This window comes from Comamonas sp. MYb21 (genome assembly GCF_037479395.1).
Taxonomy (GTDB): Bacteria; Pseudomonadota; Gammaproteobacteria; order Burkholderiales; family Burkholderiaceae_C; genus Comamonas.
On sequence record NZ_JBBGZC010000009.1, the window covers coordinates 57,672 to 114,491 of the forward strand.

At 66.0% G+C, this 56,820-nt stretch carries 47 protein-coding genes and 1 riboswitch (2 of these 48 running past the window's edge); of the genes, 17 read left to right on the forward strand and 30 right to left on the reverse strand.

Translation table 11 applies throughout. From position 1 onward, the window contains the following. From WH367_RS14400 to WH367_RS14410, 3 genes are all read right to left on the reverse strand, one after another. Positions 1-1,343, reverse strand: partial view of a phosphoenolpyruvate carboxykinase (GTP) gene (locus WH367_RS14400; protein WP_021029028.1) — the 5' portion only. It extends 526 nt beyond the left edge of the window; the window shows 1,343 of its 1,869 coding nt (coding positions 1-1,343); the start codon lies at positions 1,341-1,343; its stop codon lies off the left edge, out of view. 436 nt (positions 1,344-1,779) lie between these two features. Next, on the reverse strand, positions 1,780-1,926 hold the full coding sequence (locus WH367_RS14405; protein ID WP_021029027.1) for a hypothetical protein: 147 nt from the start codon (positions 1,924-1,926) through the stop codon (positions 1,780-1,782). A gap of 115 nt (positions 1,927-2,041) precedes the next feature. Then, positions 2,042-2,653 (reverse strand): LysE family translocator, encoded by a 612-nt coding sequence (locus WH367_RS14410; RefSeq protein ID WP_339516743.1) that lies wholly within the window; start codon positions 2,651-2,653, stop codon positions 2,042-2,044. A gap of 111 nt (positions 2,654-2,764) precedes the next feature. Between WH367_RS14410 and WH367_RS14415 the strand changes: the two genes are divergently transcribed. Continuing rightward, on the forward strand, positions 2,765-4,285 hold the full coding sequence (locus WH367_RS14415; RefSeq protein WP_339536630.1) for an aminotransferase-like domain-containing protein: 1,521 nt from the start codon (positions 2,765-2,767) through the stop codon (positions 4,283-4,285). A 39-nt stretch (positions 4,286-4,324) separates the two neighbouring features. Here WH367_RS14415 and WH367_RS14420 read toward each other — a convergent pair whose 3' ends face one another. From WH367_RS14420 to WH367_RS14430, 3 genes are read right to left on the reverse strand one after another with little or no spacing between them, the layout of a single operon-like run. Continuing rightward, entirely contained in the window at positions 4,325-5,026 is a 702-nt protein-coding gene (locus WH367_RS14420; protein WP_339536631.1) for a response regulator, read from the reverse strand. Further along, positions 5,023-7,014: a type IV pili methyl-accepting chemotaxis transducer N-terminal domain-containing protein gene (locus tag WH367_RS14425; protein ID WP_339536632.1), complete on the reverse strand. Its 1,992-nt coding sequence runs from the start codon at positions 7,012-7,014 to the stop codon at positions 5,023-5,025. Before WH367_RS14425 ends, WH367_RS14420 begins: the two co-directional genes overlap by 4 nt. Beyond that, complete coding sequence (locus tag WH367_RS14430) at positions 7,011-7,568, reverse strand: hemerythrin domain-containing protein (RefSeq protein ID WP_339536633.1); 558 nt, start codon at positions 7,566-7,568, stop codon at positions 7,011-7,013. The genes WH367_RS14425 and WH367_RS14430 overlap by 4 nt, the downstream gene beginning before the upstream one ends. A 133-nt stretch (positions 7,569-7,701) precedes the next feature. Here WH367_RS14430 and WH367_RS14435 point away from each other — a divergent pair, with 133 nt between their 5' ends. Further along, positions 7,702-7,908 carry a DUF3079 domain-containing protein gene (locus tag WH367_RS14435; RefSeq protein ID WP_230773705.1) on the forward strand — a complete coding sequence of 69 codons (207 nt, stop codon included), beginning with the start codon at positions 7,702-7,704 and terminating at the stop codon, positions 7,906-7,908. Between the two features lie 819 nt (positions 7,909-8,727). Here WH367_RS14435 and WH367_RS14440 read toward each other — a convergent pair. The 10 genes from WH367_RS14440 to WH367_RS14485 form a co-directional block, all read right to left on the reverse strand. After that, positions 8,728-9,624 carry a peptidylprolyl isomerase gene (locus WH367_RS14440; protein ID WP_339536634.1) on the reverse strand — a complete coding sequence of 299 codons (897 nt, stop codon included), beginning with the start codon at positions 9,622-9,624 and terminating at the stop codon, positions 8,728-8,730. Then, the gene (gene narI, locus WH367_RS14445) at positions 9,621-10,343 is read right to left on the reverse strand and encodes a respiratory nitrate reductase subunit gamma (protein ID WP_339536635.1); all 723 of its coding nucleotides are present in this window, start codon (positions 10,341-10,343) and stop codon (positions 9,621-9,623) included. Before narI ends, WH367_RS14440 begins: the two co-directional genes overlap by 4 nt. Positions 10,344-10,360: 17 nt before the next feature. After that, positions 10,361-11,047, reverse strand: a complete 687-nt coding sequence (gene narJ, locus WH367_RS14450; RefSeq protein WP_312988914.1) for a nitrate reductase molybdenum cofactor assembly chaperone — start codon at positions 11,045-11,047, stop codon at positions 10,361-10,363. Positions 11,048-11,058: 11 nt separating this feature from the next. Further along, positions 11,059-12,582 carry a nitrate reductase subunit beta gene (gene narH, locus WH367_RS14455; protein WP_339536636.1) on the reverse strand — a complete coding sequence of 508 codons (1,524 nt, stop codon included), beginning with the start codon at positions 12,580-12,582 and terminating at the stop codon, positions 11,059-11,061. Next, positions 12,579-12,938, reverse strand: a complete 360-nt coding sequence (locus tag WH367_RS14460; protein ID WP_339536637.1) for a cupin domain-containing protein — start codon at positions 12,936-12,938, stop codon at positions 12,579-12,581. Before WH367_RS14460 ends, narH begins: the two co-directional genes overlap by 4 nt. 25 nt (positions 12,939-12,963) lie before the next feature. Then, positions 12,964-16,770 carry a nitrate reductase subunit alpha gene (locus WH367_RS14465; protein ID WP_339536638.1) on the reverse strand — a complete coding sequence of 1,269 codons (3,807 nt, stop codon included), beginning with the start codon at positions 16,768-16,770 and terminating at the stop codon, positions 12,964-12,966. Between the two features lie 39 nt (positions 16,771-16,809). Further along, complete coding sequence (locus tag WH367_RS14470; protein ID WP_339536639.1) at positions 16,810-18,246, reverse strand: MFS transporter; 1,437 nt, start codon at positions 18,244-18,246, stop codon at positions 16,810-16,812. Positions 18,247-18,280: 34 nt separating this feature from the next. Continuing rightward, the gene (locus WH367_RS14475) at positions 18,281-19,549 is read right to left on the reverse strand and encodes an MFS transporter (protein WP_339536640.1); all 1,269 of its coding nucleotides are present in this window, start codon (positions 19,547-19,549) and stop codon (positions 18,281-18,283) included. 205 nt (positions 19,550-19,754) lie between these two features. Then, positions 19,755-20,954 (reverse strand): threonine ammonia-lyase, encoded by a 1,200-nt coding sequence (locus WH367_RS14480; protein WP_021025310.1) that lies wholly within the window; start codon positions 20,952-20,954, stop codon positions 19,755-19,757. A gap of 78 nt (positions 20,955-21,032) precedes the next feature. Continuing rightward, positions 21,033-21,698 (reverse strand): TenA family protein, encoded by a 666-nt coding sequence (locus tag WH367_RS14485; RefSeq protein ID WP_339536641.1) that lies wholly within the window; start codon positions 21,696-21,698, stop codon positions 21,033-21,035. Between the two features lie 132 nt (positions 21,699-21,830). Here WH367_RS14485 and WH367_RS14490 point away from each other — a divergent pair, with 132 nt between their 5' ends. The 4 genes from WH367_RS14490 (at position 21,831) to WH367_RS14505 (ending at position 25,055) form a co-directional block, all read left to right on the forward strand. Then, positions 21,831-22,196: a RidA family protein gene (locus tag WH367_RS14490; RefSeq protein WP_021025308.1), complete on the forward strand. Its 366-nt coding sequence runs from the start codon at positions 21,831-21,833 to the stop codon at positions 22,194-22,196. Positions 22,197-22,430: 234 nt separating this feature from the next. Further along, positions 22,431-23,738, forward strand: a complete 1,308-nt coding sequence (locus WH367_RS14495; RefSeq protein WP_116927481.1) for a C4-dicarboxylate transporter DctA — start codon at positions 22,431-22,433, stop codon at positions 23,736-23,738. 4 nt (positions 23,739-23,742) lie between these two features. Continuing rightward, entirely contained in the window at positions 23,743-24,429 is a 687-nt protein-coding gene (locus WH367_RS14500) for a GntR family transcriptional regulator (protein ID WP_021025306.1), read from the forward strand. Continuing rightward, on the forward strand, positions 24,429-25,055 hold the full coding sequence (locus tag WH367_RS14505) for a pseudouridine synthase (RefSeq protein ID WP_339536642.1): 627 nt from the start codon (positions 24,429-24,431) through the stop codon (positions 25,053-25,055). Before WH367_RS14500 ends, WH367_RS14505 begins: the two co-directional genes overlap by 1 nt. A gap of 19 nt (positions 25,056-25,074) precedes the next feature. Here WH367_RS14505 and WH367_RS14510 read toward each other — a convergent pair whose 3' ends face one another. Continuing rightward, a complete protein-coding gene (locus tag WH367_RS14510; protein WP_339536643.1) occupies positions 25,075-26,241 on the reverse strand; it encodes a hypothetical protein in 1,167 nt (388 codons plus the stop codon). Between the two features lie 177 nt (positions 26,242-26,418). On the opposite strand from WH367_RS14510, the gene WH367_RS14515 reads away from it, so the two are divergent. From WH367_RS14515 to WH367_RS14525, 3 genes are all read left to right on the forward strand, one after another. Further along, a complete protein-coding gene (locus WH367_RS14515) occupies positions 26,419-27,090 on the forward strand; it encodes an ankyrin repeat domain-containing protein (protein WP_021025323.1) in 672 nt (223 codons plus the stop codon). Between the two features lie 263 nt (positions 27,091-27,353). Further along, positions 27,354-27,563: a hypothetical protein gene (locus tag WH367_RS14520; protein ID WP_084635674.1), complete on the forward strand. Its 210-nt coding sequence runs from the start codon at positions 27,354-27,356 to the stop codon at positions 27,561-27,563. A gap of 108 nt (positions 27,564-27,671) precedes the next feature. Next, positions 27,672-28,022, forward strand: a complete 351-nt coding sequence (locus tag WH367_RS14525) for an RNA recognition motif domain-containing protein (RefSeq protein ID WP_021025325.1) — start codon at positions 27,672-27,674, stop codon at positions 28,020-28,022. A gap of 103 nt (positions 28,023-28,125) precedes the next feature. Here WH367_RS14525 and WH367_RS14530 read toward each other — a convergent pair whose 3' ends face one another. Then, positions 28,126-29,061, reverse strand: a complete 936-nt coding sequence (locus WH367_RS14530; protein WP_339536644.1) for a LysR family transcriptional regulator — start codon at positions 29,059-29,061, stop codon at positions 28,126-28,128. Between the two features lie 122 nt (positions 29,062-29,183). On the opposite strand from WH367_RS14530, the gene WH367_RS14535 reads away from it, so the two are divergent. The 3 genes from WH367_RS14535 to WH367_RS14545 all read left to right on the forward strand — a co-directional run bounded on the left by WH367_RS14535 (position 29,184) and on the right by WH367_RS14545 (position 31,910). Then, the gene (locus WH367_RS14535) at positions 29,184-29,963 is read left to right on the forward strand and encodes an SDR family oxidoreductase (RefSeq protein ID WP_339536645.1); all 780 of its coding nucleotides are present in this window, start codon (positions 29,184-29,186) and stop codon (positions 29,961-29,963) included. Positions 29,964-30,006: 43 nt separating this feature from the next. Next, positions 30,007-30,276 (forward strand): hypothetical protein, encoded by a 270-nt coding sequence (locus tag WH367_RS14540; RefSeq protein ID WP_339536646.1) that lies wholly within the window; start codon positions 30,007-30,009, stop codon positions 30,274-30,276. 272 nt (positions 30,277-30,548) lie between these two features. Then, positions 30,549-31,910: a glycerophosphodiester phosphodiesterase family protein gene (locus tag WH367_RS14545; RefSeq protein ID WP_339536647.1), complete on the forward strand. Its 1,362-nt coding sequence runs from the start codon at positions 30,549-30,551 to the stop codon at positions 31,908-31,910. Between the two features lie 73 nt (positions 31,911-31,983). Here WH367_RS14545 and WH367_RS14550 read toward each other — a convergent pair whose 3' ends face one another. The 3 genes from WH367_RS14550 to WH367_RS14560 all read right to left on the reverse strand — a co-directional run bounded on the left by WH367_RS14550 (position 31,984) and on the right by WH367_RS14560 (position 34,329). Then, entirely contained in the window at positions 31,984-32,673 is a 690-nt protein-coding gene (locus WH367_RS14550) for an amino acid ABC transporter permease (RefSeq protein ID WP_339516792.1), read from the reverse strand. Next, the gene (locus tag WH367_RS14555; RefSeq protein ID WP_339536648.1) at positions 32,670-33,437 is read right to left on the reverse strand and encodes an amino acid ABC transporter permease; all 768 of its coding nucleotides are present in this window, start codon (positions 33,435-33,437) and stop codon (positions 32,670-32,672) included. The genes WH367_RS14550 and WH367_RS14555 overlap by 4 nt, the downstream gene beginning before the upstream one ends. A gap of 67 nt (positions 33,438-33,504) precedes the next feature. Then, a complete protein-coding gene (locus WH367_RS14560; RefSeq protein WP_021025332.1) occupies positions 33,505-34,329 on the reverse strand; it encodes an ABC transporter substrate-binding protein in 825 nt (274 codons plus the stop codon). Positions 34,330-34,578: 249 nt separating this feature from the next. Here WH367_RS14560 and WH367_RS14565 point away from each other — a divergent pair, with 249 nt between their 5' ends. Beyond that, on the forward strand, positions 34,579-35,184 hold the full coding sequence (locus WH367_RS14565) for a DUF4304 domain-containing protein (protein ID WP_339536649.1): 606 nt from the start codon (positions 34,579-34,581) through the stop codon (positions 35,182-35,184). A gap of 38 nt (positions 35,185-35,222) precedes the next feature. Here WH367_RS14565 and WH367_RS14570 read toward each other — a convergent pair whose 3' ends face one another. After that, the gene (locus WH367_RS14570; RefSeq protein WP_312988892.1) at positions 35,223-35,492 is read right to left on the reverse strand and encodes a helix-turn-helix domain-containing protein; all 270 of its coding nucleotides are present in this window, start codon (positions 35,490-35,492) and stop codon (positions 35,223-35,225) included. Between the two features lie 117 nt (positions 35,493-35,609). Continuing rightward, on the reverse strand, positions 35,610-38,363 hold the full coding sequence (metH, locus tag WH367_RS14575; RefSeq protein WP_339536650.1) for a methionine synthase: 2,754 nt from the start codon (positions 38,361-38,363) through the stop codon (positions 35,610-35,612). 35 nt (positions 38,364-38,398) lie between these two features. After that, positions 38,399-38,510, reverse strand: a riboswitch (S-adenosyl-L-homocysteine riboswitch). Between the two features lie 225 nt (positions 38,511-38,735). Here metH and gltS point away from each other — a divergent pair. Beyond that, positions 38,736-39,974, forward strand: a complete 1,239-nt coding sequence (gene gltS, locus WH367_RS14580; protein ID WP_339536651.1) for a sodium/glutamate symporter — start codon at positions 38,736-38,738, stop codon at positions 39,972-39,974. 64 nt (positions 39,975-40,038) lie between these two features. Here the strand turns inward: gltS and WH367_RS14585 are convergent, their stop codons facing one another. Beyond that, positions 40,039-40,494 carry a PACE efflux transporter gene (locus WH367_RS14585; protein WP_021025337.1) on the reverse strand — a complete coding sequence of 152 codons (456 nt, stop codon included), beginning with the start codon at positions 40,492-40,494 and terminating at the stop codon, positions 40,039-40,041. 68 nt (positions 40,495-40,562) lie between these two features. Between WH367_RS14585 and WH367_RS14590 the strand changes: the two genes are divergently transcribed. Further along, the gene (locus WH367_RS14590; RefSeq protein WP_312988888.1) at positions 40,563-41,501 is read left to right on the forward strand and encodes a LysR family transcriptional regulator; all 939 of its coding nucleotides are present in this window, start codon (positions 40,563-40,565) and stop codon (positions 41,499-41,501) included. Here the strand turns inward: WH367_RS14590 and WH367_RS14595 are convergent. The 6 genes from WH367_RS14595 to WH367_RS14620 all read right to left on the reverse strand — a co-directional run bounded on the left by WH367_RS14595 (position 41,498) and on the right by WH367_RS14620 (position 54,767). Next, positions 41,498-44,875, reverse strand: coding sequence for a mechanosensitive ion channel domain-containing protein (locus tag WH367_RS14595; protein ID WP_339536652.1), 3,378 nt, complete (start codon positions 44,873-44,875; stop codon positions 41,498-41,500). The two genes, WH367_RS14590 and WH367_RS14595, sit on opposite strands and share 4 nt — an antisense overlap. A gap of 117 nt (positions 44,876-44,992) precedes the next feature. Further along, positions 44,993-50,494, reverse strand: a complete 5,502-nt coding sequence (locus WH367_RS14600) for a DNA repair ATPase (RefSeq protein WP_339536653.1) — start codon at positions 50,492-50,494, stop codon at positions 44,993-44,995. Between the two features lie 129 nt (positions 50,495-50,623). Then, the gene (locus WH367_RS14605; protein ID WP_312988083.1) at positions 50,624-52,714 is read right to left on the reverse strand and encodes a flotillin family protein; all 2,091 of its coding nucleotides are present in this window, start codon (positions 52,712-52,714) and stop codon (positions 50,624-50,626) included. Between the two features lie 78 nt (positions 52,715-52,792). Continuing rightward, positions 52,793-53,476 carry a ubiquinone biosynthesis protein UbiH gene (locus WH367_RS14610; RefSeq protein WP_339536654.1) on the reverse strand — a complete coding sequence of 228 codons (684 nt, stop codon included), beginning with the start codon at positions 53,474-53,476 and terminating at the stop codon, positions 52,793-52,795. A 93-nt stretch (positions 53,477-53,569) separates the two neighbouring features. Continuing rightward, positions 53,570-54,274, reverse strand: a complete 705-nt coding sequence (locus WH367_RS14615; protein ID WP_312988081.1) for a PspA/IM30 family protein — start codon at positions 54,272-54,274, stop codon at positions 53,570-53,572. Between the two features lie 40 nt (positions 54,275-54,314). Next, the gene (locus WH367_RS14620; protein ID WP_239644952.1) at positions 54,315-54,767 is read right to left on the reverse strand and encodes a YjfI family protein; all 453 of its coding nucleotides are present in this window, start codon (positions 54,765-54,767) and stop codon (positions 54,315-54,317) included. A gap of 349 nt (positions 54,768-55,116) precedes the next feature. Between WH367_RS14620 and WH367_RS14625 the strand changes: the two genes are divergently transcribed. After that, complete coding sequence (locus WH367_RS14625; RefSeq protein WP_339536655.1) at positions 55,117-55,884, forward strand: enoyl-CoA hydratase; 768 nt, start codon at positions 55,117-55,119, stop codon at positions 55,882-55,884. 522 nt (positions 55,885-56,406) lie between these two features. After that, a protein-coding gene (locus tag WH367_RS14630) for a glycosyltransferase family 2 protein (protein WP_339536656.1) crosses the window boundary here: on the forward strand, positions 56,407-56,820 show its beginning. The gene runs 1,041 nt beyond the window's last position; only the first 414 of its 1,455 coding nucleotides appear in the window; it begins with the start codon at positions 56,407-56,409; its stop codon lies beyond the right edge, outside the window.

Genomic DNA, 56,820 nt, shown 5'->3' on the forward strand with positions numbered 1-56,820 from the left:
TCCTTCCAGTTGCGCGCCTCGGTCACCAGCGGCACCGTCGTCGAGCGGCGGCCACCAAAGATGAAGGCATCGATCTTCACGCCCTTGGGGTCGTCCCAGGCTTCGTCGAGCGCCGGGTTGTTCGTGGCAGCGACGGTGAAGCGGGCATTGGGGTGGGCGGCCTTGGCGCCGGTTTCCTTGGCGATCTGGGGCGTCCAGTCCTTGCCTTGCCAGTCGATCAGGTGCTCGGGCAGCTGGCCGCTGTCCTTTTCCATGCCTTCCCACCACACATCGCCGTCGTCGGTCAGCGCAACGTTGGTGAAGATCACGTTCTTGTCCAGGCTGGCCATGCAGTTGGGGTTGGTGTGGTAGTTGGTGCCAGGGGCCACGCCAAAGTAGCCGGCTTCGGGGTTGATCGCGCGCAGCGAGCCGTCGGCCTGGGGCTTGATCCAGGCGATGTCGTCGCCAATGGTGGTGACTTTCCAGCCTTCAAAGCCGGTGGGTGGCACCAGCATCGAGAAATTGGTCTTGCCGCAGGCGCTGGGGAAAGCGGCGGCCACATGGTACTTCTTGCCCTGGGGGTTTTGCACACCCAGAATCAGCATGTGCTCGGCCAGCCAGCCCTGGTCGCGGCCCATGGTCGAGGCGATGCGCAGCGCAAAGCACTTCTTGCCCAGCAGCGCATTGCCGCCGTAGCCCGAACCGTAGGACCAGATTTCGCGCGTCTCGGGGTAGTGCACGATGTACTTGGTCTTGTTGCAAGGCCAGCTGGTGGTGTCCTTTTCGCCGGCCTGCAGCGGCGCGCCGATGGTGTGCACGCAGGGCACAAAGGCACCATCGCTGCCGATCACGTCGTACACGGCACGGCCCATGCGGGTCATGATCTTCATGTTGACCGCCACATAGGCGCTGTCGGACAGCTCAATGCCCACGTGGGCAATCGGCGAGCCCAGCGGGCCCATCGAGAACGGCACCACATACATCGTGCGGCCCTTCATACAACCGTCAAACAGCGGCTGTAGAGTCGAGCGCATCTCGGCAGGTTCCATCCAGTTGTTGGTCGGGCCGGCGTCTTCCTTCTTGGCCGAGCAGATGTAGGTGCGGTCTTCCACGCGGGCCACGTCCGACGGATCGGACCAGGCCAGAAAGCTGCCGGGGCGCTTGGCGGGGTTGAGCTTCTTGAAGGTGCCGGCATCGACCAGTTGCTGGCAGAGGCGGTCGTATTCTTCCTGGCTGCCATCGCACCAGTAAACGGCGTCAGGCTTGCACAGTGCGGCCATATCGGCCACCCAGGCGATGAGCTTGGGGTTCTTGACGTAGTCGGGGGCCTGAATGGCGACACCGGCTTGGATGTTTGCGTTCATGGGAAGGCTTTCAAAGTTGTAAACGGTTCATCAAAAACCGCTGCGACAAGCTCCTTGGCCGACAGCAACCCATTTTTGAAAAACCGTCTCCACAGCGTCGGACAAGGCGCAATGCCTGTGCGCAACAATGCCTACGCTGGACTGGCGATTTTAGCAGTCAGCCCCCAAAACGGTGATTTTCAGTCCTCACATCTATGCATTTGATGCATGACAAAATGCATAACTGTATTGATACCGGTTTCTTGGGCAACAGCCCTGTCGCGCAGGTGGCGCTGGGCCCGGCACCACCCAGGCACCACCCAGGCGTCAACCAGACGTCACCCAGGGGCCTGGCCAGCACAGGGCCGTGCCAGCCTTCGTCAGCGAACGCCAGGCAACAAAAAACCCGCCAGCGGCGGGTTCAGCAACGGGGTTTGGCGCGCTTGGCGCGCAGCGCTCAGGCCATGTGTACGGCGATAAAGGCCAGCAGGAACATCATCAGCGCGCCCACCAGCGGCAGCACCACGGGCATCAGCGGAACAATGGCTTCCACGGTATCCATCGGGGCGTGTTCGGTGTCGGCGTCGGTGTGCGGGCTGGACATGGGCTCTCTCCAATGCAAAGGCTGAGGACCATTGTAGCGAGCGGGCGCCGGGCCTGCATGCCGGGCGAACCCTGAGCCTGCCACGGTGCAAGGCCCTGGGTCGGCTCGCCCGCTGTCAGCCCTCCAGCACCGGGTAGAGCGACAGCACCAGCAGCGCCGCCATGCACCAGTTAAAGCGCTGCAGCGCCCGGGGTGTGCGCAGCGCGCGGCCCACGGCGCTGCCAAACAAGGTCCAGACGCTGACGCTGGGGTAGTTCACCAGCCCAAGCACCAGAGCGGCGAGCAGCAGGTTGGCGGCATAGCCATCGCGCGGGGTGTAGGTGGCCACAATGCCGATGGCCATGATCCAGGCCTTGGGATTGACCCACTGGAAGGCAGCGGCCTGCCAAAAGCCAAAAGGTTGCGCAGCCGCCTGCCCGGCACCCGCCTGCCCGGAGCGGGCAATCTTCCAGGCCAGCCACAGCAGGTAGGCGGCGCCCAGGTACTTGAGCCAGGTGTAGAGGCGCGGCTCGCGCTCAAAGGCCACGCCCAGGCCCAGGCCCACCAGCAGCAGCATGGCCACCACCCCCAGGCTGATGCCCAGCATATGCGGCACCGTGCGGCGGTAGCCAAAGCTCGCGCCCGAGGCCGTCAGCATCACATTGTTGGGGCCTGGCGTGACCGAGCTGACAAAGGCGAACAGGGCCAGGGGCAACACAAAGGCGGAGGTTTCGGGCAAAACAGACATGGCAAGCTACGGAAAAAAAGGAGAAAAGAAAAGCTGCTGCCATGCTAAGGCCGTTATGCAGTACAGTACCGGTACACTTTATCTGGCCAGTTCAAGAATTGGCCTGCTCTTATGACCCAGACACTTTCGCCGACTGCTGATATCGCCGATGTCGCCTATACCGCTGCCCCCAGCGCCCCTCCGCTGGCCGCAGCTGCCTGGGGCTGGCAGCCAGTGCGCACCGGCAGCGCATCGCTGGTCGAGCAGCTGGTGGCGCATTTCAGCGACCGCATCCGCAACCACGGGCTGCGCGCGGGCATGCGCCTGCCGTCGGTGCGGGCGCTGGCCGAGCAGGCGGGGGTAAGCCGCGACACCGTCGTGCAGGCCTATGACCGGCTGGCCGCGCAGGGCCTGGTGCAGTCGCGCCGGGGTGCGGGCTTTTTTGTCTGCGCCCAGCGTGCGCTGGCCGAGGCGGCCGCAGCCCCTGCCGCCAGCCTGGCCCAGGGCGCGGCCTTTGATACCTCCTACCTGCTGCGCGGCATCTTCCGCGAGGATGCCGATGGCTCCGGCCACACCGGCAGCGCCGGCTGCCTGCCGGCCAGCTGGATGGACGAGGGCCTGATCAGCGGCGCGCTGCGCGCCATCCTGAAGCAGGGCCTGCGTGCCGAGCGCAGCCTGCTGGGCTATGGCCTGCCCCAGGGCCTGGCACCACTGCGCCGCCAGATTGCGTCGACCTTGCAGGCGCAAGAGGTGCCGGCCCACCCCGAGACCCAGTTGATGACAGTGAGCGGCGTCACCCACGGACTGGACCTGATCGTGCGCTGCTTTCTGCAGCCCGGCGACACCGTGCTGGTCGAGGACCCGGGCTGGTTCCTGATCTTTGGCCGCCTCAACACCATGGGGGTCAACGTGGTGGGCGTGCCGCGCCTGCCTGGCGGCCCCGATGTGCAGGCGCTGCAGGCACTGGCCGCGCAGCACCAGCCCAAGCTCTTTATCCTCAACACCGCCGTGCACAACCCCACCGGGCTGAGCCTGTCGGCCGGCGTGGCGCACGAGGTGCTGCGCATTGCCGAGCGGCATGATTTTCTGCTGGTCGAGGACGACACCTATTCCGAGTACCTGGGCAATATGCCCTTGCGCCTGGCCGCCATGGACCGGCTGCAGCGCGTGCTGCTGGTGGGGGGTTACTCCAAAACGCTGTCTGGCGGCTTGCGCGTGGGCTATGTGGCCGCGCGCCCCGAGTTCATCCACCAGCTGACCGATCTGAAGCTGCTGGGGGGCCTGACCTCGGCGCTGCCCAGCGAGCAGATCGTGCACCGCATCCTGGCCGATGGCAGCTACCGCAAGCATGTGGACCGGCTGCGCGAGCGGGTCGACAAGGCGCGCCACCGCTGCCTGCGCCAGCTCGAAGCGCTGGGCTGCCACGCGGTGCATGAGCCGGTCGCCGGCACCTTCGCCTGGGTGGACTGCGGTATGGATTCGGAACTGCTGGCGCGCCAGGCCAGCGAGCATGGCCTGCTGCTGGCGCCTGGCGTGCTGTTCTCGCCGCGCCAGGCGCCGTCGCGCTTGCTGCGCATCTCGGTGGCCATGGCCGAGCAGCCGGCTGCCTGGCAGACCCTGGCCCTGCTGCTGGAGCGCCACCGGGGCGCTTGATCGGACACCGGTGGCGGCCACGCGCTTGCGCTGATGGCCTCAGGCCCCTGTACGCCCGCGCCCCTCGGTCAGCAGCACCGCGGCCTGCACGCGCGATGACAGGCCCAGCTTGCGCAGAATGTGCTGCACATGGATCTTCACCGTGGTCTCGGCAATCGCCAAGCTGCGCGCAATCTCCTTGTTGCTGGCACCCGCGGCAATTTCGCGCAGGATCTCCAGCTCGCGCGGCGACAGCTGCTCCAGCGGGTCGGCCGGTTCGGGCATGGCCGGCGGCGGCGCAGCCGGCTCCAGCGGCCGGTTTTGCAGGACGCTCACCAGCTTGTCGGTCATCTCCATGCTCACCGTCGATTGGCCGCGCAGCGCGCGCTCGATCGCGGCCACCAGCACCTCGCTGTCGGCCGTCTTGAGCAGGTAGCCCTGGGCGCCGCGCTGCAAGGCCAGCGCCAGCGTGCCCGCGTCTTCGCTGGCGGTGAGCACCAGCACCCGCGCCGCTGGCGCTGCTGCGCGCAGGTCCGGCAACAGGTCCACGCCGCTCACGCCCGGCATATGGTGGTCCAGCAGCACCACATCAGGCTGCAGCTGCGCGGCCTGGCGCAGCGCCTCGCCCGCATCGCCGGCCTCGGCCACCACCTGCAGCTGCGGCTGGGCGGCCAGCAGCGCGATCACACCACGCCGAAAAAGCGGGTGGTCGTCCACCACCAGCAGGCGTATCGCGGGGGTAGGCGCTTGCGCTGCCGTCATGCGGGGCTCCTGGAGGTGGCAAGGGTTGCGGCCGTGGGCGGCTGAAATGTCGGTAGGGGTTGCAGGGGCTGCAAGCGGGGCAGGCTCAGGCGCACGCAGGTGCCGGCCCCGGGGACGGAATGGATCTCCAGGCTGGCGCCAATGCCAGCAGCGCGCTCGCGCATGATGCGCAGGCCCACATGGGTTTCATCCAGCGCCGCGGCAGCCTGCGCCATGCCCTGGCCATCGTCGCGCACCTCCACCGCCCACTGCGGGCCTTGCTCCACCTCCACCCACACCTGGCTGGCCTGCGCATGCTTGCGCACGTTGGACAGCGCCTCCTGCACCACATGCAGCACCTGCACCTGCACATCGGGCGGCAGCGCCATGCCTTCGCCGGCAATCTGCAGCTGCGCGGGCAGACCGGTCTGGTGCTCGAACTTGGTCAAGGTGGTGCGCAGTGCAGGCACGATGTCCTCGGCATTGGTACGGGTGCGAAAGTGCAGCAGCAGCTCGCGCACATCGGACAGGCTTTCGCGGATGCCGGTATCGAGCTCGCCCAAGGTTGCCTGCACGCGCGCGCCATCCGGGGGCAGCCGTGCCATGTCGCTGCGCAACAGCCCCGCCTGGATCTTCAAGAACGCCAGGCTCTGCGCGATGGAGTCGTGCAGCTCGCGCGCCAGCAGGCCGCGCTCGTCGGCCACCGCCGCCTCGCGCTGCAAGGCGTCGGCGCGCAGGCCCTCCATGCCGCCGGCCAGGTGGCTGGCCAGCGCATCGAGCAGCGCGCGGTCATCGGCGGCCAAGGTGGTGGCATGGCGAAAGAACAGGTCCACCTCGCCCACCATGCGCTCATGCAGCCGCACCGGCACGCTCAGCACGCTGACAAAGCCAGCCCGCCGGCATTGCCCGGCATCGACCCGGCCGGCCGCTGCAGGCACGCCACGGCGCCAGTCCTGCAGCGCCACCAGCTGGGTCTGCGCCTGGGCCTGGGGCTGGCCGCAAAAGCAGTCACCGGTGGGCAGGCAGTGCTCGGCATCGGCCATCTCCTCGGGCAGCCCTTCGGACGCGAGCAGCACATAGCGGCGGTTGTGCTCGTCCGACCAGCGCAGCGCCACCGCATCGGCCTGCGCCGTCTTGCGCATCTGGGCCGCAAAGCCCTGGGCCAGCGCGGGCAGCGCATCGGCGCGCGCCACTAGCGCGGCAGCGTCGTACAGCACCGCCAGGCGGGCGCGTTCGGCCTGCAGATGTTCGGTCTTTTGCTGCACGCGGCGCTCCAGGCTAGCATACAGGTCCTGCAGGCGCACCGCCATGCGGTTGAAGCCCCGCGCCAGCGCACCAAACTCATCGCCGCCATCGGCTGGCACCCGCACCGACAAATCGCCCGCCTCCACCTGGGCCAGGGCCGTCTGCAGCCGCGCCAGCGGCCCAAACACCAGCAGCTGCGCCGCATACAGCAGCGCCAGCGCGGCAGCAATGGCCAGCGCCATCATCACGAACTGGGCGGTGTTGAGCCAGGTCGTCCAGCGCGCCAGTTGCTGCTCGATGCGGCCGACCAGCTGGTCCACCTCACCGACAAAGCTCTGCGCCTGCTGGGCCGTAACCTCGGCCTGCACCACATGGCTGCCGGTCACCGGCTGCTGCCAGGCTGCGCGCAGCCGCTGCCAGCGTTGCTGCACGGCTTGCAGGGCGGCACGCGAGGCCGTATCGCGCGGCACCGACAGCGGCCGGGCGGCATCGCCCTTTTCCAGCAAGGCCAGGCTGGTGTCGAGCCGGCCGATCAGCAAGGCCAGGCGCTGCGGGCTCGCCTCCGGCAAGGCCTGCGCCAGCTGCCAGGTCTGCATGCGCATGCGCCCCGCTTCATTGACCGCCGCAGCACCCCCTTCGAGCGACCAGGTCAGCCGCAAGGTCAGGCCAATCGCGACCAGCGCCATCAGCAGCAGCGCGCAACCAATGGCGCCGATCTTGACGGCCAGCGGCCGCTGGCGTGCTGGCTGCAGTTCCCCTTTCATGGCCCCGCCTCCGGGTAACGCACCCCGCGCCGCTGCGCCATCTCGCGTCCCATCGCGGCTTGCACGGCTGGCTCCAATTGCGCTTGTGCGCTGGGGTAGGCCTGCGCCTCCTCTGCCGCGATATGGCGCGTGTAGACCTCGTCAAAATCCGCCCAGCGGCGCCGGGCCGCCACCAGCGCCTCGCCCGTCGGTGCATGGCCTGCTTGCACTGCCTGCAGATCCGCCCGTATCGCCGGCCACAGCGCCTCCATCTGCCGGTGTTCAGCCTGCAGCTGGTCGGCCAGCGCGCCCTGCCCTGCCGCCCGCAGTACGGGCAGCACATGCTGCTCTTCATCCTGGTGGTGCAAGGGCGCTGCCAGGTCAAAGTAGCGCTGCACATCGGCCGCCGCATCGCGCGCCTGGCCCTGCGCCTCGCCGCCCCCCTGCTCGGCCAGGTAGGCACCCAGGCGGCCCAACAGATCCAGGCTGCGCGCCACCCGGCCATGGCAGGCCTGCAGCATGCCGAAAGGCTCGTCAAAGCCTGCTGTGGGTGGGGTGTTCAGGAGCTGTGTCACAGCCTCCATTTTCGCTGCCCATCGCTGCCTGTGCGTTGCGGTGTACGCCAAGCATGATCCAGGTCAAATTCTGCTGACTGGCGCAGGCGCACAGTGGTGCGGTACTGCTATATCTTTGCCCTGTTAGCTCTTTATGGCCAAACGTTTTCCTATCCATCCTGCGCATCCTGAGCGGACTTGCTGGGGGTGTGACCGTTATTGCGCTGCGTCGTCCATGGCTTGTGGCAATGGATCGGAGCGGTCGGCGCACCCGGTGGAGTTGTTTGGGCCCGATTGGGCGGAGTGGGATCCTTTGGCTTCTCAGCCTGCTGAGGGTGATGGTCTGCCAGGGCAGTCCTGATGTTTGGGGCGGCGGGTGGATCGTGTGACGGTCGGCATTCCATCGCTCTTGGCCCTGCAGGCTCCTGCTTTGGCCTTCAGGCCGGAGGCCGGTTTTCGCCCGGCAGGCGACTCACTTTCTTGCTCGTGCAAGAAAGTAAGCAAAGAAACACGCCCCTGCTATCCGTGTCCCCAGTGCCTGCGGCACTGGGGCAACCTGCGATGCTCGACCCAGGGGCGTGCCGCATAACTCACTGCGCGCCAAGGCGCTCCGTTCAAACAGATGCGGCAAGCATGACGACGAAGGCGTGTGTCCTTCGGCACACGCCCGCCCCTGGGTCTGTGCTTCTCGGCACGGCTAGAAGGGGGAAGAGGGATTCAGCAGCCGCAATGCCATCGCTACGCTCGGCATGGGAGGTGACGGCATCCCCCCTTCTGTATGCGCCTGTGATGGGGCGTTTGCGGGCTGGCATGCGCGCCCCAGCGCGCATGCTTCGTGAACTGACTCGCCGTGGCTGTTTGAACGGAGCGCTTTAGCGCGTAGTGAGTTCCACGGCGCAGCCCGCAAACGTCTCAGCACAGGTTGCCCCGCAGCGCAGCGGAGGGGTCGCAGACAGCAGGGGCGCACTTCTTTTGCTTACTTTTCTTTGGTCCGGCACTCCGGTGCGAGCAAGAAAAGTGAGTCGGCCGCCGGACGAAATCCGGCCTCTGTCCTTCGACAGAAAAATGGAGATAAAACGGCAGCTGAGTCCGTCAGCATCTCTTACTCGGAGGCTCCCGGCCTCTGTCGTTAGAACAAACGAGACTGCCAGACCTACGGCAGAGCAAACAAACAAAATAGCTACTGCACCAAAGGCGTCTTCGCCCCTTCCAAATCCACCCCCACCACCCGCGCCCGCCCAGCCAACAACCGCAAATACTGCGACAAGCCCGTCGCAAAACTCTGCTGCCGCAACTGCTGCAACACAGCGGCCCGCACCTGCTCATAAGGCGGCACGGTGCCCGCATCGCGCTCCTGCACCTCCACCACATGCAGACCAAAGCGGCTGTGCACCAGGCGCGGCAACACCCCCACCTCGGCATGGCCGAAAAGCTCGCGGGCGAACTCGGGGGCGCAGTCTTCGATGCGCAGCCAGCCCAGCTGGCCACCCTGCGCGCCGCTGGGGCAGTTGCTGCTGGCGCTGGCAGCGGCGGCAAAGCGGTCGCCGGCGGCCTGCTCTTGCGGGGTGGCGCTGCGCACATCCAGCAGGCAGGCCTCGGCGCGCTGGCGCAAGGCGTTGATGTCGACGCCGGGCGTCACTGCGAAGAGCACATGGCGTGCCCGCACGCGCTCGCCCCGGGCATAGCGGGCGGCATGCGCCTGGTAGTGGCGGCGGCCGGCGTTGTCGTCGGGCTCGGGCAGTTGCAGCTCGGCGTCCAGCAGTTGCTCGATGGCGCTGCCGGCCGCTTCGCTGATGGCGCCGGCGCGGGGCACCGGGTCGTCGGCAGCGAGCAGGCCCTGGGCCTGGGCGGTCTGGCGCAGCAGCTCGGTGCAGGCGCGCTGGCGCAGCTCCATCGGGTCCAGCAGCTCGCCGGCATCGCACAGCGCAATGCCGTTGACCTGGGCAGCAGCCAGCGCATCGCGCGGGGCGCCCAGCGGCGCCTCGATGCGGGGCAGGCTGGGGGCGGCGGGGCTGTCCTGGCAGCTGCAGGCTGCGCTGCCGCAGCCACCGGTGGGGGTGTGCAGATCGGCGTTCATGGGCGGCCTCCTGGCTGCTTGTTGGACAGGTTAAGACGGCGCGCACGCACCAGCTGGTAGGGCCGTGCCAGGTAGGCCACGGAGGCGAAGCCGCTCCAGACATGCACCAGGCGGCTGAAGGGGAAGAGCAGGAAGATCGTCATGCCCAGCACCATGTGCACCTTGAACGGCCAGTCCAGTGCCACCAGGCCTGCCGCATCGGGGCGGAAGGTGACGATGCGCTGGGCCCAGTCGGCCAGCACCAGCATCGCGTGGGCATCGGCCCGGTGCGAGAACGAGGCGGGCAAGGTGGCCAGGCCCAGCACCAGCTGCACCCACAGGATGATGAGGATGGCCAGATCGGTGCGGTGGCTGGTGCGGCGGATGCGCGGATCGGCAATGCGCCGGTGCAGCAGCAGGCTCAGGCCGATAAAGCAGACCAGGCCGGCGGTGCCGCCGGAGATGATGGCCAGCATCTGCTTTTGCGGCGCGGTGATCAGCCACTCATACATGAAGTGCGGCGTGAGCAAGCCCACCGTGTGGCCGAACAGCAGGAACAGGATGCCGATATGGAACAGGTTGCTGCCCCAGCGCAGCTGGCCGGCGCGCAGCATCTGGGAGGAGTCGCTCTTCCAGGTGTACTGGTCGCGGTCAAAGCGCGCGAGGCTCCCCATCAGAAAGACGGCCAGGCAGATGTAGGGATAGACGTTAAACAGGAAGTTGTGCAATGCAAGGGGCATGGCGGTCTCCTCGGGGTTCAGCGGGCCGCGCCAGCGGGTGGCTGGCGCCGCGTGATGTGGATGGGTTGGGCACTGCCCGGCGCGGCCTGGCCCTGGCTGTTGCAGCCGCCAAAGGCGGCGGGCTCTTCCCAGCTTGCGTCCAGCGGCTCGTCGGCGGGCAGCGGCGCAGCGGGGGTGTCGGCCACCAGCGGCTGGCCGGCCAGATCGAGCACGGCGGACAGCACGGCGGCGTAGTCGCTGTGCCGGCGGCCCAGTGCAGCGGCGATGGACTGCAGGATGTGCGCAAACTCACCGATGAAGGCGCGCGCCTCCAGGGTCGGCTGGGTGGAGGCGAACTCCAGCAGCACCGTCAGGTGGTCGGGCAGCTCGGCGGGGTCGAGCAGCAGGCCGGCCTGCTCATAGGTCTGGACCAGGTCGACCATCGCCGGGCCCCGGTCGCGCGAGTCGCCATGCACATGCTCGAACAGGTGCAGCGCGGTGCCACGGCCCCGGTCAAACAGGTCCACATAGATGGCTTCGGCATCCATGCCTTCGGCCAGCAGGCGGTCCATCAATGCGTCCAGCTCGCTGCGGCGCACATGGCCCAGCGCGTTCTCGGCATTGAGCGCCGTGTGGATGTCGACCAGGTGGCCGCGCATCGCGGCGTCGGGGTAGCGCAGCAGGTGGGCCAGTGCGCGCAAGGTAAAGCTGATGCTGTCTTTCATGTCGTCTCTCCTCAGAGGCTCGCCTGGATCGGGATGGTGCGTTTTTTCTCGCTGCCGAACAGGCTGGTGTCGGTCACGCCTTCGCTGCAACCGTTGCCAAACGAGAAGCCGCAGCCGCCGCGCACATTGAAGGCGTTCTCGGCGTATTCGCGGTGCGTGGTGGGGATCACAAAGCGGTCTTCGTAATTGGCAATGGCCATGGTCCTGTACATCTCCTCGGCCTCGGCCACCGTCAGCTCGGCCTGCTGCAGTGCGGCCTCGTTGGGCAGGCCATCGACATGCTTGCCGCGCTGGTAGGCGCGCATGGCCAGCATGCGCTCCAGCGCGCGCACCACCGGCACCGTGTCGCCTGCCGTGAGCAGGTTGGCCAGGTACTTGACGGGGATGCGCAGCTGGTTCACATCGGGCAGCTCGCCATTGGCGCTCACATGGCCGGCCTGGGCGGCAGCGGTGATCGGCGACAGCGGCGGTACATACCAGACCATCGGCAGGGTGCGGTACTCGGGGTGCAGCGGCAGGGCCACCTGCCAGTCCACCGCCATCTTGTAGACGGGGCTGCTCTTGGCAGCGATCAGCCAGGCCTCGGGGATGCCATCGGCCCGCGCCTGGGCGATCACCGCCGGGTCGTTGGGGTCGAGAAAGATGCCCAGCTGTGCCTGGTACAGGTCCTTGTCCTGGGTGACGCTGGCCGCTGCTTCGATGCGGTCTGCGTCATACAGCAGCACGCCCAGGTAGCGGATGCGGCCGACGCAGGTTTCGGAGCAGACGGTGGGCTGGCCCGCCTCGATGCGCGGGTAGCAGAAGATGCACTTCTCGGCCTTGCCGCTCTTCCAGTTGTAGTAGATTTTCTTGTAGGGGCAGCCCGAGACGCACATGCGCCAGCCACGGCACTTGTCCTGGTCGATCAGCACAATGCCGTCTTCCTCGCGCTTGTAGATGCTGCCGCTGGGGCAGCTGGCCACGCAGGCGGGGTTGAGGCAGTGCTCGCACAGGCGCGGCAGGTACATCATGAAGGTGTTCTCGAACTGGCCGTAGATGTCCTTTTGCACCTCGTCGAAGTTCACATCCTTGCTGCGCTTGCTGAACTCGCCGCCCAGGATCTCTTCCCAGTTCGGGCCCCAGACGATCTTGTCCATGCGCTGGCCGGTGATCAGGCTGCGCGGCCGGGCCGTCGGCGCAGCCTTCATCTCCTTGGCAGTTTGCAGGTGCTCGTAGTCGAAGGTAAAGGGCTCGTAGTAGTCGTCGATCTCGGGCAGGTTGGGGTTGGCGAAGATCTTCATCAACAGCTGCCATTTGCCGCCCTGGCGCGGCGCGATGGAGCCATCGGCCTTGCGGACCCAGCCGCCGTTCCAGCGCTCCTGGTTTTCCCATTCCTTGGGGTAGCCGATGCCCGGTTTGGTCTCGACATTGTTGAACCAGGCGTACTCGACGCCGGGGCGGTTGGTCCAGACGTTCTTGCAGGTGACGCTGCAGGTGTGGCAGCCGATGCATTTGTCCAGGTTCAGGACCATGCCGATTTGTGCGCGAACCTTCATGTTGGGTTCTCCGTGGGGGTTGGTGTGGGGGTCGGTGCGAAAAGCATGACCAGGGCCGAGGCGGCCTCCTGGGCATGCACGGCGTGGGGCTCGCCCGCGGCGATGTGGCAGCAGTCACCAGACGCCATGGCCAGCTGGCGGCCCATGGTCTCGAAGACGAAGCGCCCTTCGAGGCACTGGATCACCATGCGCTCGGGCACCTGGTGGCGGTGCAGCGACTGGCCGGCCTGCAGCACCAGGCGGAAGATCTGCAGATCGGGATCGCGCACCAAGGTGTACGAGCGCGCCTCGCCCAGCGCGGCCGCCAGGGGCCGCGCCGAGAAGATGGCGCCCGCAGGGGTGTGGGTCAGTGCCATGGCGGGGACTCCTTCTGCGCGGCGCTCAGGGGTTCTCGCCCTGGGCCTGGTAGGCGGCGGCCAGGTGGTCATCGCGCGGCGTGTCCAGCCAGTCCACCTTGGCCATCTTGCGCACCACGACGAACTCGTCGCGGTTGGTGCCGATGGTGCCGTAGTAGTTGAAGCCGTAGCTGTACTGCGCGTAGCCGCCGATCATGTGCGTGGGTTTGAGCACAATGCGCGTAACCGAGTTGTGGATACCGCCGCGCACCCCGGTGATCTCGCTGCCGGGCGTGTTGATGATCTTCTCCTGCGCGTGGTACATCATCACCATGCCGGGCTTGACCCGCTGGCTGACGACCGCCCGCACGGCGACAGCGCCGTTGAGGTTGAACATCTCCATCCAGTCGTTGTCCTCGATGCCGGCGCGCTGGGCGTCCTCCTCGCTGATCCAGGCCACCGGCCCACCCCGGTTGAGCGTGAGCATCAACAGGTTGTCGGTATAGGTGCTGTGGATGCCCCACTTCTGGTGCGGCGTGATGAAGTTCAGCTGGATCTCGGGGTGGCCATTGGGCTGGATGCCCTGCATGCCGGCCGTGGCCTTCATGTCCACCGGCGGACGGTAGCTGCTGAAGCCCTCGCCAAAGGCCACCATCCAGGGGTGGTCCTGGTAGAACTGCTGGCGGCCGGTGAGGGTGCGCCATGGGATCAGCTCATGCACATTGGTGTAGCCGGCGTTGTAGCTCACGGTCTCGCTCTCGATGCCGCTCCAGGTGGGCGAGCTGATGATCTTGCGCGGCTGCGCCTGGATATCGCGGTAGCGGATCTTCTCGTCCTCGCGGTAGATCGCCAGGTGCTTGTGCGCGCGGCCGGTCACCTTCTCCAGCGCCTCCCAGGCCTTCACCGCCACATGGCCATTGGTCTCGGGGGCTAGCTGCAAAATCGTCTCACAGGCGTCGATATCGCTGACGATGCGCGGGCGCCCCTCGGTCACGCCCGGCTCGGTGGTCAGGCCATTCAACTGGCCCAGCTGCTCGACCTCGGTGCCGGTCTGCCAGCCAATACCCTTGCCGCCGTTGCCCAGCTGGTCCATCAGCGGGCCCAGTGCGGTAAAGCGCTTGTAGGTGTTGGGGTAGTCGCGCTCCACCACGGTGACCTGCGGCGCGGTCTTGCCGGGGATCAGCGCGCATTCGCCCTTTTTCCACTCGGCCACGCCATAGGGCTGGGCCAGCTCGGCGGGGGTGTCGTGCATCAGCGGGGTCAGCACGGTGTCGCGCTCCACGCCCAGGTGGCCCACGCAGACCTCGCTGAAGGACTGGGCAAAGCCCTTGTAGATCTCCCAGTCCGAGCGCGATTCCCAGACCGGATCGACCGCGGCCGACAGCGGGTGGATGAAGGGGTGCATGTCGCTGGTGTTGAGGTCGTTCTTCTCGTACCAGCTGGCCGTGGGCAGCACGATGTCCGAGTACAGACAGGTGGTGCTCATGCGGAAGTCCAGGGTGACCAGCAGGTCGAGCTTGCCCTGGGGCGCATCGGCATGCCAGGTCACCTCTTCGGGCTTGGCGTCATCGGGGCCCAGGTCCTTGCCCTGCACGCCGTTGTCGGTGCCCAGCAGGTGTTTGCAGAAGTACTCATGGCCCTTGCCGCTGGAGCCCAGCAGGTTGCTGCGCCAGACAAACAGGTTGCGCGGCCAGTTCTCGGGCGCGTCGGGGTCTTCGCAGCTCATCGCCAGGCTGCCGCTTTTGAGGCCCTGGGCCACATAGTCGCGCGGCGCCAGGTTGGCGGCATCGGCGGCGGCCGCTATCGACAAGGGGTTGGTCTTGAGCTGCGGCGCGCTGGGCAGCCAGCCCATGCGCTCGGCGCGCACGTTGTAGTCGATCATGCTGCCGCCATACTGGCTGCGGTCGGCCAGGGGGCTGACGATCTCTTCAAGGCCGAGCTTCTCATAGCGCCACTGGTCGGTATGGGCGTAGAAGAAGCTGGTCGAGTTCTGCTGGCGCGGTGGGCGTGCCCAATCGAGCGCAAAGGCCAGCGCGGTCCAGCCGGTCTGGGGGCGCAGCTTTTCCTGGCCCACATAGTGCGACCAGCCGCCGCCGCTTTGGCCCACGCAGCCGCAGAGCATCAGCAGGTTGATGACGCCCCGGTAGTTCATGTCGCAGTGGTACCAGTGGTTCATCGCCGCGCCGATGATGACCATGGACTTGCCCTGGGTCTTGTCGGCATTGGCGGCAAACTCGCGCGCCACCAGGGTGATCTGCTCGCGCGGCACGCCGGTGATGCTCTCGGCCCAGGCGGGCGTGTAGGCGGCATCGTCGTCATAGCTGGCAGCGCCGCTGCCCAGGCCCCGGTTGATGCCGTATTGCGCGGCCTGCAGGTCAAACACGGTGGCCACCAGGGCCTCGCGGTACTCGCCATCGTTGCCCAGACGCAGGCGCACGGCCGGCACCTTGGCGCGGCTCACATCGCCTTGCTGTTCGTTGGCGGTGAAATACGGCGTGGCAATGCCGCCAAAGTACGGAAAGCCGACATCGACAATCTCATGGGCCTGGCTGCCATCTTCCAGCACCGAGAGCTTGAGGCGGACCTCGTCGCCATGGCGCGCTTCCTTGGACTCCAGGTTCCACTTGCCCGCGTCGTCACGGCCTTCGGCGCCCCAGCGAAAGCCGATCGAGCCATGGGGCAGCACGGCGCGGCCCTGGCTGTCAAAGGCCATGGTCTTCCACTCGGGGTTGTTGTCCTGGCCGAGCTTGCCGTTGAAATCGCTGGCGCGCAGGTAGCGGCCAGGCACCTGCACCACACTGCCATCGGCCAGGGTCTTGCTCTCGAGCAGCACCAGCATCGGCAGGTCGGTGTAGCGGCGCGCGTAGCCGTCAAAGTATTCGCTGCGCTTGTCGAAGTAGAACTCCTTGAACGCCACATGGCCCATGGCCATCGCCAGCGCCGCATCGGTGCCCTGCTTGGGGTGCAGCCAGACATCGGAGAGCTTGGCCACCTCGCTGTAGTCGGGGGTCACGGCCACCGTCTTGGCGCCCTTGTAGCGCACCTCGGTGAAGAAGTGGGCATCGGGCGTGCGCGTCTGCGGCACATTCGAGCCCCAGGCAATGATGTAGCTGCTGTTGTACCAGTCGGCCGATTCGGGCACGTCGGTCTGCTCGCCCCAGACCTGGGGGCTGGCCGGCGGCAAGTCACAGTACCAGTCGTAAAAGCTCATGCAGACGCCGCCGATCAGGCTCAGGTAGCGGCTGCCGGCCGCGTAGCTGACCATGCTCATCGCCGGGATGGGCGAGAAGCCGATGATGCGGTCCGGCCCGTGCTGCTTGATGGTGTAGACGTTCGCAGCGGCCACCAGTTGGTTGACCTCGTCCCAGGTCGAGCGCACAAAGCCGCCCATGCCGCGCACCTGCTGGTAGTCGCGGCGTGCGGCATCGTCCTGCGCAATCAGGGCCCAGGCATCGACCGGCGTTTTGGCCACCTGGAGCGCAGCGCGCCAGCGCTCGAGCAAGCGGCCCCGCACCATCGGGTACTTGACCCGGTTGGCGCTGTACAGGTACCAGCTGTAGCTGGCGCCTCGGGCGCAGCCACGCGGCTCATGGTTGGGCATGTCCCAGCGCGTGCGCGGGTAGTCGGTCTGCTGGGTTTCCCAGGTGACGATGCCGCCTTTGACATAGATCTTCCAGGAGCAGGAGCCCGTGCAGTTGACGCCATGGGTGCTGCGCACGATCTTGTCATGCGCCCAGCGGGCGCGGTAGGCGTCCTCCCAGGTGCGGTCTTCGCCGGTGGTGCGGCCGTGGCCGCCGGCAAAGCTCTCCTTGGGCAGGCGAAAGTGGGTGAGTCGGTCGAGGAAATGGCTCATAACGGTTCTCTTTCTCGTGGGGTCCAGGCTCTGGAGCCTTTAGCAGGGCATCGCGGCGTTGCGGCGGGCATAGCACCACCAGGTCACCACGGCGCACAGCAGATAGAAGGCAGAAAACACCCACAGCGCGGCCTCGGGCCCGCCGGTGGATGCGATCGAGCTGCCATAGCTCTTGGGAATGAAAAAGCCGCCATACGCACCCAGTGCGCCGGCAAAGCCGACGGCGGCGGCGCCCAGCACATTGCCTTCCTTGAGGGCGGCGGCCTGCGAGGCCGCATCTTTGCCCGCGCCTTGCGTGGCCAGCTGGTTGAAGATCACGGGGATCATGCGGAAGGTGGAGCCATTGCCGATGCCGGTGGTGACAAACAGCACCAGGAACATCAGAAAAAAGCCGGTGAAGCTGCCCGCCTGCGGCCCCCAGGCCAGCGCATAGCTGCCCGTGCCCTTGGGCAGAAACCACAGTACGCCCAGCACGGCCAGCGCCATCACCAGAAAGTTCCAGAACGTGACCACCCCGCCACCGACCTTGTCGGTCAGCCAGCCACCAAAGGGCCGCACCAGCGCGCCCACCAGCGGGCCCAGCCAGGCGTAGGCCAGCGGGTTGATGGCGGGGAACAGTCCCTTGATCAGCAGCGGAAAGCCGGCGGCAAAGCCGATGAAGGAGCCAAAGGTGCCCAGGTAGAGCAGGCACATGATCCAGTTGTGGGGCTGCACAAAGATGGCAGCCTGCGCGGCCACCGAGGCCTTGGCATCGGCCACATCGTTCATCCCGAACCAGGCAACGACCGAGGTCAGCGCAATCCAGGGCACCCAGATGAAGGCGGCGTTCTGCATCCAGACCTGGACCTGCACCCCGCCCTGGCTGATGGTCTGCGGCTCGCCGCCAAAGATGCCCAGCAGACCTACGGTGACGACGATGGGGCTCAGGAACTGCACCACCGACACGCCCAGGTTGCCCAGGCCGGCATTGACGCCCAGCGCCGAGCCCTTGCGGTCCTTGGGGAAGAAGTAGCTGATATTGGCCATGCTGGAGCTGAAATTGCCCCCGCCCAGGCCGCACAGCAGCGCCAGGATCAGCATCGTCGGGTAGGGCGTGGCCGGGTCCTGCACGGCCATGCCGATGCCGATCGCCGGGATCAGCAGGCTGGCAGTCGAGATCGCCGTCCAGCGCCGGCCGCCCACCAGCGGCACCATGAAGGAGTAAAAGATGCGCAAGGTGGCGCCCGACAGCGCAGGCGCGGCCGCCAGCCAGAACAGCTGGTTGGTGGAGTACTGAAAGCCCAGGCCCGGCAGGCTGACGGCGACCACGCTCCAGACCTGCCAGACGGCAAAGGCCAGGAACAGCGCCGGCACGGAGATCCAGAGGTTGAGCTTGGCGATGGCCTCGCCCTCCTTTTCCCAGAAGGCCTTGTCCTCCGGGGTCCAGATCGTCAAGGTGCTGCCGCGGCGCGGCGCAGAGGGGGTGTTGCTTGTCATGGAGAGTCTTTCCAGCAGAAATCGATGGCGGCTGTCACGCCTTGCAGCCCGCAGCGGGGCCCATCACATCGGTGCGGCGCACCTCGGTCCAGTACATCCAGATCAGCGAGACCCAGACCACGCCGTAGAGCAGCATGAAAGCGCTGGAGCGCAGGCCCGTCAGGTCGAGCAGCAGGCCAAACAGGATGGGCAGCACAAAGCCGCCCAGGCCGCCGGCCAGGCCCACGATGCCGCTGATGGCACCGATGTTGTCGGGGTAGTCGTTGCCGATGTACTTGAAGACGCTGGCCTTGCCGAACGCAAAGGCCACGCCCAGCACACCCATCAGCGCGGTGAAGCTGTAGACGTTCAGGCCCAGGTGGAAGGTCTGGGGGCCGTTGACCGTCGCAATCGTGAAATCGGTCTGCGGGTAGCTCAGCAGGAACAGGCAGACCCAGCTCACCCACATCACCCACCAGGTGACCTTGTGGGCGCCGTATTTGTCGGACAGCACACCGCCAATGGCGCGCAGCACGCCGCCGGGCAGCGAAAAGCAGGCCGCCAGCAAGGCGGCGACACGGATGTCGAGGCCGTACTCGCCCACGTAGTACTGCACCATCCACAGCGCCAGCGCCACATAGCCACCAAAGACGATGCTGTAGTACTGGCAGTACTTGAGCACGCGCGGGTCCTTCAAGGCCTGCAGCTGGTCGACAAAGCGGACGTTGTTGGCCACCAGGTGGCGCGGGTCATGCGCGCTGAACAGCCAGAACAGCACCACGGTGCCGGCCAGAATGGCCGCGTAGACCTGGGGCACCAGCGCCCAGCCGCCCGCCACCAACAGCGCCGGGGCCAAAAACTTGTTGACGGCCGAGCCGGAGTTGCCCGCGCCATAGACGCCCATGGCCATGCCCTGGCGGCTCTTGGGAAACCAGCGCGCCACATAGGGCGTGCCCACCGAGAACGAGCCACCGGCCAGACCGACAAACAGGCCGATGACGAGGAACTGCCAGTACTGCGTGGCGTAGGCCATGAGCCAGACGGCCGGCACGGTGACGGCCATCAGCACGGTCATCACGGTGCGGCCGCCAAAGCGGTCCGTCCAGATGCCCAGCGGCACCCGCACCAGCGAGCCCGAGAGCACCGGCATGGCGGTGAGCAGGCCGAACTCGGTCGCGTTCAGGCCCAGTTGCTGCTTGAGCGGGATGCCGATGACGCCGAACATCATCCACACCATGAAGCAGACGGTGAAGGCCAGCGTGCTGACGGCGAGCACGCTCCAGGCCTGGCGCGAGACAGCGGGAGGGGCAGTGGCGGAATCCATGGTGGGGCAGATGTTGTTGGTCTGCCCCTACTGTGCTGCGCCAGCGCGCAGCGCACCATCCACCGGTTAGCGCATCAGGCCGCGCCGCAAGAACGATGGCCTGCGCCCTGCCATCGTTCTGAAGAACTATGGCGCCGCTTTTCTCGGCAGCGCCTGATGTGCATCAAACCGGCCCTCGCGCCTGGCCGGCATGATGCCCGGTTGCTCAGGCCAGATCGACCTGCATGCCCACGGCGCGCAGCTTGTCCACCACCTCATCGATATGCGCCTTGCTGCGGGTCTGCAGCACGATGTCGATCTCGGTGTTTTGCGCGGCCAGCTTGGTGAAGGCGCGCTGGTGGTGCACCTCTTCGATGTTGGCGCCCGCCTCGGCGACGATGGCCGTGATGCGTGCGAGCATGCCGGGCACATCGCGCGAGCTGATGCGCAGGCGCGCGAGCCGCCCCGAGCGCACCATGCCGCGCTGGATGATGGAGGCCAGCAGCAGCGGATCGATATTGCCGCCCGACAGCACCAGGCCCACCTTCTGGCCGGCAAAGCGCTCGGGGTAGCGCAGCAGCGCCGCCAGCCCCACCGATCCCGCGCCCTCGACCAGGGTCTTTTCAATCTCCAGCAGCATCAGCACCGCCTGCTCGATATCGCTCTCCTCGACCAGTACCAGGTCGTCCACCGTGCGGGCGACGATCTCGCGCGTGATCAGGCCGGCCGTCGCCACGGCAATGCCTTCGGCCATCGTCGAGACGCCCACGGGCAGGTCCTGGTGCTGCACCGCATTGACCATGCTGGGAAAGCGCGAGGTCTGCACGCCCACCACCTGGATGCTGGGCTTGACGGCCTTGGCGGCCGTGGCCATGCCGGCGATCAGGCCCCCGCCGCCCACGGCGACCAGCAAGGTGTCCAGATCGGGCTGGTCTTCGAGCATCTCCAGCGCCAAGGTGCCCTGGCCGGCGGCAATGTCGGCATCGTCAAAGGGGTGCACAAACACCAGCTTCTGGTCCTCGGCCATTGCATAGGCATGGGCGCGGGCCTCTTCCAGCGTGTCGCCATGCAGCACCACCTCGGCACCAAAGCTGCGCGTGCGCTCGACCTTGACGCCCGGCGTGAAGCGCGGCATCACGATCACCGCCCGCACCCCCAGCTGCTGCGCATGGTAGGCCACGCCCTGGGCATGGTTGCCCGCGCTCATTGCAATCACGCCCCGTGCGCGCTGCTCGGCGTTGAGCTGCATCAGCTTGTTGCAGGCACCGCGCTCCTTGAAGGCCGCCGTGAACTGCAGGTTCTCGAACTTGAGGTAGACCTTGGCACCCACGATCTGGGACAGGGTGTGGGAGTAGAGGCAGGGCGTGCGCTCGACCTTGCCTTGGATGCGCTGGGCGGCGTCGCGGATGTCTTGAATGCTGAGCATGGGGTGACTCGCTGGAGGGTGGGCCGCCCGGCCTGGGGGCGGCGGTGGTGATGGGTTCCGTATCCGGGGTGCCGGGCTTCAGTCGGCGCTTGCCGGCTGGTAGACATGGTCAAAAAACGCCTGCTCCAGCGCCACCGCGCGGCTGAAATAATCGGCCGCCTCGGCACGCGCGTCGGGCTCGATGCTCTCGCCCATGCGGTCGAGCTCAGCGCGCAGCCAGCCAACAAAATCGCGGAAGAAGTCGTTGGCGTGCAGGCTGATCCATTCGGCATGTTCAAAGCGCGGCGGCAGGGTCTGGCCGGGCTGGTCAAAGCCGTCCAGGTACAGGCCTTCGGCCACGCAGAGCACGGCCAGGCAGTTGGCGTATTTCTGGCTGCGCGCGGCCTGCCCCATCAGCGCCTGGAACTGCACGGTAGGCAGCGTCAGCGGCGGCGTCTCGCGCTCCTGCTGGGACACGTCCAGCGCGTCAAAGCTGCGCTGGAAATAGGTGTTCTCGTCGCTGGTGATCATCGCCGCAAACTGCGCCAGGCGCACGCGCGGCGCAAAGCTATCGGCGCTGGCGATGGCCGCGCCCAAGAGCGCCACAAACTGGTTGATGAACTGGTAGTCCTGCACCAGGTAGCGGCGCAGCACCGCGTCATCCAGGCTACCGGCCCGCATCTCGTCAATGAAGCGGTGCTGGATGCAGGCATCCCAGACGGGCTGGTTCAGCGCTTGAAGCGCATCGGAAAAACGGTCAGTCATGGTGGGCGGCAGGGGCAGCAAGGGCGAAGAGGGCCATTGTGCCGCAACAGCCTTGTGCCTGCGCACCATCCTTGTGATGCGCTATGATTTTTGCCCATCCCCACCCTCTATCTCTGTTACCGAAAGACGAGCATGACCTCTGCCATCGACCGCCGCCACGTCGGCGCCCGCCTGTCCGAAATCGCCATCCACAACGGCACCGTCTACCTGGCCGGCCAGATCCCCGAGAACAACCCCGGCGCCGATATCGTCACCCAGACCCAGGAAGTGCTGGGCCATATCGACCGCCTGCTGGGCGAGGCCGGATCGAGCAAGGCCAGCATCCTGCAGTGCCAGATCTACCTGACCGACATCAGCGAGATCGGCCAGATGAACAGCGTCTGGGACGCCTGGGTGGCCCCCGGCCACACGCCGCCCCGCGCCACCGTGCAGGCCACGCTGGGCAACCCCGCCTACAAGATCGAAGTGGTGGTGGTCGCCGCCGTCGACAAGGCCTGATGGGCACGCGCTGGCCCTGCCGAAAAACCTGTTCATAGGCTGCGTTGAACGCAGCATTCCTTGCATACAAAGCCTGTCTTGCAACTTGCATGGCAGGCTTTTTGCTTGTGTCTCCCAGGCTGCACAAGTCGGTGAACGCTCACGGGTAATCCCTGTTCACTGATCGGTATGTGCATGGGTACATTTTGCATACAAGAAATTTACAACTTGTATACAAACCGAAAAGGAATGCGTATGCGTCGTTTTGTCAGATCGCTGTTCGGGCAGGTGGTGGTGGCTCTTATCGTGGGGGTCCTCATCGGGCTGCTGGCCCCGGAGTGGGCTGTCAAGCTCAAGCCTTTGGGCGATGGTTTCATCAAGCTCATCAAGATGATCATCCCGGTGCTGGTGTTCTGCGTGGTGGTGCATGGCATCGCGGGCGCAGGCGACCTCAAGCGCGTGGGCCGGGTCGGCGTCAAGGCGCTGATCTACTTCGAGGTGCTGACCACCATCGCGCTGGTGCTGGGCCTGGTGCTGGCCTTTGTGTTCCAACCTGGTGCAGGCATGAACGTGGACCCGAGCAAGCTCGATGCCTCGGCCATGAGCGCCTACGCCAGCAATGCCGACAAGCTGACCAGCGGCGGCACGGTCGATTTTCTGATGAAGCTGATCCCCACCACCGTGGTGCAGGCCTTTGCCACCGGCGATGTGCTGCAGGTGCTGCTGTTTGCCGTGCTGTTTGGCTGCGGGCTGACCATGCTGGGCGAGCGCGGCGCGCCGGTCAGCCTGCTGATCGACACGATGTCGCATGTGCTGTTCAAGGTGATGGGCATCATCATCAAGCTGGCGCCGCTGGGCGTGCTGGGCGCGATTGCCTTTACCGTTGGCCAGTACGGCGTGGGCTCGCTCAAGCAGCTGGGCATGCTGGTATTGCTGTTCTATGTGGCCGTCGCCTTCTTTGTGTTTGTGGTGCTGGGCTTTGCGATGCGCGTCTCGGGTTTCAGCCTCATCAAGCTGCTGCGCTACCTGCGAGAAGAGCTGATGGTGGTGTTTGCCACCACCTCGTCGGACAGCGTGCTGCCCCAGATCATGGCCAAGCTGCGCCACCTGGGCATCCGCGACTCCACCGTCGGCCTGGTGATCCCCACCGGCTACTCCTTCAACCTCGATGCATTCTCGATCTACATCACCTTGGCGGCGGTCTTCATTGCCCAGGCCACCAATACGCCGATCTCGATGACCGATCTGCTGACCATCCTGGCCATTGCGCTGGTCACCTCCAAGGGCGCACACGGCGTGCCCGGCTCGGCGATTGTGGTGCTGGCCGCCACCTTGCATGCGATCCCCGCCATCCCGGCCATCGGCCTGGTGCTGGTGCTGTCGGTGGACTGGTTCATGGGCATTGCCCGCGCGCTGGGCAACCTGATCGGCAACTGCGTGGCCACCGTGGCGATTGCCTCCTGGGAGGGCGATATCGACCGCGAACGGGCCCATAAGGTGCTCAATGGCGAGAAACTACCGCAAGACACGGCACAATCGGAGCTGTCTACACCCCACGCCTGAGCCCATGACTGCTGTCAGCCCCACCACCATTGCAGAACGCGTCGTCGAAGCCATCCTCGCGCAGAAGCTCTCGCCCGGGGAGCGCCTGGGAGAGCAGGCGCTGGCGGACAACTTCTCGGTCAGCCGCACCTTGGTGCGTGAGGCGCTGATGCAGCTGCAGGCGCGCGGCTTTGTGCAGGTGCAGCCGCGCCGGGGCTGGTATGTGGTGCAGCCCAGCGCCGAGGAGGCACGCGACGCCTTCGCCGCCCGGCGCATCATCGAGGCGGGCATCCTGGAGACCGCAGGCCGCCCGATGCAGCAGGTGATCCGGCAGCTGCGCCTGCATATCGATGAGGAGCAGCGCGCCATCCAGGGCGCCGACGCGGCCACGCGCGCCTTTCTGCTGGCCGATTTCCACGTCTGCCTGGCCGAGAACATGGGCCACCGCCTGCTGGCCGATACCCTGCGCGACCTGACCGCCCGCACCACGCTGGCTGCGACGCTCTACCAGTCCGACCACAGCGCCGAGCAGTCCTGCGCGGACCACGCCAGCATTGTCGAGGCGCTGGAGCGGGGCGACGCCGAGCAGGCCCGCGCACTGATGCTGGCCCATATCGGCAATGTCGAAGAAGCGCTGGAGACCACGCCCCCGCCCCCGGAGACCGCACCGGGCGAGCGCCTGCGTGCCACCCTGAGCCCCGTGCAGCGCTGATGCCCGAGCCACACATGCGGCCGCGCAAGAGCGGCGGGCCGGTCAAACGCCTCAAGCCTGCCAGGCCCGCAAACCCGGCCGGCCCGCCCCGGCTGTTGGGTTTTCACAAGCCCTATGGCGTTGTCAGCCAGTTCACGCCCGAGGGGCGCTGGCAGGGCCTCAAGGACTTTATCGACGTGCCCGGCGTCTATGTCGCCGGCCGGCTCGATGGCGACAGCGAAGGCCTGCTGCTGCTGACCAACGACGGCCAGCTGCAGGCCCGCATTGCCGATCCGCGCCACAAGATGGCCAAGACCTACTGGGTGCAGGTCGAAGGCATTCCCGATGCCGCTGCCTTGCAGCAGCTGCGCGATGGCGTGGCCCTGAAAGACGGCAAGACCCTGCCCGCCCAGGTGCGCATGCTCGCTCCGCAGCCTGCGATGTGGCCCCGCCATCCGCCTATCCGCGTGCGCCAGAGCGTGCCCGATTGCTGGATCGAGCTCATCATCCGCGAAGGCCGCAACCGCCAGGTGCGGCGCATGACCGCTGCCGTCGGCCACCCTACGCTGCGCCTGGTGCGCATGGCCATTGGCCCCTACACGCTCGATGGGCTGGAGCCGGGGCAGTGGACAGATCTGGCGCTGTAAAAAGCCGCCGCGCCAGGCATCATTGCGCCAGCAGCGGCAATGCATCCAAAGCCTCTTGCCCCGAGGGCAGGGCCACCGCCTGCCAGCCACCACGCCGGGGCCAGGGCCGGTAGTGCGCCAGCGGCAACACCGCCACCTGCTCGATCTGCCCTTGCAGCTGCGCGCCCAGCGCCTGCAAGGCCTGGCTGCGCTGCTGCGCGCAGGCCTGCACCTGTGCCCACTGCGCGCGCCGCGCGGCAGCGCTCAAGGCTGCCATCGCACTGGGGGCTGGCAGGCATTGCGCCGCAGCCAGCCAGCGCAGGGCGCTGTGGTCGCCCGCGCCCAGTTGCTGCAGTTGCCGTGCATAGCGCTGCAGCCCCTCCGGCTCCAGGCGGCCCGCCAGTTGGATATCGAGCACATCGCCTTGCAGGCGGTAGCGCGCTGGCAGGGCGGCGCTCCAGTGGCTTGTGCCGTGGCGGCTGCGCATGCTGGCAGCAATACGGCGGCTGCCCTGCACCAACATCGGCTGCACCAGCTCCAGCAGGGCCGCGTCGCGCAGGCGGGCTTGTTCGGGGTTGCGGGCGGGCGCCAGCTGGATGCGAAGCGGCTGGCTGTCATACCCGCGCCATTGCAGGCCCCAGACCTGCAGCCCGGCCCGGTCCGGCGCCATCAGGCCCATGGCCAGCGCTGCTGGCACAAAGGCGATCGCCGCCCAGATCCACCATTCGGGCGACATGCGGCGCGCATTCCAGGCCTCGCCCTGGCGCAGCAGCGACCAGCCGGTGCTCAGCTGCCCCAGCAGCCAGACCGCTACCAGCACCACGATGGCGCCGGCCAGGCCCGTGCCCATCTGCAGCATCTCGGCCGGGTGCAGGCTGTCGGGCAGCAGGAACAGGACCATCCAGCCGCAAGCCGTCGCCAGCAAGGCCGCCAGCATCGCGTAAAACGGCAGCCACACGGGCGTGCGCAGCCGCCCGTCCTCCATCAGCAAGCCTGGATCGTGCAGCGCGCGCCGCCCTTCCAGCATCCAGCCGATGCGGCCCACCTGCGACAGCAGCACAAACACCAGCCCGCCTGCTGCCACTGCCATCAGCAGCGGCAGCCACAGCCACAGCAGCAGCACGCCCAGCGCCGCCATCAGCACACCGCCCAGCACCAGCAGCGCCGCATGGCCGCGCTGCCGCTTTCCCTCGTTGCTCCCGCCCATTCGTCTCTGCACTCCCTTGTCTCTCATCTCCACCGGCATCCGGCATTCCTGTGCAAGAATGCCCTTTCGCACCCACTAAGCCTGCAAGACCAGCTATGGTTTTGGGAGTATATGAACTGGTGGGGATGGACGCGGCTGCCATACCCCCGCTGTAAGAACCTGTTCAAAGGAACCCCCATGCGCCCCTTGCTCAGCCTCTGCCTTGGCCTGGCCTTTCAACTGACGCAACCCCCTGCCCACGCACAGAACATGACCACGCTCGCCCTGCACCAGGCAGCGGCTGCCAACAACGGCAGCCGCATCCAGCAACTGCTGCAAAACGGAGGCGCCAGCGCCCTCGATGCGCGCGATGCCCAGGGCCGCACGCCGCTGCTGGTAGCCACACAGAGCAACCAGGTGGCAGCGGCCAAGGCCCTGATCGAGGCCGGCGCCGATGTGAATGCCAAGGACCACATCGAAGACAGCCCCTACCTGTACGCCGGCGCACGCGGCCACCAGGAGATCCTGCAGATGACGCTGGCCCATGGCGCCGACCTGCGCAGCACCAACCGCTATGGCGGCACCGCGCTGATCCCGGCGGCCGAGCGCGGCCATGTCGAGACCGTGCGCACCCTCATCAACGCCGGCGTCGATGTGAACCATGTCAACCGCCTGGGCTGGACGGCGCTGATGGAGGCCATCGTGCTGAGCGATGGCGGCCCGCGCCACCAGCAGATCCTGCAGCTCTTGATCGATGCCAAGGCCGATGTGAACCTGGCCGACAAGGAGGGCGTGACGCCGCTGGCCCATGCCCGGCAGCGCGGCTACAGCGCGATGGTGGAGATGCTGAGCGCTGCGGGTGCACGCTGATCTGCAGTGTTGTTTTATGCAATAAGTTAATAAAAATTAGACTTTTTATAACTATTGCTTTATAGTGAATGCCGTTCAAGAGGTATTTGCCGCTGCGCAAGCCTCTGGTTCCCGCTGGTGGCCCGCAAGGCGGCATCCAGCGTTCCTGGCGACATTCGCCTGGTTGATCTGCAGAGCAGCAGTCAACCGCGTACTACACGCTCACACCGGCCCCCCAAGCCGCTGACCCCAGATTGCAACCCATTTCCAAGACTTTTATTTCCATCGGGAAGTACCTCGTTTCGCCGTCGACCCACCCGACCGCCAATGGCCGCTTCGGCGCCTCCTTCTCCGTCCAGCGCGCACCAGGCAACGGCAGTTACTGCCGGGTCTTCCGCTTCGACAAGACATTTGCCTCCGCAGAGGCGGCGCGCATCTTTGCCGTGACCCAAGGCTGGCTGCAGTCGTCCATGCCCAAGCCCCCAGTCTGCTGATCGCCGGCGGGCAACCCCTCCCATCCATTGGCGATAGGGCCTGGGTTCTCCAGTCCATCGCCCACCCCTGCGCAAGCATCGCGCAACCTCTTCCAGAAAGGCTCTGACATGAGCAGCAAAATTTATGTGGGCAACCTGCCCTACTCCGTGACCGACGCCAGCCTTGAGGAGAACTTCTCCGAATTCGGTGCCGTGACCTCGGCCAAAGTCATGATGGACCGCGACACCGGTCGCTCCAAGGGCTTCGGCTTTGTGGAAATGGCCTCGGCCGATGTGGCCCAGGCAGCGATCGACGCGCTCAATGGCCGGTCCGTGGACGGACGCCAGATCGTCGTCAACCTGGCCCGCCCCCGGGAAGAGTCCAGAGGCGCGGGTGGCTACAGCAACGCAGGCGCGCGTTCGGGCGGTCGCTCGGACGTGGGCTACGGCCAAGGTGGTTACGGCGGTGGCCGCTACTGAGCGCATCGCATCTTGAAGACCCGGCTGTCCTAGCCGGATCGATCAGGCCTCCCGGGGCCTTACAAAGCGCCTCCTGGTACCGCTGGTACAGGGAGGCGCTTTGTCATGGACGGGACGCGGAGCCCTGCGGGCCGGGCGCGATCGCTCCGGCCTGCACCAGCAGCTGCGCGATCCAGTCGATGAACACCCGCACCCGGCGCGACAGCTGCGCGCGGTGCAGGTAGAGCACATGCACCGGTAGCGCAGGCGGCGGGTAGCCCTGCAGCACCTCTACCAGCTCGCCCGATTGCAGATACGCCTGCACGTCATAGCGCGGTATCTGGATCAGGCCCAGGCCCGCCAGCGCGCAGGCGATATAGCTCTCCACATGGTTGGCGCCCACGACGCCGGGCAACACCATGCTGTGCTCGGTGCCGCCCTCCACCCACGCCCAGGCGGCAGGGCGCCCACTGGTGGGTGAGTTGTAGTGCACGCTCTGGTGGCCTGACAGATCGGCCGGAGTCTGCGGCCTGCCCTGCCGGGCCAGGTAGGCGGGGCTGGCGCAGTTGATCAGCGCCATGCTGCCCAGCGCCTTGGCCACCAGCGAGCTGTCGGCCAGCGGGCCCACACGCAAGGCGCAGTCGATGTGCTCCTGCACCAGGTCCACCGCCCGGTCGCTGGAGCCCAGATCCACCTCCAGCCCCGGGTGCTGCGCCAGCAGCGCCGGCAATGCCGGGGCGACGATCAGCCGCGCCACACGGCTGGGCACATCGATGCGCAGGCGCCCGGCCACCGCATGCGACTGCGGGCGAAAGCGCTGCTCCAGGTCCTGCATCTCATCGACCAGGCTGCTGGCGCTGTCCACCAGCGCCTGACCGTCCAGCGTCAGCGCCACCTTGCGCGTGGTGCGGTGGAGCAGGCGCGCGCCCAGCCGGGCTTCCAACTGCTGCACCGCCAGCGACACCGTGGGCCGGGGCAGCGCCAGCTGGTCGGCGGCCTGGGAAAAGCTGCCGGTCGCGGCCACGCGCAAAAAGATGCGCAGCAGGTCAATGCGGTCCATGGCCCGGATCCTGCGCATTCATTGTTAATAAATTCTGGATAAACATGGAATAAATTCTATATTTATCTTTGTTTCATGACCAATTACGCTGAACAGCTCTGACCTATCCCCAGGAGCTTTTCATGTCCAAACCCCAACACAGCCTGCAGGGCAAGACCGTTTTGATCGCCGGCGGCGCCAAGAACCTGGGCGGCCTGCTGGCCACCGACTTTGTCCAGCATGGCGCCAAGGCCGTGGCTATCCACTACAACAGCGCAGCGAGCAAGGCCGATGCCGAGCAGACGCTGGCAGCGCTGCAAAAGCTGGGCGCCAAGGCGGTGATGCTGCAAGGCGACCTCACCACGGCCGCTGCCGTGGAGAAGCTGTTTGCCGATACCGTGGCTGCGCTGGGCCGCCCCGACATCGCGATCAACACCGTGGGCAAGGTGCTGAAAAAGCCGATGTCCGAGATCAGCGAGGCCGAGTTTGACGAGATGGATGCGGTCAACAACAAGGCTGCGTTCTTCTTTCTGAAAGAGGCGGGCAAGCAGGTGAATGATGGCGGCAAGATCTGCACCCTGGTCACCTCGCTGCTGGGCGCGTTCACGCCGTTTTATTCCTCCTACGCGGGCACCAAGGCGCCGGTGGAGCACTACACCCGCGCAGCGGCCAAGGAGCTGGGCGCACGCGGCATCTCGGTCACCGCCGTCGGCCCCGGCCCCATGGACACGCCCTTCTTCTACGGCCAGGAAAGCGCCGATGCGCAGGCCTACCACAAGAGCGCAGCGGCGCTGTCGCCGTTCAGCCAGACGGGGCTGACCGACATCGAAGACGTGGTGCCCTTTGTGCGCCACCTGGTGAGCGATGGCTGGTGGATCACCGGCCAGACGATTCTGATCAACGGCGGCTATACGACAAAATAAGGCCGGGAGGGCGCCGCCCTCCCACCACCACAAGGAGTTGCCCATGCATATGATTTTGGTCATGCTGACCGGCTTGCTGCTGCTGGCCGTCTTTGCCCTGCTGGGCAAGCTCTGGGGCGCCGATGCGGCCAGCATCGCGCTGGCGGCCAAGTACTTCATTCCCGCCTGGCTGGGCGTGGTGCTGGTCAACATGTGGGTCGGCGTCCACAAGGCCGGCTACACCGTCGCGCAGGAGTTGCCCATCCTGCTCGTCAACTTCGCCGTGCCCGCCGCGCTGGCGCTGGGCCTGGTCTGGTGGCTGGGCCGCGCCTGATCGGCGATTGGACAGAACACCACAGTTGCCGCGCTGCAGCATCGAAAACACTGGGCCAGCCCCCAGCCTTGCACTACGCTGGTGCATGGAATTGGATGCCTGCAGCGGTTGATGGGGGTGTTCTCTACAGGCGGCAGCAACAGCTGCCAAGTGCCTGCACACCTCGCCTGTTGTGAGCCGCAGACGCGCGCTTTACATTGTCACCGTGCCGTCATACCGACCCCGCAGCATCCATCCACTTGCTGATTCACCAACCCTGGGGACAACGGACGATGACAACACACCAACCCACATTTCGCCTGGCTGCGCTGGGCTCTGCCCTGTGCGGCGCACTGCTGCTGACCGCTTGTGGCGGCGGCGATGATGATCCCAGCTTCAAGACCCTGGACGGCAAGCAGCCCCAGGTGATCGCCCACCGTGGCTACTCGGGCATGTACCCCGAGCAGACCCGCATGGCTTACGAAAAGGCGGCCGATGCCGGCGCCGACATGCTGGAGCTGGACATGCACATGACGCGTGACTGCCAGCTGGTGGCACGCCACAACGCCTGGCTGAGCGACAGCACCAACATCGCCGATGTGGCCAAGACCAATGCCACCGTGGCAGCCCGCAAGCGCACCACGCCCGGCGTGCTGGTCGATGTGAAATACCCCGCCATTCCGGCCAACGGCCCCAGCCAGTACCTGACGGACCTGGTCGAGCCGGGCAACCAGAAGTCGGTGCTCAAGGCGCTGATCGTCGACGGCGAAGACCACAGCAATGACTGGTCGATCAGCGACTTCACGATGCAGGAGCTGCGCGACTGGATTGCCGGCACCACCTTGGACAACCGCGCCGACCGCCCCACCGAGTGGAACGGCAAGCTGCCGCTGATCAGCGCCCAGGATGTGATCGACATCGCAGCGGCCAAGGGCAAGTCGCTGGGCCGCACCATCCCCGTGTATGCCGAAACCAAGAACCCCTACTGGAACAACCAGCAGGCGATCGCCAATGGTTGCGGCAGCGGCAGCCACCCGTTTGAAGACGCCGTGATGGCGCTGCTCGAGAAGAACAAGCTCAACAGCAAGGACTCGGCCGTCTACATCCAGAGCTTTGACCCCGAGAGCCTCAAGTACCTGCGCAAGGCCGGCATGAAGGCCAAGGGCGTGCAGCTGATCGATGGCAATGACTTCGACCTCAAGGACGGCTCGATGGTCTACATCACCACCGATGAATGGACCTTCATCAGCGGCCGCCCCTACAGCTGGACCCTGGCTGGCGATGCCCGCACCTTTGCCGTGATGCAGACCCCGGCCGGCCTGGCCGAGATCAAGACCTATGCCGACGGCATCGGCCCCTGGAAGCCCCAGATCCTGGCCCACTCCGTCGTGCCCTACAAGGATGGTTCGGGCCTGAAGGACGTCAACACCTTGAAGGACACCGGCCTGATCGCCAACGCCCACAAGGCCGGCCTGATCGTGCACAGCTTCACCTTCCGCAACGAAGCGGGCCGCCTGGCCGGCATCTACAAGGGTGACCCGGTGCAGGAGTTCCTGGCCTACTACCGCCTGGGCATCGACGGCGTGTTCACCGACTTCACCCCGACGGGCGTACAGGCCCGCGATGCCTACATCACCGAGCTGAAGAACCAGTAAGCACGGCGCAGCAGTGCTCACCCCCAAAAGGACGCCTGGCGTCCTTTTTTCATGCCCGCATCAGCGTGCCAACTCAGCGTACCAAATGCGGCTGGCTGCGCCGCGCCAGCGCCCAAGCCAGCAGGTTCAGCGCCGAGCACATCAGCCAGTAGATCGCGCCCACCAGCAGGAACACCTCGGCCGGGTGCACCATCAGCCGCGCATTGACCTGGGTGGACAAAAAGGACAGCTCGCCCACGCCGACGATATAGGCCAGCGAGCTGTCCTTGATCAGGGTCACCCACTGGTTCACAAACGAGGGCAGCATCACCGCCAGCGCCTGGGGCAGGATGAGGCTGCGCAGCACCTGCCAGCGCGTCAGGCCCAGCGCCGCGCCCGCATCCCACTGGCCCGGCGCAATCGCCTGCAGGCCAGCGGCCACGCCATGGGCCAGGTAGGCGCCGCTGACCAGCGACAGCGCACAGACCACCGAGAAGCTGCCCGGCACATCCAGCTTGAACAGCACCGGCAGCAAAAAATAAATCCAGAAGATCAGCAGCAGCACCGGAGTGGCGCGCAAAAAACCCAGCAGCACCCGCAGGCACTGCAAGGCCCGGCCCCGCCCCATCACCAGCGCAATGCCCAGCGCCAGCCCCAGCACGGCAGAAAGCAGGCCGGAGACCGCGCTCAGGATCAGGCTCAGCAAGGCGCCGCCCGGCGGCCCTTCGGGAAAGGTGCCGACCAGCAGGTAGAGCCAGTCATCACCCAGTGCAGCAAAGTTCATGTGCGCCTCACCTCCACCCGGCCCCAGCGGCGGCGCTGGGCCAGCTGCTGGCTGAGCAGCTCCAGCCCGATGATCAGCACGATGTAGAGCAAGGTGGTGATGCCATAGACCTGGAAGGACTGGAAGGTCTCGGCCTCCGCCTGGCGCGCCCGGTACGACAGCTCGGCCAGGCCAATGGCCATGCCCAGCGAGGTGTTTTTGACGATGTTCATGTACTGGCCCATCAGCGGCGAGATGACCCGCGCCAGCGCCTGGGGCAGCACGATATGGCGCAGCAGCTGCCAGCCGCCCATGCCCAGCGAACGCGCCGCCTGGCTCTGGCTGGCGGGCACGCTGTTGATGCCGGCGCGCACCTCTTCGCCCACATAGGCCGTCGCATAGAACACCATGCCGATGCAGGCCGAGACAAACTCCAGCGAAGGCCAGACCAGGCTGAACGGCCCCAGCGCCAGGCTGTGCGCCTGGTTGAGCCAGGCCATCCAGGCCGGTGGCAGCAGGCTGGGCACGCCAAAGTACCAAAAGAACAGCTGCACCAGGAGCGGCGTATTGCGAAACACCGACAGGTAGGCCAGCGCCAGCCAGCGCAGCGGCGCCCAGGCTGCGCTGCGCGCCACCGCAAAGGCTATGCCCAGCACGGTGGACGCCGCAATCACCAGCAGCGAGGCCAGCACCGTCGTGCACCAGCCTTCCAGCAGCCAGCGCCAGTACTTGCCCGCCAGCAGGTGCGGCCACAGCGGCTCCAGCCAGGACATCAAAAATTGCATAAACACCGACCCCAAAAGGCACAGCCCCGCGCCTTCTCAGACGCGGGGTTGTGCCCTACCTGTGCTGTTAAGGCTTGTCGCCGATCTTGAAGTTGCGCACCAGCGGCGTGGCGCTCTGCGGCCCAAACCAGGTGTCGTAGATCTTGCCGGCCTGGCCGCTGGCCTCCAGCTCCTTCAGCGCAGTGTTGACGAAGTCGGTCAGCGCCGCCTCCCCCTTGGGAATGCCCACGCCGATGTAGTCGCTCGAGATCGTGAACGCCGGCACCTCCCACTTGTCGCGCTCCTTCTTGTCCTTGATGGTGGCCAGCAGGCCGACCAGCTTGGGGCCGTCTTGCGAGATGGCCTGCACATTGCCATTGCGCAGCGCGGTGAACGCAAACGGCGTGTCGTCATAGGCCACCAAGGTCGCCTGCGGGTGCTTCTCGCGCAGCACGATCTCATTGGTCGTGCCCTTGTCCACGCCGATGCGCAGCTGGTTCAGCTGCTCGGGCGAGGTCAACGTGCCCTTGGCCGCGATGAACTGCGTGCCCGAGGCAAAGTAAGGCACGCTGAAGCCCACCTGCTTGGCACGCTCGTCGGTGATCGTGAAATTGGCCAGCACCAGGTCGACCTTGTTCGACAGCAGCAGCGGCACGCGGTTGGCCGGGTTGGTCGGCACCAGCTGCAGCTTCACGCCCAGGCGCTGCGCAAAGGCCTGTGCATAGTCCACATCCAGGCCCACGATCTTGCGCGTCTTGGGATCGACAAAACCAAACGGTGGATTGGCATCAAAGGCTGCCACACGCAGCACCCCTGCCTGCTTGATATCCTGCAGGCGATCGGCCCACACCGCCCCCGATGCCAGCGCTGCCACCGCAGCGGTCGCCACCATCGCCCATGCCTTGTTTTTCATAGCTATGCTTTCTGAGATCCCACGCCAGGGCACCATGCCCGGGCCAGCGAAACGTTGATTGGAGGCCCAGTGTAGGAACGCAGACCGTCGTTGGACAACGACGATTTCATTCAATCGATATGTAGATTTCGCATGTACGATTCGACGACAAAGCACATCGCCCAAAACGCCCAAAAGGCTTTATAAGCAGGGGAGCGCAGCATACCTGATGTCTGCACCTGCCGCCCCATCCCCCAAGAGCCACCCGCCATGGACCGCAAAACCACCACCAGCGCACTGCGCGCGCAGTTCTTCCCGCAGCTTGTGGCCGAAGGCTTTGTCCGCCAGGGCGATATCGCCCGGCGGGTGCTGGACGGTGGGGTGGTGCATGTCGTTGAGGTCCAGCACCGCCCGCGCAGTGCGGTGTTCCAGGTCAACCTGGGTGCCCATCTGTTGGCGCTGGGCGATGTGGCCGGTGGCGCCCTGACCGCGCCGCAGGCGATGCGCGACTACGACTGCGCCTGGCGCGGCTCGGTCATCGCCGGCTTTCGCAACGCCGCAGACGCCGAGTTTGCCTATGGCGCGAGCGCACAGGATGCGGCCGAATCGGTGGCCTTTCTGGTGTCGGAATGGCAGCGGCAGTCGCAGGCCTTTTTTGCCCCCTCCAGCGACTACCCTGCATCGTTTCTAGATGCCGCCCGGCTGGCGGCGCAGGACACGGACATGCACCCCGCCCACCTGCTCACCTGGGCCCGGGTCGCCGTCGTGTTGGGTGAGGCTGCACTGGCTCAGTCAATCGCCCAAGCAGCGCTGCCCCGGGTGCCGGAGCGTGCTACTTCGCTGCGTGCGAATCTGGAGGCGGTTTTGGCGGGTTGAGGGTTGGAATAGACGCCGAGCAGTTCCTCAACCGCGCTTTACCAATCATCCAGTGACCGGAGTTCAGAGCCGGCATAGTCGCGCGGTTCCGGGTGTGACCGCAGTACCAGGTCGACGCCCAGAACGCTCAGGAGTTTCATCAAGCGTTCAGCGCTGACCGCCTTGGGATTGCGTTCCATCGCAGAGACCGTCTGCTGGGTCACCCCCATGCGCATGGCCACATCTGCCTGGGTGAGCTTCGCCGCCTTGCGAAAAGCGCTCAGAAATATCGGTAGTTGCCGGCTGGTGTGGACGATGAATTCATCCATGCGTACTCCCCATTCACAGTAACTCAGGAGCAGCTATTGTGAGGCCACAACCCATAGGCTGTATTCCGAAAATACAAGTCTTAGTTTGTATTTCCGTTTTACAGCCATGGCTTGTATTTACGCCAAATTCGGCGCCAGCGCCCGGCGCAGCACTTCGATGTCCATGCCCCGGCGCTGGGCCATATCGGCCAGCTGGTCTTCGCCGATTTCGCCGACATTGAAGTAGACAGCTTCGGGGTAGCCCAGGTAGAAGCCGCTGACGCTGGAGGCGGGGAACATCGCCAGGCTCTCGGTGAGGTGCATGCCGATGTCGGCGGCATCCAGCGCCTTGAACAGGTCGATCTTGGCGGTGTGGTCCGGGCAGGCGGGGTAGCCGGGGGCGGGGCGCACGCCCTGGTATTTTTCCTTGATCAGTTCCTCGTTGCTCAGCTGCTCATCGGCGGCATAGCCCCACAGGTCTTGGCGCACGCGCAGGTGCAGGCATTCGGCAAAGGCTTCGGCCAGGCGGTCGGCCAGGGCCTTGAACATGATGCCGCTGTAGTCGTCCAGCGCGGCTTCAAATTCCTTGTCCTTTTTCTCGGCACCGATACCGGCCGTGACCGCAAACAGGCCGGCGTAATCGCCCATGCCCGATTCCTTGGGGGCGACAAAGTCGGCCAGGCAGCGGCTGGGGCGCATCACGCTGTCCACCGCCTGCTTCTCGGTTTGCTGGCGCATGCCGTACCAGGTCAGCAGCTCGGTGCTGCGCGACTCGTCGGTGTAGAACACGATGTCGTCGCCCACGCGGTTGGCAGGGAACAGGCCCATCACGCCATTGGCCTGCAGCCAGCGGCCTTCGATGATCTTCTTGAGCATGGCCTGGGCATCGGCCAGCACCTTGCGCGCCTCCACACCGACGACCTCGTCGTCCAGGATGGCAGGGTACGGGCCGGCCAGGTCCCAGGTCTGGAAGAACGGGCCCCAGTCGATGTACTGGGCGATCTCGGCCAGGTCAAAGTTCTTGAACACGCGGCGGCCCAGCATGCGGGGCGTGACGGGCGGGTGCGCGGCAAAATCCACCGGGGTGGCATTGGCGCGGGCCTGGGCCAGGGTCCACAGCGGGGTCTTTTTCTTGTTGGCGTGCTGGGTGCGCACCTTGTCGTAGTCGGCCTCCACCTCTTGCAGGTAGCGGTCCTTGTTCTCGCCCAGCAGGCTCTGGGCCACGCTCACGCTGCGCGAGGCATCGGGCACGTAAAGCACGGGGCCTTCGTACTTGGGGGCGATCTTCACGGCCGTGTGCACGCGCGAGCAGGTGGCGCCGCCAATCAGCAGCGGAATCTTCTTGATGCGGAAATAGTCGTCCTTGTGCATCTCACCGGCCACATACTGCATCTCTTCGAGGCTGGGCGTGATCAGACCCGACAGGCCAATGATGTCCGCGCCTTCTGCCTTGGCCCGGGCCAGGATCTCGTGGCAGGGCACCATCACGCCCATGTTGATGACCTCGAAGTTATTGCACTGCAGCACCACGGTGACGATGTTCTTGCCGATGTCATGCACATCGCCCTTGACGGTGGCGATGACGATCTTGCCCTTGCTCGAGACATCCATGCCCGCCGCTTCCTGCTGGCGCTTTTCCTCTTCGATATAGGGCACCAGATGGGCCACGGCCTGCTTCATCACGCGGGCCGACTTGACCACCTGGGGCAGGAACATCTTGCCGGCGCCAAACAGGTCGCCGACGATGTTCATGCCGTCCATCAGCGGGCCTTCGATCACATGCAGCGGGCGCCCGCCGCCTTGCACCACGATGGCCTGGTAGGCCTCTTCGGTGTCTTCGGTGATGAAGTCGGTGATGCCATGCACCAGCGCATGCGACAGGCGCTCGTTCACGGTCTTGGGGCTGTCGGGCGTGCCGCGCCATTCCAGCTTCTTGCTGTCGTCCTTGGCGCCGCTCTTGGCGCTGTCGGCCACTTCGACCAGGCGCTCGCCGGCGTCTGGGCGGCGGTTGAACACCACGTCTTCGACGCGCTCGCGCAGCACCGGCTCCAGGTCGTCATAGACGCCGACCATGCCGGCGTTGACGATGCCCATGTCCATGCCCGCCTGGATCGCGTGGTACAGGAACACGGTGTGGATCGCCTCGCGCACCGGGTCGTTGCCCCGGAACGAGAACGACACGTTGGACACGCCGCCGCTCACCTTGGCGCCGGGCAGGTTCTGCTTGATCCAGCGCGTGGCCTCGATGAAGTCCACGCCGTAGTTGTTGTGCTCTTCGATGCCGGTGGCCACGGCAAAGATGTTGGGGTCGAAGATGATGTCCTCGGGCGGGAAACCGACCTCGTCAACCAGGATGCGGTAGGCGCGCTCGCAGATCTCGATCTTGCGCTCGTAGGTATCGGCCTGGCCCTTTTCGTCAAAGGCCATGACCACGGCAGCGGCGCCATAGCGCTTGACCAGGCGCGCATGCTTCTTGAACTCGTCCACGCCCTCTTTCATCGAGATGGAGTTGACGATGCCCTTGCCCTGGATGCAGCGCAGGCCCGCCTCGATCACCTCCCATTTGGAGCTGTCGACCATGATGGGCACGCGGGCGATATCGGGCTCGGAGGCGATCAGGTTCAGAAAACGCACCATCGCGGCCTTGCTGTCGAGCATGGCCTCGTCCATGTTGACATCGATCACCTGGGCGCCGTTTTCCACCTGCTGGCGCGCAACGGCCAGCGCCTCTTCGTACTGCTCATTCAGGATCAGGCGCGCAAAGGCCTTGGAGCCCGTCACATTGGTGCGTTCGCCCACGTTGACAAACAGGCTGTCCTCGCCAACAAACACGGGCTCCAGGCCCGACAGGCGCATGGGAGGAACGGAAACGGGGGCAGCAGACGCGGACATGGGGCTCACCTGTGAAAACCAGAAAACAGAGACAGAACAGGTGAGCGCCGTTGATGCGGGCCATGCCGTGCATGCCCGTCGACCTGCCCCAAGCCTGACAGGCCTGCGATGGGGTACCACCGGCCTGCTGCAGCGCTCCTTGGGACAAGGCCCTGCATTTTAAGCCAGGCCGGCCGCTGGAGCACAGGCAGGGGGACTTGTCCATAGCCGCAAACACCACTCACCGTTGTTGGTTATAGCCCTATTCAATCAGACGATGCTTCGGCATTCACCCATATTGCAGCGCTTTGCCGGCAAAAAACACCAACCCATAGTCAACACCGGCTTTCTGTTTTCAAACAGGTCCAGGCCTGCTCTTTGAGGAGAATTCCCTTGCATCTGAGTTTCAGTGCTTACTACACCCTGATCTTTGCCGTCCTCGTGCTCTTGCTGGGCAAGTGGCTGACGCGGCATATCCGCTTTCTGCGCGACTTCAATATCCCCGAGCCCGTCTCCGGCGGCCTGGTGGTGGCAGCCATCATCTTTGCGCTGCACCAGGCCACCGGCCTGACCCTCGCCTTTGCCAACGCTATGCAGACCAGCTTCATGCTGGTGTTCTTCTCGTCGATCGGGCTGAGCGCCAACTTTGCCAAGCTGCGTGAGGGCGGCATGGGCCTGGTGGTGTTTCTGGGCGTGATCGTCGCGTTTATCTTTGTGCAAAACGGTGTCGGCGTGGGCCTGGCCACCCTGCTGGGGCTGGACCCGCTCATTGGCCTGGTCGCGGGCTCGATCACCTTGCTGGGCGGCCACGGTACCGCTGGCGCCTGGGGCTCGGTGCTGGAGAACCAATACGGCCTGAGCGGCGCCACCGCGCTGGGCATTGCCTGCGCCACCTTTGGCCTGGTCATCGGCGGCCTGCTGGGCGGCCCCCTGGCCAAGCGCCTCATTACCCGCCACCAGCTGGCCCAGCCACGCACGCTGACTGAGAAAGAAGTAAGCGAACACACCGAAAACAACGACAGCAGCCAGGTCGCCAATTTCGAGACGCCCAATACCGCCCCGCGCCTGATCACTGCCGAGGCCGCCATCGAGACCCTGGCGCTGTTTGCCGGCTGCCTGGCCTTTGCCGAGTTCATGACCAGCGTCACCCAGGGCACGATACTGCAGCTGCCCACCTTTGTCTGGGCGCTGGGCGGCGGCGTGGTGATCCGCAATGTGCTGGACTACGGCTTTGGCTTCAAGGTGTTTGACCGCGCCATCGATGTGTTTGGCAACGCCGGCCTGTCGATCTACCTGGCCATTGCGCTGCTGTCACTCAAGCTCTGGGAGCTGGCCGATCTGGCCGGGCCGCTGATGCTCATCCTGGCCGTGCAGACGGTGGCGCTGGCGCTGTTTGCCGTCTTCATCACCTTCCGCACGATGGGCCGCAACTACGATGCCGCCGTGCTGGCCGCCGGCCACTGCGGCTTTGGCATGGGCGCCACGCCCACGGCTGTGGCCAATATGCAGGCCATCACCAGCCAGTACGGGCCCTCGCACAAGGCCTTCCTGATCGTGCCGCTGGTGGGCGCGTTCTTTATCGACATCATCAATGCCTTTGTGCTGCAGCTGATGATTGCCTGGCTGCGCTGAACGCCGCCAAGTAGAAACGGGGCGTCGTAGTGACACGACGCCCCGTTGTACGTTTATGGCTGGGTTACTGCGCCGATTGCGGCAGGCCAAACAGGCGGTCGAACGACCAGTTGAACACAAAGGTGTAGACCAGGAAGAACAGCAGCAGGCCGATGTCCATCACCAGCGCATCCCAGAGGCTGACCTCGAACCACCAGGCAAACAGCGGCACGAGCATGAAGACGAGACCCCCTTCCATGCCCAGCGCATGCGCAATGCGGCGGCCCAGGCCGCGCCCACGGGTGGGTTGGGTGGCTTCCCAGCGCTCGAACAAATGGTTCCAGACGACATTCCACAGAATCGCGATGGCCGACGAGGCAGCGGCCACGACACCGGAGTGCGCCGCGCCCTGTCCGGACAGGGCCGACAGGCCTGCCGTGGCGGCCACGATGGCGATGGCCTCGTACAGGGCCACATAGACCACGCGCCGCATCGGCCCCTGCAGAGACCAAGGGCTGTTGTGTATTTTTTGAACTGACATAGGGCGCTATCTTATGTGTCATGAACTGATAACATAAGTCAGAATCTTTCAGAAAAATTGATACATCAATGCGCAGTGCCTTCGCCCCCTTTGACTCGGACACCATCCAGACCCTGCTGGCCGTGCTTGACCATGGCAGCTTCTCGGCCGCAGCCCGGGCGCTGGGCAAGGTGCCCTCGGCCGTCAGCATGCAGATCGCCCAGCTCGAAGCCGAGCTGCAGATGCCGCTGTTTGCGCGCGAAGGGCGCGAGCCCCGGCCGCTGCCCGCCGCATTGGCGCTGGAACCACAGGCGCGCCTGCTGGCCGCGCAGCTGCAGCAGCTCAACGCCCATGCGCTGGCGCTGGAGCAAGGGCTGGAGTCGCGGCTGAGCTTGGTGATGGCCCCGGAGCTGCTCTCGGCCCCCTGGGCTGCGCCGTTGGCCGCCTTGGCGCAGGAGTACCCGCAGCTGGCCGTCGAGGTGCTCACGGCCCCCCAGGCCGATGCACTGACCATGCTGCACAGCGGCCGCGCGCAGCTGGCGCTGGTGTTTGAGCGGCCGAGCCTTGACGGCCGCGAGGGTTTCCAGGAAGTGGCGACCGAGACCTTGCTGGCGGTCATCGCCCCCAGCCACCCGCTGATGCAGGCGCTGGGCCAGGCGCCTGCGCCCGGTGAGGCCGCCCGGCCTCAGCTGCGCGAGCACCACCTGACCAATACGCGCCAGATCATCGTTGCCAGCCGCGACTGGTCGCTGGACCATGAGCGCCTGGTCTATGCCCGCGATGTCTGGCGCACCGACAACCATGTGGCCGCCCTGCAGATGGTCAGCGCCGGCATTGGCTGGGGCTGGCTGCCCCAGCCGCTGGTGGCACCGCTGCTGCAATCGGGCGCGCTGGTGGCGATGGAGTTTGCCAACCTCAGCAATGGCGCCCAGCTCTATGTGGATGTGGTCTGGTCCAAGGAGCACCCGATGGGCCTGGCCGCCAAGCGCTTTGTGGCGCTGGTGCAGGCGGCGTCACAAACGCCTTAAGCGCCCTGCGTCTCCTGCGCTGCAGCAGCGGCTGGCGGCAGGTCGCGCACATGGATGTCCATCTGCGGGAAGGCCACCGCAATGCCGGCCGCCTTCAGCCGCGCGTTGATGCTGCGGTTGAGGTCATTGCGCACCGGCAGGCGGTCGTCCACCGCACCCACATAGACGCGCAGCTCGAACTTCTGGCCCTGGCCTTCGAGCGCCATGAACCAGCAGTTGGCCTCGGGCTCGCGCAGCACCTTGGGGTGCTCGGCCGCAATCGCCAGCAGCATGCGCTGCACCTCGGCCGGATCGCTGCCGTGCGCGACCGAGACATCGATGATCAGGCGCGTCACATCGTCGCTCAAGGTCCAGTTGGTCACCTGGCCGGTGATGAAGGTCTTGTTCGGGATGACGATTTCCTGGTTGTCGAAATCCAGCACCGTGGTCGCGCGCGTGCGGATGCGCGTGACGGTGCCGGTGTGCTGGTTGATGGTGATCACATCGCCGACGCGGAAGGGGCGCTCGACCAGCAGGATCAGGCCCGAGACAAAGTTGGCAAAGATCTCCTGCAGACCAAAACCCAGACCCACAGTCAGTGCGGCGGCCATCCACTGCAGCTGACTCCAGCGCAGGCCCAGCAAGGACAGCGCGCTGACCGTGCCGGCAATCGTGATGCCGTAGCGCGCCAGGGTCGCCATCGTGTAACGGTCCGAGCTGCTGACCCGGCGCGTGCTGGAGAACACCACCTCGACCAGGCCGGGCAGGTTGCGCGTCAGGCTGAAGGTCATCAGCAGGATCAGCGCGCCCACCAGCAGGTCCATCAGGCTCACCGGAGCGGGGCGGGCAATGCCGCTGGCCTCGGTATTGGTGGTGTACCACAGCACCACGCCCTCAAAGCGCAGCAGCGCCGGCAGCACCGGCGACCAGGCGTACACCAGGCTCAGCGCCACCAGCACCCGCTGCAGCAGGCCCAGCAGGCGGTGCGCCTGCGTGCTGACGGTGACCAGCGCCATCTGGCTTTGCTCATCGGCGGCATTGTTGTTGGCCGTGGGGGCGGTTCCGCCACCAGCGGCGGCATCGGCTGCCGCTGCCGCATTGGCCGCCTGGCGCTGCAAGGCGGCAGCGCGCAGGCGGTTGAGCGCCAGGCGGCGCTCGCCCAGCAGCAGCCAGCGCCGCAGCAGGCTGACCAGGACCTCGGCCGCTGCAAGAAACACAAAGCTGCTCAGCAGCGCCTGGATCACTTCGGTGGCGGTGTAGACATAGCCCAGCCCAATGCCCACCAGGGTCACGGCCAGCACCAGCAGCACGGCCACGCTCACCACCTGGCTCCAGCGCAGGCCCGGGCGCTGCTTGCGCAGGCTTTGGCGCAGGTAGCGCAAGGCCATCCAGCCCAGGCCCAGGGTCAGCACCAGCAGGCACATGCGGCCCCAGGTGCTGATCGCCGAATCATCGTGGCTGAAGAAGGCCAGACCGCCCAGCAGATCGATGGGCACGATCAGCCAGGTGGCGCGCAGCACCATCTGGCGCAGCACCTGCACGCGCTCACGCGGCCAGCCAAAATGCGCCACCGCCAGCCCGCAGGGGCGGAACAGCACGTTGAGCAGGGTCACGACAAAGACAAAGGCACTCAGCTGCTCGAGCGCCTGGCCCAGCGGCTCAAGCGCCACCGGCGCTGCCGTCGATTGCAGCAGGGTGCCCAGCGCGGCCGTGGCAAAGCTCCAGGGCAGCGCATACAGCAGGCTCCAGCCCAGCGCCATCAAGGTCAGGCCAAAGTGGTCCTGCGAGAAGTTGTCGACCTGCGTGGCAATCGCCTGCAGCTTTTGCAAGGCATAGCGGCGCAGGCCCAGCAGCAGCAGCACGCCGGCAAAGATGCCGGCATAGATCCAGAGATTGCGCAGCATGCTCGCGCCCAGCGCCCGCGCGGTGTTCCAGGGCGAGGCGCTGGCGCCCTGCTCCAGTGCGGCGCCGTCCGAGCTGCGCAGCACCGAGCGCCATTCGTCCAGCCAGGCGCCGCCCATCGCCAGATGGCTGGGGAACCACAGCAGCTCCTTGTCCATCACCTGGCGCAGCGCGTTGCCGCTGTTCAAGGTCGATTGCAGCGCGGCATCGGTCTGCTCCAGCACCGCAATGCGCCGCAGCAGCAAGGGCTGGAGCTGGTCAATCAGCGCGGCCTGCTTGGTCCACAAGGCCGTGCTCTGGCTGCTGCCCCGCGTGGTCATGCCCGAGTTGCCGCCACCCGTGGCCGTGCCGTTGAGGCTGAAGCGCCGCTCGCTGGCATTGAACAGCGCCAGCCGCAGCTCGGCCAGCTGCCGCAATGTGGCCTTGCGGCGCGACTGGATGGTGTTGACGGTGGGCAGCGCCACGCGCTGCTTCCACAGCCACTGGCCCACCGATGCGCTGCCGCCCAGGCGCAGGCGCGCCTGCGTGTCGCGCAAGGCCGAGGCCAGCTGGCTTTGGCGGTATTCGTCGCTCGCCAGGTCCTGGCGCTCTTTGACCAGGCGGTCGTTGTGCGCCAGGATCTGGGCAGCCAGCGCGCTGTTTTGCTGCGCCAGCTCGCGCACGGCAGCCGAGGCCTCAGCCGTGTCGTTCTCGGCGGCCTGCGTTTGCTGCACCTGTTGCTCGAGCTGCTGGCGGGCGCGGTCGGCAATGCGCTGGTTCAGCCAGGCCACGCGCGGCGTGCGCTCGAGCAACTCGCGGCGCTGGGTCTGCAGCTGCACATCGAGCAGGCGCTGGCGGGTCTCGATGGTCGACTGCTCTTCCTGGCGCAGCGCCAGCTCCTGCGTGGCGCGGCGGTGTTCGGCGCTGCGGCGCTGCTGGCGCGCCTGGGTCAGCGCCTTCGATTCTCCCGGCTCGGCCGTCACCGGCGTCGCTGTCTCCTGCACGCGCTGCTGCAGGCTGGCCAGGTCGCTGCGGCCATTGCCGGGCTGGGCCACCAGGTTGGCCTGTTCGGCCGCCGATTTCTCGATGCCGGCCTTGAGCGCGGCAATCGCTTCGCGCTCGTCGGTGAGCAGCTTTTCCAGCACTTCCTGGCTGGCATTGGCGGGCACGCGCTCTTCCCAGCGCGCCTGTATCTGGCCCAGCTCCTGGTCGCTCAGTGGTGCGGGGGGCGCACCAGCGGGCGTCTGCACGCGGCTGCGCAGGCGCTCGAGCGACTGGGCCAGCGTATCGGCCTCCTGCTCGGCCGTGGCCGTGGCCTCGCGCTGCGCCTGGATGGCGCGCTCTTCATCGCTGCTGCTGCTCGATGAACTACCGCCCAGGCCCGCCAGCGAGGTCAGCGACTGTGCCGTCGCTGCTGGGGGCAGCAGGCAGGCGCACAGCAGCAGCCACAGGGCCGGCAGCCACCAGCGTGGCAGGCCCTGGCGGGCAGAGGAAAAGTGAGGGGAGGCGCGCATCGGCACAGTGTATCGGCAGGTGAGAGAGCCCGAACCTAGGACAAGGGCGCTGCTTGCACCTGATAACAATGCTTTCAACGTCCCTGGCAGCTGCAACTGCCAGGGACGTCGGGATGCTCAGCGCGGTGGCCGGCGGTCCTGCATGCGGTCAAAGGCCTTGTCGATATCGTCGGCCTGCAAGGTGGGCTGCAGCGGCTGGCGGCCGGCGCGCTGCTGGTCGATCTGCTCCTGCATGCGGGTGGCGACCTGCATCAGCACGCGGTGCAGCCCCAGCTGCTGGCGCCGGCTCTGGTCCAGGTGCTCAACGACCGGCTGCAGCGACTGCAGCACCAGTTGGCCCAGCTGCTGCACGGCCAGGTCCAGCGGCGGCGCGTCGGCCTGGCGCGCGGGCTGCGGCGCAGGCGCGCTGTCCAGCACCGCCTGGCGGATGCCATCGAGCGACTGGCCCACGGCCGTTTGCGCCTGGCCCCATTGGGCCAGCATGCGCTGCAGGCCCTCTTGCGCGGCGCTGTCGCCCTGGTGGCGGGCCTGCTGGGCCTGGGCCATGGCACGGGTGGCGGCGACCAGGTCGACCAGCTGGGTGGTCACGCGCGTGGCGGCATCGGCATTGGCGCCGCCAGCGGCCTGCTGGCGCTGGAACTGGGCCTTGATCTCGGCCCAGCGCGCCTGGGCCTGCGCATCGGCGCTACCGCGCAGCTCGGCGAGCTTGAGCAGGTTCTCCTCGGCGCCACCGGTCAGCATCTGCGCCTCGCCCTGGTAATGGTCGCTCAGCATCTGCGCCATCTCGGCATCGTTCATCACCGGGGTGATCTTCTCGGCGAGCTTGTTCATGTTGCGGTAGCTGCCCTGCAGCTTGAACGGCGGCTCGGTGCGGTAGCTGTCGTCCTGCGCGGCGCTGTGGATGTACTGCTGGTTCACCTTGAACACCAGCTCGCGCACCTGCAGCATGCGCTGGAGCACCGCCTCCATCTCGCGCAGCTCGGCGGCCGCATAGTCGTGCGACAGCGCATTGGCCGACACCTCCTTGCCCTGCACCCGGTCGAGCAGCAGGTACAGGTCCTGCAGGCTGCGCGTGGCCATCGGCGCCAGCACCGCATTCGAGGTCATGCTGTTTTCGATATAGCTGAGCTTGAAGACCTCATCCATGCCGCCCAGCACATCGCCCAGGTTGTAGATGTCGGCGCGGTTGGCCAGCATGTCCGGGATCTTGAACACCTCCCCCGACTCGGTATAGGGGTTGCCGGACATGACCACGCAAAAGCGCTTGCCGCGCATGTCATGGGTCTTGGTCTGGCCCCTCCACACCCCTTCGATGCGGCGCGTGCCATCGGACAGCGAGATGAACTTCTGCAAGAACTCGGGATGCGTGTGCTGGATGTCGTCGATGTACAGCATCACGTTGTTGGCCATCTCCAGCGCCAGGTTGAGCTTTTCCAGCTCCTTGGCCGCCGTCGCATCGGGCGCCTGCGCCGGGTCGAGCGAGCGCACCGAATGGCCCAGCGCCGGGCCGTTGATCTTCATGAAAATGAGGCCCAGCCGGTTGGCCACGTACTCCATCAACGTGGTCTTGCCGTAGCCAGGCGGCGAGATCATCATCAGCAGGCCCATCTGGTCCGTGCGCTTGTTCTCGCCCACGACGCCGATCTGCTTGGCCAGGTTGTCGCCAATCACCGGCAGGTAGATCTCGTTGATCAAGCGGTTGCGCACAAAGGACGACAGCGGCCGGGCCTTGAACTCCTCGAGCCGGAAGCGCGCGCGGTACTCGCCCAGCAGCTGCTGGCGCAGCGCCTGGTAGCGCTCCCACTGCGGCAGGTAGCGGCGGTAGTGGCGCGCCGCACGCGTGGTCAGCTCGTCGAGCTGAATCTGCATGCGGCCCGCATCCACCCGGCCATGCTGGCCCAGCAGGCCCAGCACCTCGCAGCGCAGATCCACATTGCTGACCTGGTGCGGTAGCTCGCTCTGGCAGACCAGCCAGGCGGCGGCTTCGCTGCAGTAGGGCAGCCAGGCGGCCCGCTCGGCCTCGGGGGCGGCCTGGGCCACCGTCTGCAGCCAGTGCAGCGCGCTGCGCCAGCGCTGGGCCAGCGGCGCGGCGCCGCGCTCGCGGCTGGCCTGGCCGGCCTCGCCCCCGGCCCAGTAGCGCTGCAGATCGGCCCAGTGCAGGCCTTCCTTGGGGCCGGCCTTGAGCGCCTGCTGCAGCGCGGCCACCACCGCCTGGCTGGCGCCCGAGAAATGCAAGCGCAGCGCCTTGTGCGCCAGCTCTGCCTGCAGGTAATCGGCGGCGGCGCGCAGCAGGTTGTCAGCCTCGCTGTCCCACTCTCCCGCATCGATTGCGGCCGCTGCCAGCAAGGGGCTGGCCGGGTCGGCGCGCAGCAGCGCATCGAGCAGGCCCTGGTCCTGCGCAAAGGCGCGCAGCTGGGCCATGATGTCGGTCTGCAGCGCCAGGCGCTCGGTCTCGCTGCCCAGCAGCTGCTGCATGGCCTGGGCCTGCTGCGCGCGCTCGGGCCAGCGCGCAATGCTGCTGGCCAGCTGGGGCTGCTGGATATGGGCCTGCTGGCTCCAGAACAGCAGCGCCAGGCTGCGTGCCTGCGGCGCATGGCGCAGCACACCGGCGCCATCGGCCAGCGGCACCAGCGCCTGCAAGATAACGGCCGCATCATGGTCGTGGATGCCGCGCTCATAGCCGTCGCGGTAGCGCGGCGCTGAAAACTCGCGGATCGCCTGGGTCAGCGCCTCCGCATCGGGCAGGAGCTGGCGCAGGCGGTCCTGGCTCCAGCCTTCGCGCCCGGCGCGCACGGCCTGCACCACCTCCAGCGCCAGGTACTCGCCCCGGTACATCTCGGCCGATTCGGCCGGCGACGAGGCATCCCAGTAGGCCTGCAGGCCGGCCAGCTCGGCGTTGTCCACCGGCTCGAAGTACTCGGTGCCCACCAGGTGCAGGTAGAGCTGGCCGTCGCGCGGCAGCAAGGTCAGGTCCAGGTCCTGGTTGCCGACCGAGAAGCGGTGGCGGCCCAGGCGGATCAGCTTGCCATCGCCCTCGTACAAATCGTTGCGGTCCTGCAGCGCGCGGAAGGCCTGGTCGCGCAGCGTCTTGATGCGGCCGTCGATGTCATCGGCCTTGACGGGGTCCTGCAGCTCGCCGCGCAGGCGCCCGGCCAATTCCTTGAGCTTGGCAATCAGCGGATCGCCGGCAAAAAACGCGTGCAGCGCCTCAGGGCTGGCGATCTTTTCGGTGCGCTTGGGCAGGCCTTGCACAATGCGCAGCGCGGCATCGAGCACGCCCTGGGCGCGGCGCTGGCGCTCGTCCTGCAAGGACTGCTTGCGCGCCTCGAAGGTCTCCAGCACCTCTTCGCGCTTGGCGATGATGTCCGAGAGAAACTGCGCATGTTCGCCAAACTGGCTCTCGATGTCTTCGAGCTGTACCAAGAGGCGCGCCAGCTGCTCATCGCATTTCTCGGGCGTCTGGGCCAGGTTCAGGCCGCTGACGATGCTCTGCGAGAACAGCGCCAGCTGCGCGGCAAACTGGGCCAGGTTCTCGGCACTGCCCAGGCCGGATTTGCGCTGCTCGGCGCGTGCGCGCACCTGGTTCAAGCGCGCATAGATGGACGAGATGCGGTCCACCACGGCCGTGCGCTGGGTGGCATCGTCGATCTTGAGGCTGCCCATCAGCTCGGACAGCAGATCGAGCGCGGCCGACATCTGGGCCATCTGCGCCAGCGGCTCGGCCAGCTGCACCACCGTGGTCGCTGCCTGGGCCTGCTGGTCCAGCGCCTGCAGCTGCTCCACATAGGGCTGCATGGCGGCATCGGTGGCAATAAAGCCCGCCGTGCGCTGCGAGACTTCGGCCTGGGCCTCGTCGGCCGTCTGCACCATGGCCTCGATCGCTGCGGCATCGACATAGCGCAGCTCGCGCGTGGCCAGCAGCTGGCCGCGCAGCGCGGCCAGGTCGGTGAGCGCCCCCACATAGGCATCGATGCTGTCGCCGTCCGACAGGCGAATCTGCTTGAGCAGCTGCACATGGCGGCTGCTGACCTCGCCCATGGCCTTGGCCGAGGCCTGGCGGATGCTTTCGACCTTTTCGTACTCGTCCAGCACCGCGTCGCCGGTGGCGACGATGCCCAGAAGGTTCTCATGCAGCGCCTGCATGCCCGCGCTGCTGAGCCAGTGGTAGCGCTCAAATAGGCGCCGCGCCGTGTCGATCAGCCGCTCATAGCGCGGCAGCGAGACCTCGGTGGCGGCGATCTCCTTGCGCACGCTGTACAGGTCGGAGATGCCGCTGACCAGCTCGGCATTGCCGATGCGGCCCAGCACGCTGTCCTTTTGCGGCTGGCGCGCGGCATAGTCGTCCGACGCAAACGGCGTGCGCCACAGCTGCATCGGGTGCACGCGCGAGGCCTCATTGCTCTCGGCAGCAAAGATGACAATGCGGCCATCGTCCATGCGCGCATAGCCGTGGCCGATCAGGGGCGGCTGCAGCGCCCGCTCGATCAGGTTGTACTTGAACAGCGCCATGCGCCCGCTCTCGGGCTCGTAGAACACGTAGAGCACATCCTCGCCATTGGGCGAGCGGATGCTGCGGCGGTAGCGCATGCCCTGCATGTTCTGCTCGAAGGCGCGGTGTTCGCCGTTTTGCAGGTAGTAGCCGCCGGGGAAGATGATGCCGTGGTCCTGCGGCAGCTGGATGCAGGCCGCGCCAATCGCGTCCATGCGCAGCACCTGGCGCGACAAGGTGTTGTAGACCAGGTAGCGCCACTGATCCTCGCGGTAGGGCAGGATCTTGAGCAGCACCAGGCTGCCGACGGCCGCGTATTCAAACACCGCGTCATCGAGCGACTGGTTCTTCTCCTGCACCGGCTCGCGGTAGATGCCCAGGCCGTCGTTAGTGTTGTTCTCGACCTTGATCGTCAGGTCGCCATCGAGCGTCTCGACAAACACCTTGTCCAAGATATTGATGTGCGGATGGCGGCCCTGCACCAGGTGCTCGCGGCCGGCGCGCTGCCATTCAAAATCATGCGGGGCGGGCAGCTCGATATCGCGCTCGCCCCGGTTGTCGATGTAGCGGATCTGCTGGCCATCGGGCGAGACCGACCAGCGGAACACCCGCACATCGCCCAGGCGCTCGCCGATCTGAAAACTGGCCAGCAGCTTGCCATCGCGCACCGCCAGCTGCATCAGCTTGGTGTGCTTGTAGTAGGCGTAGAGCTCCTGGAAATCCTGCACAAAGCTCTGGATGCCCAGGAAGCTGTCCTTGAGCTCGACCGGCGTGACTTCGTAGCCCTGCTCGCCCTCGTGCAGGCGGTAGAGCGCAAACACATCCTCGATGCGCGTCTCCTGCTTGAGGCCCATGAACACGTTGTAGCCAAACAGCAGATAGCCGCCGACCTGGGCGATGTCGCGGCCCAGGCAGTTGTTTTCGGTGCGCACCCGCATGCGGGCGATGACCTCCATCTGGCTGCGGCCAAACTCTTCCAGCCGGGCTTCATTGAGTTCGCGCGCCAGCGTCTCCAGCGCCTGGCCCTGGGCATCGAGCCGCTTGGCCAGCACTTCATAGGAGCCGCCGCTGGCGACGGCGTCGTCAACGGCAGAACGGTCCGGTGGGTGGTTGGTGGGAATAGTGGACATGGCTAGAGCGGCAGAGAATGCGGTGGGGCAGGGCCGGCCAGCACGGGGGCTGGGGCCTGCGATGGGAGTGGCCCGCCCAGCGGCGCGCAGGGCGCCGCCGGGCCAGGCGGGCTAGGCCAAAGCCTGGACTCAGGACTCGGCCGCCGATGGCGGCAGGCTCTTCTTGTCCTGGCCGCCGCCCAGCAGGTTGCTCAGTGCATCCGTGGGCAGGCCCTTGCCGCCGATGAACTTTTGCAGCAGCTCCTGCACGATGGGGCTCTTGGCCGAGACACCTTCGACCGCCTTGCCCACCGACAGCGCCTTGGCAAAGTTGTTGAAGAAGTCGCCACCGCCGCCGACGATGTCGATATTGGCCTTGGACAGCGCCGCCGACAGCACCTCGGCCTGCTCCTGCGCCACGGTCTTGTTCGCCTCGATCGCAGCCAGCGCCTGCTCGAAGTTCTTCTCCAGCTGCATGCGGAACTCTTCGTGCGAGCGGGCCTGGTCGGACAGCGACGCGAGCGCCGTGAACTTCTCGGTCAGACCCTTGGCCTCGGCGAACAGCTTGTCGCGCAGCACATCGGCTTCGGACTGGCCCACATCGCGGGTCACCACCGCCTTGGTGTTGCCCACCTGGGCTTCACCACGGGCCTGTGCCATCAGGCGCTCTTCCAGCACCTTGGCATCGGCCAGGCCGAGCTTTTCGTTGGCATCGGCCTGCGCCTCGATCACACGCACTTCGGCCAGGCCCTTTTCCTCTTCGCCGCGCGCCTGGGCGATCAGCTTCTCGGCAATGATCTTGGCCTGCACCAGGCCTTCGCGCTCGATGGCCGCTGCCGTCACTTCGCGCACCTTGGCGTCGGCCAGGCCCGGCGCTGCGCGCTCGACCTCGATGGCCTCGGCCATCTTCTTCTTGGCTTCGGCGGTCTTGCCCGCCGCTTCCAGCTCGGCCTGGGCCAAGGTGGTCACCTCAACCGCCTTGTGGCGCGATGCCGACTCGTCGGCCTCGGCCTTCTTGACCTGGCGCACCATGTCTTCTTCGGCCTGGGCCTGGGCAGTCAGCACGGTGACCTGCTTCATGCGTTCGGCCTCGGACACCACGCGCACTTCCTTGATGCGCTCCTCTTCCTGGGCCACGCCCTTTTCGACCACCACGCGCTCGCGGATGACATTGGCGATATTGGCCTTCTCGACCTCGATGGCCTTTTCCTTCTCGATGCGCTGCAGCTCCACTTCGCGCTGGCGCGAGACCACTTCCAGGTCCTTGGCGCGGGTGACCTTTTCAATCTCGATCACCACCGCGCGCTCGCGGTTCTGCTGCGCCACTGCGACTTCGCGCTGGCGGTTTTCTTCGCGGATGTCGAGCTGCTCCTGCGTCTGGATGCGGGCCTGCTCGGCTTTCAAGCGCTCTTCTTCCTGCACCTTCTGGGTCTCGGCCTGCTCGCGCGCCTGGATGGTGGCGATCTCGCGCTTCTGGCGCGCCTCGGCATCGGCCTGCTGGCGCTCGAGCGCCAGCATCGCTTCCTTGGTCTCGACGTTCTTCTTGGTCACGGCCAGCTCGGCATTGCGCTCGAGCTCGTTGGTGACGATGTTCTGGTTGGCCGTCAGCTCGGTGATCTTGCGGATACCTTCGGCGTCCAGGATGTTGTTCGGGTCCAGCGAGGCCTTGGAGGTCTGCTCCAGGTAGTCGATGGCCACGTCTTCGAGCACATAGCCGTTGAGGTCATTGCCGATCACATGGATGATCTGGTCGCGGAAATCCTGGCGGTTCTCGAACAGTTTGACAAAGTCGATCTGCTTGCCCACGGTCTTCAAGGCCTCGGAGAACTTGGCATTGAACAGCTCATTGACAGCGCCCTTCTCCGATGCACGCTCCACACCGATGGCCTTGGCCACCTTGAGCACGTCGGCGGCGGTCTCGTTGACGCGCAGGTAAAAGGCCACGGTGATGTCGGCCCGCATGTTGTCGCGGCAGATCAGGCCCTCCTTGCCACGGCGGTCAATCTCCAAGGTGATCAGCGAGATGCGCATGAACTCCTTCTTGTGGATCACCGGCAGCACCATGCCGCCGGTGAACTTCACCTTGGGCTGCGAGGTCGTGTCATTGATGATCAAGGCTGTGCCCTGGGGCACCTTGATGTAGAAGGCCTTGACCAGCGCAAACAGGCCCAGGATGACGATGAAGACCGTGCCGATCACCACCCCCGCGACGATGTACCACTCCAGATTTCCCCAATTCATGCGTAGCTCCCTATCAGTATCAATTTCTAAAAAAATGCGATGCGGGCCCGCCGCACTGGCGCGGGCGGCCCGCCCCTATCAAACAGGTGGGTGCAAACCCGGTATCTCGCTGCCGTCGAACTCGGCCTTGCTGACCACACGCCAGGCGTTGTGCGCCGGCAGGTGCTCGATCAGCACGATCTCGGTGCCGCGCGGCAGCTCGCGCTCGGGTGAGCGCATCTGCACATTGAGCCCGCCGCCGCCGTCATCGACGCTGCCGTAGCCTTGTGTGGCGTTGACGACGCCACTGCGCACCAGGCCTGTGCGGCCCAGCAGCACCTGCGGCGTTTCGGGCGGCGCAATGCGCGCCACCAGGCCGCGCAGCGGCCGCAGCACCACGACGGTGGCGGCAAAGCCCAGCACCAAGGCGGCCAGCGCCAGCGCGCTGCCAGTGATGAAGTTGACCAGGGTCCAGCCCTCGGGCATCGGCACCAGGTGGCACAGCACATAGGAGGCCAGCCAGGACAGCAGCAGCAACACCGTCAGGATGACGGTGGCCGGAATGCCGCCCAGGCCCACCTTGAGCAGCAGACCGGCGAGCGCGCTGACCGAATGCTCCACGCCATGGGCATGGTCGCTGCCATCGAACAGCAGCCATTGGTCCAGCGAATCGGTCTCCACCAGGCCGACCAGGGCGATCAGCCAGTACAGCAGCATGCACAGCAGCAATGCGCCGAAGATGAAGGTCGGAAAGCCCAGCGCATAGTGCAGAAAGGTCGACATGGCAGTCCCTCTTCTAGGTGTGCGGTAGCGGGCGTGGCGCCGGCTCCTCACTTGTTGTGTGTCTGGTCGGGCCAGCCAGGGCCCCGGGCGCGATCAGCCCTCCTTGGAGCCGGCGCGCTGCGCCTTGAGGCGCTCGAGCACCGACTGCGCATTGCCGGCAGCGGCGGTGATGCCGGCGGCACGCAGCTTGGCGTCGAGCGCGTCTTCGCTGCTGCTGTGCGCCAGCTCGGCCGCGCTCTCCATGCGGGCGCCGCGCTCGGCCTGCTTTTGCTTGATGCGTTCGAGCGAATCGAGCGCCGTCTGCACGCGCGACTGCGAGCCGGTGTAGCGGCCCGCCACCGTGGCCTGGGCGCGCTGCACGCTCTCGGTGGCCTTGACGGTGTCGGCCTGCTGCTTGAGCCGCTTGATATTGGACTGCGCGGTCTGGATTGCGCCGCGCAGCTGCTCCACGCTCTGGGTGAAGGCGCCCAGCTGGGCCTCTTCCTCATCACGCTGGGTTTCGAGCAGGGCGACCTTGCCGGCGACTTCAAGCGCCAGCGCCTCGTCCTGGGTCTCCAGCGCCTTCATCGCATAGCCTTCGTACTCGGCAATCTTGGCTTGCGTGGTCTGCAGCTTGCCGGCGGACAGCTTTTGCTTGGCCATGATCTCGGCCAGCGCTTCCTTGGAGCTGTTCAGGTCGTTGTCGGCATCGCGGATTTCCTGGTCCAGGATGCGCAGCGCCTGGCTGTCGGTGACGGCTTCACCCGCCTCGTGCGCGGCGCCGCGCAGCGCAGTCACCAGCTTGTTCCATACGGTCATGATGCTCTCCTTGTACTGTGGGGTCGGGGACGGGCTGCGCTCAGACCTGCGCCAGGGTCAGATAGGGGGCCAGCGCCTCGGTGGCCTGGATCACGCTGTCGGCCAGGATCAGGATCTCGGCCAGGATGTCGTCCGTGCTGCTGTTGGCGCGCATGGCGGCAAACATCACATAGCCCTCGCCACCCCGTGTCAGGGGCTCCAGCGCCATCGTCGTGAACGGGAACAGCTTTTGCAGCCGCAGGATCTGTGCATTGAGGCCGGCGCCATCGCGCACCTGGTTGGCGGGCCACAAAAAGGCCTCGACCACCAATTGCTCACCCGACAGGGCCACATGCACGGGCAGATCGCCAAAATCGGACAGGGTGACCAGCACACTGGTCTCGGCCCCCTCCAGTAGCTCTATCTGCAACTTGCCCTCGCGGGCCAGCGCCGATGCGCCCAGCTCGTCGGCCAGCGCCTGAATGCTGCGGTAATGGTGCTTGCTGCTTTCCATGCTCCCCTCCTGTCGGTAGATGGTCAATGAACCCGGTTGTGCCTGCGGCTGGCGCATCTGCTTTTCGAGCAGGTGCAGGGCCGCGCTGTACTCTGGAAGTACCCAGACCTCTTTTTTCACCAAACCCTGCTCCCGCAGCCGTTGGCGGTGCAGTCGCTGGTAGTGGGCAGATGTTTTTTGGTCCATGGGATGACGATAACAGCCATTACATGTGATGTGTACATGTAATAGTTTCAACATGTAAATTCTCCTTTGAAATCATAGCACTGCAGGGCTATTTCTCGGGCTGCCACCGTGTTTTGTCTCTGTGGGGACCGGCCCCATCCTGTGGCATCTTCACAATGGCCAGATGCTTTTGATCGACCTGCACCATGCCCACGCTGCCTTGCAAGACAACGGCGTCGCCACCTTGACGATTCGCCATGCCGGCAGCCTCAATATCCTGTCGTCACCGGTGCTCGAAGCGCTGGCCCAGGCATTCGATACGCTGGCGCAGGACACGCGCATCCGCGTGCTGGTGCTGCGCGGCACCGGCGACAAGGCCTTTGTCGCGGGCGCTGATATCAAGGAAATGCGCGCGCTTACGCCCAACAATGCCGCTGCCTTCATCACCCGGCTGCGCCGCGTCTGCGAAGCCGCGCGCCAGTTCCCCACGCCGGTAATTGCCCGCCTGCCGGGCTGGACGCTGGGCGGCGGGCTGGAGCTGGCCTGCGCCTGCGATATCCGCATTGCCAGCAACCGCGTGCAGTGCGGCATGCCCGAGGTCCAGGTCGGCATCCCCTCGGTGATCCATGCCGCGATGCTGCCCCGGCTGATTGGCGCGGCGCGCACGCAGTGGCTGCTGCTGACCGGCGACAACATCGATGCCGCGCAGGCGCTGCAGTGGGGCCTGCTCGACCAGGTGGTGCCGCCCCAGCGGCTCGACGACGAGGTGGAGCACATGGCCCACAAGCTGGCCGGCTACGGCCCGCAGGCGCTGCGCCAGCAAAAACGCATGCTGCGCGCCTGGGAAAAGCAATCGCTCGACCAGGCCATCGAAGACAGCGTGCAGGAATTTGCCAACGCCTTCAAGACCGGCGAGCCCCAGGCCTATATGGCCCGGTTTGGCGAGCACTGAAGCACCCGGCAGGCCCCCACCACCTGATTGCACTTTGCTAGCAGCCGGCATCGCCAGCTGAGCCGGGGCTCCCCCAGCGGAGCCCCTTCGCCGTTTTCCCTCCTCCCCTCCTCCATCGCCCAAGCCGCCTGCGTCTGGGCGCTGCCCCGTCACGCCCGGATGGCCTGCGCCACGCTGCCAGCGCTGATGCAGGGCGCAGCGTTGCCGCCAAGCCCCAAGCATGCCTTGTCATTTTTCTATGGGGTAGGCATCAGACCCCTCAAGAAAAGCATCATCCAGACACATAAAATTTTGATGCGCCGCAGCATTTTTTACATTTGATCGTTAAAAAAGGCTTCCAAATCAAGCATCAATTTGTAACCTGCTCAGTGCCCTCTTTTGGCAAATCGTTGATAGTTATTCCCTTTATCGTTAATAAATACTTACTTTTTACTCGGATACTTGTTGAAACACTATTCATGCGTTTGTGGTGATTGATATAATCTAATCACAAGTCGTGAGAATTTTTTTCTATCAATCACCATGCCCAAGCGCTCCGCCCCCTCCTTTCAGGCCCCTGCCCTCTGCGCAGCGTTCCTGGGCCTTTTGCCTGTGCTGGCCCATGCACAGCCACTGCGGCCTTACCAGGCCAGCTGGGCCACCTGGGGGTTGGGCCTGTGCCTGGCCGCTCTGCTGGTGGTGGTGCTGCTGGAGGCGCTCTACACCTTCCGCCACTACGCGTTCACGCTCAACCGCCTGTTCGCACGCCAGCGCCCGCTGTATGCCGGCATCGAGCAGGCGCACTGGCCGCACATCACCGTCTTTATTGCAGCGCACAACGAAGAGGCCGTGATCTCGGGCTGCATCGAGGCGCTCCTGGATGTGGACTACCCGCGCGATCGCCTGACGATCATGCCGGTCAATGACCGCTCGACCGATGGCACGCGCCAGATCATC

Excerpts from the sequence above, each read along its gene's own strand:
- WH367_RS14405 (WP_021029027.1), bottom strand. The coding sequence starts at position 1,926 with ATGTCCAGCCCGCACACCGACGCCGACACCGAACACGCCCCGATGGAT.
- WH367_RS14410 (WP_339516743.1), bottom strand. The coding sequence starts at position 2,653 with ATGTCTGTTTTGCCCGAAACCTCCGCCTTTGTGTTGCCCCTGGCCCTG.
- WH367_RS14415 (WP_339536630.1), top strand. The coding sequence starts at position 2,765 with ATGACCCAGACACTTTCGCCGACTGCTGATATCGCCGATGTCGCCTAT.
- WH367_RS14420 (WP_339536631.1), bottom strand. The coding sequence starts at position 5,026 with ATGACGGCAGCGCAAGCGCCTACCCCCGCGATACGCCTGCTGGTGGTG.
- WH367_RS14425 (WP_339536632.1), bottom strand. The coding sequence starts at position 7,014 with ATGAAAGGGGAACTGCAGCCAGCACGCCAGCGGCCGCTGGCCGTCAAG.
- WH367_RS14435 (WP_230773705.1), top strand. The coding sequence starts at position 7,702 with ATGGCCAAACGTTTTCCTATCCATCCTGCGCATCCTGAGCGGACTTGC.
- WH367_RS14440 (WP_339536634.1), bottom strand. The coding sequence starts at position 9,624 with ATGAACGCCGATCTGCACACCCCCACCGGTGGCTGCGGCAGCGCAGCC.
- narI (WP_339536635.1), bottom strand. The coding sequence starts at position 10,343 with ATGCCCCTTGCATTGCACAACTTCCTGTTTAACGTCTATCCCTACATC.
- narJ (WP_312988914.1), bottom strand. The coding sequence starts at position 11,047 with ATGAAAGACAGCATCAGCTTTACCTTGCGCGCACTGGCCCACCTGCTG.
- narH (WP_339536636.1), bottom strand. The coding sequence starts at position 12,582 with ATGAAGGTTCGCGCACAAATCGGCATGGTCCTGAACCTGGACAAATGC.
- WH367_RS14460 (WP_339536637.1), bottom strand. The coding sequence starts at position 12,938 with ATGGCACTGACCCACACCCCTGCGGGCGCCATCTTCTCGGCGCGGCCC.
- WH367_RS14465 (WP_339536638.1), bottom strand. The coding sequence starts at position 16,770 with ATGAGCCATTTCCTCGACCGACTCACCCACTTTCGCCTGCCCAAGGAG.
- WH367_RS14470 (WP_339536639.1), bottom strand. The coding sequence starts at position 18,246 with ATGACAAGCAACACCCCCTCTGCGCCGCGCCGCGGCAGCACCTTGACG.
- WH367_RS14475 (WP_339536640.1), bottom strand. The coding sequence starts at position 19,549 with ATGGATTCCGCCACTGCCCCTCCCGCTGTCTCGCGCCAGGCCTGGAGC.
- WH367_RS14480 (WP_021025310.1), bottom strand. The coding sequence starts at position 20,954 with ATGCTCAGCATTCAAGACATCCGCGACGCCGCCCAGCGCATCCAAGGC.
- WH367_RS14485 (WP_339536641.1), bottom strand. The coding sequence starts at position 21,698 with ATGACTGACCGTTTTTCCGATGCGCTTCAAGCGCTGAACCAGCCCGTC.
- WH367_RS14490 (WP_021025308.1), top strand. The coding sequence starts at position 21,831 with ATGACCTCTGCCATCGACCGCCGCCACGTCGGCGCCCGCCTGTCCGAA.
- WH367_RS14495 (WP_116927481.1), top strand. The coding sequence starts at position 22,431 with ATGCGTCGTTTTGTCAGATCGCTGTTCGGGCAGGTGGTGGTGGCTCTT.
- WH367_RS14500 (WP_021025306.1), top strand. The coding sequence starts at position 23,743 with ATGACTGCTGTCAGCCCCACCACCATTGCAGAACGCGTCGTCGAAGCC.
- WH367_RS14505 (WP_339536642.1), top strand. The coding sequence starts at position 24,429 with ATGCCCGAGCCACACATGCGGCCGCGCAAGAGCGGCGGGCCGGTCAAA.
- WH367_RS14510 (WP_339536643.1), bottom strand. The coding sequence starts at position 26,241 with ATGGGCGGGAGCAACGAGGGAAAGCGGCAGCGCGGCCATGCGGCGCTG.
- WH367_RS14515 (WP_021025323.1), top strand. The coding sequence starts at position 26,419 with ATGCGCCCCTTGCTCAGCCTCTGCCTTGGCCTGGCCTTTCAACTGACG.
- WH367_RS14525 (WP_021025325.1), top strand. The coding sequence starts at position 27,672 with ATGAGCAGCAAAATTTATGTGGGCAACCTGCCCTACTCCGTGACCGAC.
- WH367_RS14530 (WP_339536644.1), bottom strand. The coding sequence starts at position 29,061 with ATGGACCGCATTGACCTGCTGCGCATCTTTTTGCGCGTGGCCGCGACC.
- WH367_RS14535 (WP_339536645.1), top strand. The coding sequence starts at position 29,184 with ATGTCCAAACCCCAACACAGCCTGCAGGGCAAGACCGTTTTGATCGCC.
- WH367_RS14540 (WP_339536646.1), top strand. The coding sequence starts at position 30,007 with ATGCATATGATTTTGGTCATGCTGACCGGCTTGCTGCTGCTGGCCGTC.
- WH367_RS14545 (WP_339536647.1), top strand. The coding sequence starts at position 30,549 with ATGACAACACACCAACCCACATTTCGCCTGGCTGCGCTGGGCTCTGCC.
- WH367_RS14550 (WP_339516792.1), bottom strand. The coding sequence starts at position 32,673 with ATGAACTTTGCTGCACTGGGTGATGACTGGCTCTACCTGCTGGTCGGC.
- WH367_RS14555 (WP_339536648.1), bottom strand. The coding sequence starts at position 33,437 with ATGCAATTTTTGATGTCCTGGCTGGAGCCGCTGTGGCCGCACCTGCTG.
- WH367_RS14560 (WP_021025332.1), bottom strand. The coding sequence starts at position 34,329 with ATGAAAAACAAGGCATGGGCGATGGTGGCGACCGCTGCGGTGGCAGCG.
- WH367_RS14565 (WP_339536649.1), top strand. The coding sequence starts at position 34,579 with ATGGACCGCAAAACCACCACCAGCGCACTGCGCGCGCAGTTCTTCCCG.
- WH367_RS14570 (WP_312988892.1), bottom strand. The coding sequence starts at position 35,492 with ATGGATGAATTCATCGTCCACACCAGCCGGCAACTACCGATATTTCTG.
- metH (WP_339536650.1), bottom strand. The coding sequence starts at position 38,363 with ATGTCCGCGTCTGCTGCCCCCGTTTCCGTTCCTCCCATGCGCCTGTCG.
- WH367_RS14585 (WP_021025337.1), bottom strand. The coding sequence starts at position 40,494 with ATGTCAGTTCAAAAAATACACAACAGCCCTTGGTCTCTGCAGGGGCCG.
- WH367_RS14590 (WP_312988888.1), top strand. The coding sequence starts at position 40,563 with ATGCGCAGTGCCTTCGCCCCCTTTGACTCGGACACCATCCAGACCCTG.
- WH367_RS14595 (WP_339536652.1), bottom strand. The coding sequence starts at position 44,875 with ATGCGCGCCTCCCCTCACTTTTCCTCTGCCCGCCAGGGCCTGCCACGC.
- WH367_RS14600 (WP_339536653.1), bottom strand. The coding sequence starts at position 50,494 with ATGTCCACTATTCCCACCAACCACCCACCGGACCGTTCTGCCGTTGAC.
- WH367_RS14605 (WP_312988083.1), bottom strand. The coding sequence starts at position 52,714 with ATGAATTGGGGAAATCTGGAGTGGTACATCGTCGCGGGGGTGGTGATC.
- WH367_RS14610 (WP_339536654.1), bottom strand. The coding sequence starts at position 53,476 with ATGTCGACCTTTCTGCACTATGCGCTGGGCTTTCCGACCTTCATCTTC.
- WH367_RS14615 (WP_312988081.1), bottom strand. The coding sequence starts at position 54,274 with ATGACCGTATGGAACAAGCTGGTGACTGCGCTGCGCGGCGCCGCGCAC.
- WH367_RS14620 (WP_239644952.1), bottom strand. The coding sequence starts at position 54,767 with ATGGAAAGCAGCAAGCACCATTACCGCAGCATTCAGGCGCTGGCCGAC.
- WH367_RS14625 (WP_339536655.1), top strand. The coding sequence starts at position 55,117 with ATGCTTTTGATCGACCTGCACCATGCCCACGCTGCCTTGCAAGACAAC.